The 52,562-nt window shown below is 64.8% G+C and carries 63 protein-coding genes and 2 other RNA genes; 42 read left to right on the top strand and 23 right to left on the bottom strand.

The window, feature by feature from the left end; genetic code table 11:
- The 5 genes from AC6EI8_RS04230 to AC6EI8_RS04210 all read right to left on the bottom strand — a co-directional run.
- On the bottom strand, positions 1-500 hold a 500-nt coding region (locus AC6EI8_RS04230), incomplete at its 3' end, for an amidase family protein (protein ID WP_498381351.1).
- Positions 500-1,936: a dihydropyrimidinase gene (gene hydA / locus AC6EI8_RS04225; RefSeq protein WP_498381350.1), complete on the bottom strand. Its 1,437-nt coding sequence runs from the start codon at positions 1,934-1,936 to the stop codon at positions 500-502. The genes AC6EI8_RS04230 and hydA, both read right to left, overlap by 1 nt.
- Positions 1,937-1,985: 49 nt before the next feature.
- Positions 1,986-3,326, bottom strand: coding sequence for an MFS transporter (locus AC6EI8_RS04220; RefSeq protein ID WP_149318527.1), 1,341 nt, complete (start codon positions 3,324-3,326; stop codon positions 1,986-1,988).
- Positions 3,327-3,665: 339 nt separating this feature from the next.
- A complete protein-coding gene (locus AC6EI8_RS04215; RefSeq protein ID WP_149318526.1) occupies positions 3,666-4,334 on the bottom strand; it encodes an aspartate/glutamate racemase family protein in 669 nt (222 codons plus the stop codon).
- A gap of 2 nt (positions 4,335-4,336) precedes the next feature.
- Entirely contained in the window at positions 4,337-5,200 is an 864-nt protein-coding gene (locus AC6EI8_RS04210) for a GntR family transcriptional regulator (protein ID WP_498381349.1), read from the bottom strand.
- A gap of 54 nt (positions 5,201-5,254) precedes the next feature.
- On the opposite strand from AC6EI8_RS04210, the gene AC6EI8_RS04205 reads away from it, so the two are divergent.
- The 3 genes from AC6EI8_RS04205 (at position 5,255) to AC6EI8_RS04195 (ending at position 8,678) form a co-directional block, all read left to right on the top strand.
- Complete coding sequence (locus tag AC6EI8_RS04205) at positions 5,255-6,631, top strand: amidohydrolase family protein (RefSeq protein WP_498381348.1); 1,377 nt, start codon at positions 5,255-5,257, stop codon at positions 6,629-6,631.
- A 101-nt stretch (positions 6,632-6,732) separates the two neighbouring features.
- Positions 6,733-7,731, top strand: coding sequence for a tripartite tricarboxylate transporter substrate binding protein (locus tag AC6EI8_RS04200; RefSeq protein WP_149318524.1), 999 nt, complete (start codon positions 6,733-6,735; stop codon positions 7,729-7,731).
- A gap of 2 nt (positions 7,732-7,733) precedes the next feature.
- Positions 7,734-8,678, top strand: coding sequence for a polysaccharide deacetylase family protein (locus tag AC6EI8_RS04195; protein WP_265635228.1), 945 nt, complete (start codon positions 7,734-7,736; stop codon positions 8,676-8,678).
- A gap of 24 nt (positions 8,679-8,702) precedes the next feature.
- On the opposite strand, the gene AC6EI8_RS04190 is transcribed toward AC6EI8_RS04195, so the two are convergent.
- Positions 8,703-9,626 (bottom strand): LysR family transcriptional regulator, encoded by a 924-nt coding sequence (locus AC6EI8_RS04190; protein WP_498381347.1) that lies wholly within the window; start codon positions 9,624-9,626, stop codon positions 8,703-8,705.
- A 132-nt stretch (positions 9,627-9,758) separates the two neighbouring features.
- Here AC6EI8_RS04190 and AC6EI8_RS04185 point away from each other — a divergent pair, with 132 nt between their 5' ends.
- Both AC6EI8_RS04185 and AC6EI8_RS04180 read left to right on the top strand, forming a co-directional pair.
- On the top strand, positions 9,759-10,547 hold the full coding sequence (locus AC6EI8_RS04185; RefSeq protein ID WP_498381346.1) for an alpha/beta fold hydrolase: 789 nt from the start codon (positions 9,759-9,761) through the stop codon (positions 10,545-10,547).
- A 237-nt stretch (positions 10,548-10,784) separates the two neighbouring features.
- The gene (locus AC6EI8_RS04180; RefSeq protein WP_498381345.1) at positions 10,785-11,864 is read left to right on the top strand and encodes a type I restriction endonuclease; all 1,080 of its coding nucleotides are present in this window, start codon (positions 10,785-10,787) and stop codon (positions 11,862-11,864) included.
- A 153-nt stretch (positions 11,865-12,017) separates the two neighbouring features.
- Here the strand turns inward: AC6EI8_RS04180 and AC6EI8_RS04175 are convergent, their stop codons facing one another.
- The 15 genes from AC6EI8_RS04175 to AC6EI8_RS04105 form a co-directional block, all read right to left on the bottom strand.
- Positions 12,018-12,656, bottom strand: a complete 639-nt coding sequence (locus AC6EI8_RS04175; RefSeq protein ID WP_498381344.1) for an RloB family protein — start codon at positions 12,654-12,656, stop codon at positions 12,018-12,020.
- A 41-nt stretch (positions 12,657-12,697) separates the two neighbouring features.
- Positions 12,698-13,966: an AAA family ATPase gene (locus AC6EI8_RS04170; RefSeq protein ID WP_226106843.1), complete on the bottom strand. Its 1,269-nt coding sequence runs from the start codon at positions 13,964-13,966 to the stop codon at positions 12,698-12,700.
- 247 nt (positions 13,967-14,213) lie between these two features.
- Positions 14,214-16,340, bottom strand: coding sequence for a TonB-dependent siderophore receptor (locus AC6EI8_RS04165; protein WP_498381354.1), 2,127 nt, complete (start codon positions 16,338-16,340; stop codon positions 14,214-14,216).
- A gap of 446 nt (positions 16,341-16,786) precedes the next feature.
- Positions 16,787-18,031, bottom strand: coding sequence for a phage head morphogenesis protein (locus AC6EI8_RS04160; protein ID WP_498381343.1), 1,245 nt, complete (start codon positions 18,029-18,031; stop codon positions 16,787-16,789).
- A gap of 22 nt (positions 18,032-18,053) precedes the next feature.
- Complete coding sequence (locus tag AC6EI8_RS04155; RefSeq protein WP_498381342.1) at positions 18,054-19,610, bottom strand: DUF935 domain-containing protein; 1,557 nt, start codon at positions 19,608-19,610, stop codon at positions 18,054-18,056.
- The gene (gene terL, locus AC6EI8_RS04150) at positions 19,600-21,216 is read right to left on the bottom strand and encodes a phage terminase large subunit (RefSeq protein WP_498381341.1); all 1,617 of its coding nucleotides are present in this window, start codon (positions 21,214-21,216) and stop codon (positions 19,600-19,602) included. The genes AC6EI8_RS04155 and terL overlap by 11 nt, the downstream gene beginning before the upstream one ends.
- Position 21,217: 1 nt before the next feature.
- Positions 21,218-21,718, bottom strand: a complete 501-nt coding sequence (locus AC6EI8_RS04145; protein WP_498381340.1) for a DUF1804 family protein — start codon at positions 21,716-21,718, stop codon at positions 21,218-21,220.
- A complete protein-coding gene (locus tag AC6EI8_RS04140; RefSeq protein WP_498381339.1) occupies positions 21,718-22,008 on the bottom strand; it encodes a hypothetical protein in 291 nt (96 codons plus the stop codon). The genes AC6EI8_RS04145 and AC6EI8_RS04140 overlap by 1 nt, the downstream gene beginning before the upstream one ends.
- Positions 22,005-22,226: a TraR/DksA C4-type zinc finger protein gene (locus AC6EI8_RS04135; RefSeq protein WP_498381338.1), complete on the bottom strand. Its 222-nt coding sequence runs from the start codon at positions 22,224-22,226 to the stop codon at positions 22,005-22,007. Before AC6EI8_RS04135 ends, AC6EI8_RS04140 begins: the two co-directional genes overlap by 4 nt.
- A 113-nt stretch (positions 22,227-22,339) precedes the next feature.
- Positions 22,340-22,807: a hypothetical protein gene (locus AC6EI8_RS04130; protein WP_498381337.1), complete on the bottom strand. Its 468-nt coding sequence runs from the start codon at positions 22,805-22,807 to the stop codon at positions 22,340-22,342.
- Positions 22,807-23,382 (bottom strand): transglycosylase SLT domain-containing protein, encoded by a 576-nt coding sequence (locus AC6EI8_RS04125; RefSeq protein WP_498381353.1) that lies wholly within the window; start codon positions 23,380-23,382, stop codon positions 22,807-22,809. Before AC6EI8_RS04125 ends, AC6EI8_RS04130 begins: the two co-directional genes overlap by 1 nt.
- A 128-nt stretch (positions 23,383-23,510) precedes the next feature.
- A complete protein-coding gene (locus tag AC6EI8_RS04120; RefSeq protein WP_498381336.1) occupies positions 23,511-23,828 on the bottom strand; it encodes a putative holin in 318 nt (105 codons plus the stop codon).
- A 143-nt stretch (positions 23,829-23,971) separates the two neighbouring features.
- Positions 23,972-24,394, bottom strand: a complete 423-nt coding sequence (locus tag AC6EI8_RS04115) for a hypothetical protein (protein WP_498381335.1) — start codon at positions 24,392-24,394, stop codon at positions 23,972-23,974.
- Complete coding sequence (locus AC6EI8_RS04110) at positions 24,387-24,941, bottom strand: hypothetical protein (RefSeq protein ID WP_498381334.1); 555 nt, start codon at positions 24,939-24,941, stop codon at positions 24,387-24,389. Before AC6EI8_RS04110 ends, AC6EI8_RS04115 begins: the two co-directional genes overlap by 8 nt.
- A 49-nt stretch (positions 24,942-24,990) precedes the next feature.
- Entirely contained in the window at positions 24,991-25,461 is a 471-nt protein-coding gene (locus AC6EI8_RS04105; protein WP_498381333.1) for a helix-turn-helix domain-containing protein, read from the bottom strand.
- A gap of 86 nt (positions 25,462-25,547) precedes the next feature.
- On the opposite strand from AC6EI8_RS04105, the gene AC6EI8_RS04100 reads away from it, so the two are divergent.
- From AC6EI8_RS04100 to AC6EI8_RS03920, 37 genes are all read left to right on the top strand, one after another.
- Positions 25,548-25,745 (top strand): DNA-binding protein, encoded by a 198-nt coding sequence (locus tag AC6EI8_RS04100; protein ID WP_498381352.1) that lies wholly within the window; start codon positions 25,548-25,550, stop codon positions 25,743-25,745.
- Positions 25,742-26,761: a hypothetical protein gene (locus AC6EI8_RS04095; RefSeq protein WP_498381332.1), complete on the top strand. Its 1,020-nt coding sequence runs from the start codon at positions 25,742-25,744 to the stop codon at positions 26,759-26,761. Before AC6EI8_RS04100 ends, AC6EI8_RS04095 begins: the two co-directional genes overlap by 4 nt.
- Before the next feature lie 44 nt (positions 26,762-26,805).
- Entirely contained in the window at positions 26,806-28,434 is a 1,629-nt protein-coding gene (locus tag AC6EI8_RS04090) for a transposase (RefSeq protein WP_498381331.1), read from the top strand.
- Between the two features lie 10 nt (positions 28,435-28,444).
- Positions 28,445-29,434: an AAA family ATPase gene (locus tag AC6EI8_RS04085; protein ID WP_498381330.1), complete on the top strand. Its 990-nt coding sequence runs from the start codon at positions 28,445-28,447 to the stop codon at positions 29,432-29,434.
- A 17-nt stretch (positions 29,435-29,451) separates the two neighbouring features.
- Positions 29,452-29,640 (top strand): hypothetical protein, encoded by a 189-nt coding sequence (locus AC6EI8_RS04080; RefSeq protein WP_498381329.1) that lies wholly within the window; start codon positions 29,452-29,454, stop codon positions 29,638-29,640.
- Positions 29,630-29,920: a hypothetical protein gene (locus tag AC6EI8_RS04075; protein WP_371558815.1), complete on the top strand. Its 291-nt coding sequence runs from the start codon at positions 29,630-29,632 to the stop codon at positions 29,918-29,920. The genes AC6EI8_RS04080 and AC6EI8_RS04075 overlap by 11 nt, the downstream gene beginning before the upstream one ends.
- Positions 29,920-30,510 carry an HI_1489 N-terminal domain-containing protein gene (locus AC6EI8_RS04070; RefSeq protein ID WP_498381328.1) on the top strand — a complete coding sequence of 197 codons (591 nt, stop codon included), beginning with the start codon at positions 29,920-29,922 and terminating at the stop codon, positions 30,508-30,510. The genes AC6EI8_RS04075 and AC6EI8_RS04070 overlap by 1 nt, the downstream gene beginning before the upstream one ends.
- The gene (locus tag AC6EI8_RS04065; RefSeq protein WP_498381327.1) at positions 30,507-31,136 is read left to right on the top strand and encodes a DUF3164 family protein; all 630 of its coding nucleotides are present in this window, start codon (positions 30,507-30,509) and stop codon (positions 31,134-31,136) included. The genes AC6EI8_RS04070 and AC6EI8_RS04065 overlap by 4 nt, the downstream gene beginning before the upstream one ends.
- 8 nt (positions 31,137-31,144) lie before the next feature.
- Complete coding sequence (locus AC6EI8_RS04060) at positions 31,145-31,546, top strand: ASCH domain-containing protein (protein ID WP_498381326.1); 402 nt, start codon at positions 31,145-31,147, stop codon at positions 31,544-31,546.
- 49 nt (positions 31,547-31,595) lie between these two features.
- Entirely contained in the window at positions 31,596-31,868 is a 273-nt protein-coding gene (locus AC6EI8_RS04055; RefSeq protein WP_498381325.1) for an HU family DNA-binding protein, read from the top strand.
- 11 nt (positions 31,869-31,879) lie between these two features.
- Positions 31,880-31,946, top strand: an RNA gene (locus tag AC6EI8_RS04050) — hammerhead ribozyme type II.
- The gene (locus AC6EI8_RS04045; protein ID WP_498381324.1) at positions 31,946-32,635 is read left to right on the top strand and encodes a DUF7168 domain-containing protein; all 690 of its coding nucleotides are present in this window, start codon (positions 31,946-31,948) and stop codon (positions 32,633-32,635) included. The genes AC6EI8_RS04050 and AC6EI8_RS04045 overlap by 1 nt, the downstream gene beginning before the upstream one ends.
- A gap of 1 nt (position 32,636) precedes the next feature.
- An RNA gene (locus AC6EI8_RS04040) (hammerhead ribozyme type II) lies at positions 32,637-32,703 on the top strand.
- Between the two features lie 12 nt (positions 32,704-32,715).
- Positions 32,716-32,910: a hypothetical protein gene (locus tag AC6EI8_RS04035; RefSeq protein WP_498381323.1), complete on the top strand. Its 195-nt coding sequence runs from the start codon at positions 32,716-32,718 to the stop codon at positions 32,908-32,910.
- A gap of 1 nt (position 32,911) precedes the next feature.
- On the top strand, positions 32,912-33,352 hold the full coding sequence (locus AC6EI8_RS04030; protein WP_498381322.1) for a regulatory protein GemA: 441 nt from the start codon (positions 32,912-32,914) through the stop codon (positions 33,350-33,352).
- The gene (locus AC6EI8_RS04025; protein ID WP_498381321.1) at positions 33,349-33,753 is read left to right on the top strand and encodes a hypothetical protein; all 405 of its coding nucleotides are present in this window, start codon (positions 33,349-33,351) and stop codon (positions 33,751-33,753) included. Before AC6EI8_RS04030 ends, AC6EI8_RS04025 begins: the two co-directional genes overlap by 4 nt.
- Positions 33,754-33,929: 176 nt before the next feature.
- Positions 33,930-35,135: a hypothetical protein gene (locus AC6EI8_RS04020; protein ID WP_498381320.1), complete on the top strand. Its 1,206-nt coding sequence runs from the start codon at positions 33,930-33,932 to the stop codon at positions 35,133-35,135.
- Between the two features lie 41 nt (positions 35,136-35,176).
- The gene (locus tag AC6EI8_RS04015; RefSeq protein ID WP_498381319.1) at positions 35,177-35,536 is read left to right on the top strand and encodes a hypothetical protein; all 360 of its coding nucleotides are present in this window, start codon (positions 35,177-35,179) and stop codon (positions 35,534-35,536) included.
- A gap of 69 nt (positions 35,537-35,605) precedes the next feature.
- Positions 35,606-36,556, top strand: coding sequence for a major capsid protein (locus AC6EI8_RS04010; RefSeq protein WP_498381318.1), 951 nt, complete (start codon positions 35,606-35,608; stop codon positions 36,554-36,556).
- Positions 36,557-36,630: 74 nt separating this feature from the next.
- Positions 36,631-37,035 carry a hypothetical protein gene (locus tag AC6EI8_RS04005; RefSeq protein WP_261659586.1) on the top strand — a complete coding sequence of 135 codons (405 nt, stop codon included), beginning with the start codon at positions 36,631-36,633 and terminating at the stop codon, positions 37,033-37,035.
- The gene (locus AC6EI8_RS04000; protein ID WP_261659587.1) at positions 37,032-37,529 is read left to right on the top strand and encodes a phage protein Gp36 family protein; all 498 of its coding nucleotides are present in this window, start codon (positions 37,032-37,034) and stop codon (positions 37,527-37,529) included. The genes AC6EI8_RS04005 and AC6EI8_RS04000 overlap by 4 nt, the downstream gene beginning before the upstream one ends.
- Entirely contained in the window at positions 37,526-37,960 is a 435-nt protein-coding gene (locus AC6EI8_RS03995) for a phage virion morphogenesis protein (protein WP_261659588.1), read from the top strand. The genes AC6EI8_RS04000 and AC6EI8_RS03995 overlap by 4 nt, the downstream gene beginning before the upstream one ends.
- Positions 37,957-38,535 (top strand): phage protein Gp37, encoded by a 579-nt coding sequence (locus AC6EI8_RS03990; RefSeq protein WP_261659589.1) that lies wholly within the window; start codon positions 37,957-37,959, stop codon positions 38,533-38,535. Before AC6EI8_RS03995 ends, AC6EI8_RS03990 begins: the two co-directional genes overlap by 4 nt.
- 3 nt (positions 38,536-38,538) lie before the next feature.
- Positions 38,539-38,799 carry a hypothetical protein gene (locus tag AC6EI8_RS03985; protein ID WP_261659590.1) on the top strand — a complete coding sequence of 87 codons (261 nt, stop codon included), beginning with the start codon at positions 38,539-38,541 and terminating at the stop codon, positions 38,797-38,799.
- Between the two features lie 57 nt (positions 38,800-38,856).
- The gene (locus AC6EI8_RS03980) at positions 38,857-40,335 is read left to right on the top strand and encodes a phage tail protein (protein ID WP_261659591.1); all 1,479 of its coding nucleotides are present in this window, start codon (positions 38,857-38,859) and stop codon (positions 40,333-40,335) included.
- 45 nt (positions 40,336-40,380) lie between these two features.
- Positions 40,381-40,752 (top strand): hypothetical protein, encoded by a 372-nt coding sequence (locus AC6EI8_RS03975; protein ID WP_261659592.1) that lies wholly within the window; start codon positions 40,381-40,383, stop codon positions 40,750-40,752.
- Between the two features lie 87 nt (positions 40,753-40,839).
- Positions 40,840-41,406 carry a phage tail assembly protein gene (locus AC6EI8_RS03970; RefSeq protein WP_261659593.1) on the top strand — a complete coding sequence of 189 codons (567 nt, stop codon included), beginning with the start codon at positions 40,840-40,842 and terminating at the stop codon, positions 41,404-41,406.
- A gap of 21 nt (positions 41,407-41,427) precedes the next feature.
- Positions 41,428-43,842 carry a phage tail tape measure protein gene (locus tag AC6EI8_RS03965; RefSeq protein ID WP_261659594.1) on the top strand — a complete coding sequence of 805 codons (2,415 nt, stop codon included), beginning with the start codon at positions 41,428-41,430 and terminating at the stop codon, positions 43,840-43,842.
- Positions 43,842-45,308: a DNA circularization protein gene (locus AC6EI8_RS03960; RefSeq protein WP_261659595.1), complete on the top strand. Its 1,467-nt coding sequence runs from the start codon at positions 43,842-43,844 to the stop codon at positions 45,306-45,308. Before AC6EI8_RS03965 ends, AC6EI8_RS03960 begins: the two co-directional genes overlap by 1 nt.
- Position 45,309: 1 nt before the next feature.
- Positions 45,310-46,473 (top strand): phage baseplate assembly protein, encoded by a 1,164-nt coding sequence (locus AC6EI8_RS03955; protein ID WP_261659596.1) that lies wholly within the window; start codon positions 45,310-45,312, stop codon positions 46,471-46,473.
- Between the two features lie 5 nt (positions 46,474-46,478).
- The gene (locus AC6EI8_RS03950; RefSeq protein WP_261659597.1) at positions 46,479-46,970 is read left to right on the top strand and encodes a phage baseplate assembly protein domain-containing protein; all 492 of its coding nucleotides are present in this window, start codon (positions 46,479-46,481) and stop codon (positions 46,968-46,970) included.
- A gap of 85 nt (positions 46,971-47,055) precedes the next feature.
- Positions 47,056-47,646, top strand: a complete 591-nt coding sequence (locus tag AC6EI8_RS03945; protein ID WP_261659598.1) for a phage GP46 family protein — start codon at positions 47,056-47,058, stop codon at positions 47,644-47,646.
- A complete protein-coding gene (locus AC6EI8_RS03940; protein ID WP_261659599.1) occupies positions 47,643-48,767 on the top strand; it encodes a baseplate J/gp47 family protein in 1,125 nt (374 codons plus the stop codon). Before AC6EI8_RS03945 ends, AC6EI8_RS03940 begins: the two co-directional genes overlap by 4 nt.
- Before the next feature lie 2 nt (positions 48,768-48,769).
- Entirely contained in the window at positions 48,770-49,366 is a 597-nt protein-coding gene (locus AC6EI8_RS03935) for a putative phage tail protein (RefSeq protein ID WP_261659600.1), read from the top strand.
- Between the two features lie 10 nt (positions 49,367-49,376).
- Positions 49,377-50,336, top strand: coding sequence for a gp53-like domain-containing protein (locus AC6EI8_RS03930; RefSeq protein WP_261659601.1), 960 nt, complete (start codon positions 49,377-49,379; stop codon positions 50,334-50,336).
- Between the two features lie 17 nt (positions 50,337-50,353).
- Positions 50,354-50,755: a tail fiber assembly protein gene (locus AC6EI8_RS03925; protein WP_261659602.1), complete on the top strand. Its 402-nt coding sequence runs from the start codon at positions 50,354-50,356 to the stop codon at positions 50,753-50,755.
- 326 nt (positions 50,756-51,081) lie between these two features.
- Positions 51,082-51,777 carry a phosphoribosyltransferase gene (locus AC6EI8_RS03920; RefSeq protein WP_150084757.1) on the top strand — a complete coding sequence of 232 codons (696 nt, stop codon included), beginning with the start codon at positions 51,082-51,084 and terminating at the stop codon, positions 51,775-51,777.
- A 13-nt stretch (positions 51,778-51,790) separates the two neighbouring features.
- Here AC6EI8_RS03920 and AC6EI8_RS03915 read toward each other — a convergent pair whose 3' ends face one another.
- Together AC6EI8_RS03915 and AC6EI8_RS03910 are read right to left on the bottom strand one after the other, a co-directional pair.
- Positions 51,791-52,351: a LeuD/DmdB family oxidoreductase small subunit gene (locus AC6EI8_RS03915; RefSeq protein WP_498381317.1), complete on the bottom strand. Its 561-nt coding sequence runs from the start codon at positions 52,349-52,351 to the stop codon at positions 51,791-51,793.
- Between the two features lie 14 nt (positions 52,352-52,365).
- Positions 52,366-52,562, bottom strand: a 197-nt coding sequence (locus AC6EI8_RS03910) for an aconitase family protein (protein ID WP_498381316.1), incomplete at its 5' end; no start/stop codon positions are given.

The following is a 52,562-nucleotide window of genomic DNA, read 5'->3' as shown; positions in this document are numbered from 1 at the left end:
CCGGCCGTCAGCGCGGTGTCCTGCGGATGGCGCGTCAGCCCGTAGACCTTGTTGGTGGTCAGGCCCTTGCAGGCGAATTCCGAGGTATTGCCCATGCCCAGCACGATGGCGCCGGCCGCGCGCAGCCGCTCGACCGCGATGGCGTCCTCGGGCGCGACGAAGTGGCGGTACAGCAGCGAGCCCTGGGTCACGCGGCGGCCGCGCACCCACACCACGTCCTTGACAATCACGGGCACGCCGGCGAGCGGCGGCCGTTCGCCGGCGGCCAGGCGTCCGCGCAGTTGCGCGACGTCGGCCTCGACCAGATCGCGGCGCTCCTCGAAGACGGCATTGAGTTCACCGTTGCGCGCGTCGATGCGTGCCTGGAACGCCGACACCACCGCGCCGGGATCGAGCTCGCCGGCGTTGACCTGGGCCGCGATGCCAGAGGCGTTCGGGTACGGCGGCGCGGCATCGCGGTCATGGCCGCTGTCCTGCCGACTGCGATTCGGATGGGGCATCAAAGGCTTCCTCCCGAAGTCCGGTAACGCGGCTTTGCCATCTCCGGCAGCGCGCACGGCAGGAATTCGCCGTGTCCCGCCGTCGCCTGCATCCTGCCCTCGTGCGCGACGACCTTGCCGCGCACCAGCGTCGTGACCGGCCAGCCCTTGACGCGCGTGCCTTCGTACGGCGTGTAGTCGACCGCGTGATGCAGGTCGGCGTTGCGGATGACCACCTCGCGCTGCGGGTCCCAGATCGCCAGATCGGCGTCCGCGCCGATCGCGATGGTGCCCTTGCGCGGATGCAGTCCGTAGAGCTTGGCGGGGTTGGTCGACGTCAACGCGACAAACTGGTTCAGCGAAATGCGCCCGCCGCCGACGCCCTCGGAGAACAGCAGCGGCAGCCGCGTCTCCAGCCCGGGGATGCCATTCGGAATATAGCGGAACGGCACCTCCTGCCCGCCCGGCTGCTTGCCTTGCGGATCGTCGTAGCGGAACGGCGCATGGTCCGACGAGAAGATCGTGAACAGGCCATCGGCCACGCCGTCCCAGATCACCTCCTGGTTGGCGCGGTCGCGCGGCGGCGGGCTGCAGACGCATTTCGCGCCATGGTAGCCGGGCTGGTCGAGGTCCGATGCCGTCAGGAACAGGTACTGCGGGCACGTCTCGGCGAAGATCTTCATGCCGCGGGCGCGGCTCCAGCGGATCTGCTCGACCGCTTCGCGCCCCGACACATGGACGATCAGGATCGGCACATCGACCAGTTCCGAGAAGGTGATGGCGCGGTGCGTCGCCTCGCGCTCGATCGCCATCGGCCGCGCGATGGCATGAAAGCGCGGCGCGGTCTTCTGCTCGGCCTCCAGCCGGTCGGTCAGCCAGGCGATGCAGTCGGAGTTCTCCGCGTGGATCATTACCAGCGCGCCTTCCTGGCGCGCCACCGTCAGCACGTCGAGGATTTCGCGGTCGTTAAGCTTCAGGTCGTCGTAGGTCATGTAGACCTTGAACGACGTGTAGCCCTTGCGGATCAGGGAGGGCAGCTCGTCGCGCAGTACCGTCTCGGTCGGATCGGAGACGATCAGGTGGAAGGCGTAGTCCACCACGGCGCGCCCTTCGGCCCGTCGATGGTAGTCGGCCACGGCGGCACGCAGCGACTGGCCCTTTTCCTGTGCCGCAAACGGAATCACGGTGGTGGTGCCGCCGCACGCGGCCGAGATGGTGCCCGACTCGAAGTCGTCCGCCATCTTCAGGCCGTCGGGCATCGGCTGGTCGAGGTGGCAATGCGCATCGACACCGCCCGGCAGCACCAGCTTGCCGCTCGCATCGATCTCCTCGTGGGCGCTGCCGAGGTCGTGGCCGAGCTGCACAATGCGGCCGCCGGCGATCGCGATGTCGCATTGCACGGTGTCGCTGGCGGTCACCACCGTGCCATTGCGGATCAGAAGGTCGAACTGTTTCACGGGTATCTCATTACGGTTGTTGTTCTGGCGCGGCACACGCGGCGCTCGTTCAGCGTGCGGCCTCGTTGCCGAGGTCGGACAGGCGGGCCCGTGCGGTCTCGCGTGCCACGCCCGCGGCGACGGCGATCAGCACGCATACCACGGCCAGGTAGATGGCGACCGGCGTGCTGCTGCCGAAGCGGTCCAGCAGGCCGACGGCGATCAGCGGGGCCAGCGCGCCGCCGAACACGCCGGCGAACTGGAAGCCCAGCGAGGCGCCGGTGACCCGCACCTTCGTGGCGAACAGCTCGGGCAGGAACGACGCGAGCGGCGAGAACATGAAGGACACCAGCACCATGCCGATGAACGAGGCCAGCATGATCAGCGCCGGGCTCAGCGTATGCACCAGCGCGAAGAAGCCGAATGCCCACAGCGCGCCGCCGATGCCGCCGATCATCAGCACGGGGCGGCGGCCGATGCGGTCGGCCAGCAGGCCCGCGACGGGGATGAACAGAATCTGCGCGACGGCGCCAAGCAGCACGGCATTGAGCGCGATGCTCTTGGGCAGGCCCAGCTTGGTCGGCACGTAGTACAGCAGGAACAGCGTGAAGACGTAGAAGGCGATATCGCCGCCCAGGCGCGCGCCGAATGCGATCAGCAGCTGCTTCTTGTAGTGACGCAGCACTTCGGCGATCGGCGCGCGCGCTTCGGCGTGCTGCGCTTCGGCCTTCTCGAACACCGCGGACTCGCGCACATTGGCGCGGATGTACATGCCGACGCCGACCAGCAACGCGCTCAGCAGGAAGGGCACACGCCATCCCCAGCTCAGGAACGCCTCTTCCGACACCATCCACGTCACCAGCGCGAAGACGCCGTTGGCCAGCAGCAGCCCGATCGGCGCGGCCAGCTGCACCAGACTGCCGAGCAGCCCTCGGCGCCTGCCTTCGGGATCGAGCTCGTTGACCATGATGGCCGCGCCGCCCCACTCGCCGCCCAGCGCGAGGCCCTGGATCACCCGCAGCAGCACCAGCAGCAGCGGCGCCAGCATGCCGACGCTACCGTAGGTCGGCAGCAGCCCGATGCCGAAGGTCGCCAGGCCCATCATCAGCAGCGTGACGATCAGCACGGACTTGCGGCCGAACTTGTCGCCGAAGTGGCCGAAGATCGCCGCGCCAAGCGGCCGCGCGACAAACGCGACGCCGTAGCTGGCGAAGGACAGCAGCGTCGCGGTCAGCGGATCGCTCTGCGGGAAGAACAGCTTCGGAAAGACCAGCGCGGCGGCCGATCCGTAGATGAAGTGGTCGTAGAACTCCAGCGTGGTCCCCGCCACGCTGGCGCCCGCGACCCGCGCGACCGACTGGGGACGGTCCTGCGCGGCACGCGCGGTTGCGTCGACACTGACTGCTTGCATGATGCGTTCTCCTCCGGAGGGGGCCGCCTGTCGGCGGTTGGCATGTTGGCGTAGTGGGTGGGACTGCCGCTTCCGTGCCGTCGGCACGGCCCTCGCATGGCGTCTCACTGTCCCGTACAGTAGTCCAATAACCGCCATACAATCAAGACCAAAATTGTTTGACGAAAGTGGTGCATGTGCATGCCGGCTATTGGTGCGGCGCACGGTTTCGGGGCACGGCCGCGGACGTGCAGGCCAAGCGGGGAAAGGGTTTGCGGGGTGGGGTGGGAGATGGCCGCAGCGCAGCGCGGCCGCGTGAGGCCCGCCGTCGACGGACGAGGGGCTAGGGAAAACGAGGGGTCAGCCGGCCGAAGAAAGAGAGGCCTGGCGCAGCCGCGCCAGCGCCAATACCTGCAAGGCGGCACAAGCGATGCCGTCGTAGAGCGGCACGTCGGTATCGCGCAGGTTCACGTAGCCGCACAGCGCGGCGGCGACGGTGACCACCACGCGTGCGCCATGGGCGCGATGCAAGGTGCGCACGGCATCGCGCAGCTTGTCGGCCACGCTAGTGTCGGTCGCCCCGCCGTAGGCCCCCGGCGCTTCGATGCCGATGATGCCGGCCAGGCGGCTGCCCAACCCGTACTGCCGCACGAGGTCGCGATACAGCGGCACCAGGTCGGGACCGACCGTAATCAATCCGACGGGCGCGCCGAGTTGGGAGCCGAGCAGCATGGCCGATTCGGTGACACCGGCGACGGGGATCGTCGCCTGCCGGCGGAGCTCGCCGAGCGCGGTGTCCATCGACACGCCGAGGATCGCCGCGTCGCACCGGTGCAGATGTCTGGCGCCTAGGGCGAGCAGGCCCGGCACCGCCAGCGCGTTGTCGGCCGCGGAACGGATGGCCGCCGGGCCGTCGGGATTGTGGTGCCCGTCGAGCGTGTGACCGGGGCCGATCGCCTCGCGCGCCACCGCGCACATGCGCGCCGTCATCTCGACGCTGGCATTGGGGTTGAGCAGAACGAAGCGCACGATCAGGCCAGCGGGGCGCCGAGCACGTCGGCCAGATCGATGTCGGCCGTCGGCGCCATATGCGCCAGCACGCGCGCCTGGACGTCGGCCAGATGGCTGCTCATCGTCGCAATCGCCGCGGCCACGTCGCCTTTGTCGAGCGCGGCGACGATGCGGCGGTGCTCGTCCGGCGCGCAATGGCTCTCGTCCCGCGCCTCGTAGAGCGCGACGAACAGTTGTGTGCGAGCGATCAATTGCTCGAGATAGCGCAGCAGCGAGTCGTTGCCCACCAGTTCGGCCAGTTTCAGGTGGAACTCGCCGGCCAGGCGCACCGACGTTTCGCGGTCCTGCGCCCGGCATGCCGCCTCTTCGGCCTCCACATGGGACTTGAGCCGTGCCAGGGCACCACGGCCACCGCGCTGGGTCAGGCGCATGGCCAGCGCGGCAACGAGCCCCGCCTCGACGATGGCGCGCGCGCCATAGATGTCCGCCACGTCTTCCGGCGACGGCTGCGGTACGAAGGCGCCGCGATTCTGCAGCAGTTCGAGCTTGCCTTCCTGCCCCAGTCGAGCCAGCACCTTTCGCACCGCGCCGCGCGTGGTGCCAAACAGTTCCGCGAGATTGCGCTCCCGCAACGGCATGCCGGGGCGCAGCTTGCCGGCCATCAATGCGCTGGCAATCGATTGATAGAGGCGTTGCTCGATGTCGGGCGAAGGGTCGGTACTCATCCGTGGGACGTGCGCGAGCGGCCGGCGTGGCGGACCGATGGCCGAATTATTCTTGCGTTCCGGGTTATCGTCAACCAGAATGGTTAACCAAACTGCAGCAAAATTGTTGTGCGGTAATGGTGCATGCGGTGCACCATCGGTGCGCCATGAATGCGCCATCAACAGGCGCCCGCACCAGAAGCGACCGTGATCCCTTCGAAACGAGACCCATCCATGACGACCGAATTCCTGCAGTCACCGCCCGTGTTCGACCTTGTATTCACCGGCGCCACATTGCTCGGTACCGCGGCCGGTGCCGACGTCGCGCAGCGCGGCATGACGCTTGCCGTTCGCGACGGCTCGATCGCCTATATCGGCAACGCGCTGCCCGAAGGCGCCCAGGTCCGGCGCGTCGTCGACGCGACCGGCAAGGTGCTGATCCCGGGGCTCGTCAACGTCCATACGCACGCGATCCTGTCGATGGTGCGCGGCGTGGCCGCCGACGCGGGCTTCGCGCCGTCCTATACGCCGGGAATTCCGAAGGGCACGCAGGTCAATCCGGAGCAGGCCCGCGCGCTGGCGCGGCTCGGCGCGCTCGAGGCGATGCTGTTCGGTTCCACGCTGATCGGCGACAACTTCGTGCACGCCGACGTGACCACCGAGGCCATGGCCGAACTCGGCGTGCGGCTCGCGCCGAGCTGGCGCATCCACGATGTCGATTTCGCGCAGGTCGCCGAAGGCCGCTGGCACTACGACGCGGCGATCGGATCCCGCACGCTGCAGGCGGCCCTGGACCTGGCGGCCCGCTGGCAGGGAAACGATCGCGTCCAGGTCCAGCTCGCCGCTCACGCCGTCGACACCTGTTCCGACGGCTTCCTGCGCGAGATCGCCGCGCTGGCACAGCAGCGCGACATGCGGGTGAACATGCACCTCGGCCAGAGCGTCGTGGAAGTCGAGCGGGTGAAGGCACGCACGGGACGCACTTCAACCGAAGTGTTGGACGAGACCGGACTGCTGACGCCGCGTCTGATGGGCGGCCATTGCATCTATGTGACGGCAGACGACATCGAGAGGCTCGCGCGGGCGGGCGCACATGTGGTCCACATCCCCAAGTGCAATGCGACCTCCGGCCGCCTTGCACCGACGCCCGACATCAAGCGCGCCGGCATCAATATCGCGCTGGCAACCGATACGCAGCATGCGGACATGATCGAGTTGATGCGCTGGGCCCTGGTCACGGCGCGCGTGCAGCGTGGCGGCGTCGATGACGATTGGCAGCCGCGCCATGTGTTCGAGATGGCGACCATGGGCGGCGCGCGTGCGCTCGGGCTGGCGGACCGCATCGGCACGCTGGAGGTCGGCAAGCGCGCGGACCTCGTGATGCTGGATTTCGCGCGGCCGCATCTGGTCCCGCTGGTCAATCCGCTCGGCAACCTGGTTCACAACGGCCAGGGCAGGGATGTCCGGATGGTCGTCGTCGATGGCGAGGTGCTGGTGAACGATGGCGTGCCGACGCGCGTGGATCTCGACGAGGTATGCCGTGAGGCCGAGCATGCCTGTCGCGCGCTGTGGCAGGGAGTCGGTCGCGAATACTGGAAACCGGCGGCATGACGCCGCTGCGCTGTCGCGTCGTGCCGTGATGCAGCCATCGATGGCACGGCGCTTGCAAACGAGCCGGGGCGTTCCTTCCTTCCATCGCAACAGGTGACCCTATGACGCTGCACGCTTTGTTGAGCCGATGCCTTCTTCCCTGCGCCGCCCTGCTGACAGTCGGCACGGCTTCCACCAACGCCGTGGCGGCGGCATCGGCCGCCAGCTTTCCGGACAAGCCGGTACGCATCGTGGTGCCATTCCCGCCCGGCGGTGCGGCCGATACCTTCGGCCGCGTCCTCGCGGACAAGCTCGGCGCGGCGTGGAAGCAGCCGGTGCTGGTCGAGAACAAGCCGGGTGCCGGCGGCCGGATTGCCACCGAGTACGTGGCCAAGGTACCTGCGGACGGACACACGCTGCTGCTGGTGACGGTGGGCCATGCGGTCAATCCCAGCCTCTATCCGAAGCTGCGCTATGACACCGAGCGCGATTTCACGCCGGTGGCAATGGTCGCCACGCTGCCCAGCGTGCTGGCCGTCAATCCGGCAGTGCAGGCGCGCTCCGTGACGGAGCTGGTCACACTCGCGCGGCGCGCCGGCGGCAAGATGACCTATGCCTCCTCGGGCAGCGGCTCGACCAGCCATATTGGCGGCGCGCAGTTTGCCAGCCTGGCCGACGTCGCTCTGACCCACGTGCCCTACAAGGGCGCTGCGCCGGCGCTGACGGATCTGGTCGGTGGCCAGGTGGACATGATGATCGACCCGGTCGTCTCGTCGGTCGGCTATATCAAGAGCGGAAAGCTGCGGGCCCTTGCCGTGACCACGCCGCGCCGCTCGCCCCTGCTGCCCGACGTGCCGACGATGGCAGAGGCCGGCCTGCCCGCCTACCAGTTCGCACCCTGGTTCATGATGATCGCGCCGTCGGGCGTACCACGCGAGATCGTGCAGAAGCTAAACCAGGACATCGCCGCGGTACTTGCGAGCGCCGACGTGCGCAGCCGCTTCGAGGCGCTGGGCGCCGAGCCGGCCACCGCGTCGCCTCCGGAGGCGGCGGCCTTCCTGCGCGGCGAGCTGGACCGTTACGCGAAGCTGGTGCGCAGCGGCAAGCTGCAGGCGGAATGACGATGGACCGCGATGCCTTGCCGCCGAACTCCGACGAACAAGCGCCAGCCGTGCAGCGCGACCTGCTCGGTTATGCGGGTCGTCCGCCCCACCCGCATTGGCCAGGCGAGGCCAGGGTGGCGGTATCGTTCGTGCTGAATCTCGAGGAAGGCGCCGAACTGTCAATCGCCGAAGGCGACGCGCGCAACGAATCGACGTACGAGGTGGTCGACCGGATCGAAGGCCGTCCCGATCCCTGCCTGCAGAGCCATTTCGACTACGGGACGCGTGCGGGATGGTGGCGCATCATGCAATGCCTGGCCGACGCCGGCGTAGCCATCACGGTCAGCGCCTGCGGACGAGCCGTGGAGCGCCTGCCCGAATTGGCGCGCGATGCCGTGGCCCGTGGCCATGAGGTCGCCGCCCATGGTTGGCGCTGGGAAAGCCATGTCGCCATGTCGGAGGAGCAGGAGCGCGAGGCCATCGACCGCACGGTCGCCGCAATCCGTTCGGCCACCGGCATACGGCCGGTGGGCTGGCATACCCGTTCCGCGTCGACCCCGAGAACGCGCAGGCTGCTGATGGAAGAGGGCGGGTTCGTCTACGACAGCGACTTCTATGGTGACGACCTGCCCGTGACGCTGTCTGGCCCGCGCGGGCCGCATGTGATGCTGCCCTATGCATTCGACACCAACGACATGCAGTTCCAGCACGGCAACCGCTTTGTGCGCGCCGCCGACTTCGCCGGCTATGTCACCGATGCGTTCGACTGGCTCTGGCGCGAGGGCGCACACGCCCCCAAGATGATGTCCGTCGGATTGCATCTGCGCATGTTGGGGCGGCCCGGCCGCATTGCGGCGCTGGAGGCGATGCTCGCGCATATGCGTTCGCGCGGCAGCGTCTGGATCGCGCGGCGCGACGCCATCGCGCGGCACTGGCTGGCGCATGCGGAGACGACGCGCGTGTAGCGGAGGGGCGAGGTCGTCGCGTACTCAGCGATTTCCGCCATGGCGAAGCGCCGCGCGAAATCGCGGCGCCGCCTTGCCCAGATGCTCCCACAGCCGGTTCGCGACGGGCCCATGCGGGCGGTCGCGCCGGCGGGCGGCGACCAGTTCCTCGACACGGCCCGGCAGATAGCGCCCGGCGATCGACAGCAGTCTTCCTTCCGCCAGTTCCTGCTCGATCAGAAAGCGGGGCAGATGTCCCCACGCCATTCCCTGCAGGATGATCTCCTTTTTCATCATCGGATCCGGCACCGTGCATTGCGGCGCGCCCGCCACGACGAAATGCTCCTGAGCTACGGGACGCCGTGCGCTGTCGCGGATCACGCATTGCGTCAGCGCCCGCAATTGCTCGGGACGGATTGCACGCGAGACCGGGAATGGCAGAAAACCCGGTGCCACCACGGGGATCAGCTCGATCTTGCATAGATCCAGCCATTCGATGCGCGTGTCGCTCTTGTCGACGCGATGCACGATCAGGTCCGCCTCGCCGTCGAACAGGCGCTCCCACGGCCCGGTCACCGCCTCGACATGCAGGTCCAGCCGCGTTGCGGGATTCGCCGCGAAGAACGGGCCCAGCAGGCATAGGGTTTGCGGCGGCGGGCACAGGTCGCCGATCACCACACGCAGTTCGCTTTCCTCGCCCATCGCCAATTGCTCGGCATGAAGCTGCAGCGCATGGAGCTCGCGCAGCAGCGATTGTGCATGCCGATAAAAGGCGCGCCCCGCTTCCGTCGGGCTGACCCGGTAGCCGCTGCGATCGAGCAGCGCCAGGCCGAGCTGGCGCTCCAGTCTGGCCACCGCCGCAAACACCGCGGGATGCGTCCGATGCAGAACGGTCGCGGCCGCCTGGAATCCTCCCTCGCGGACGACGGCGTCGAAGCACTGCAGGTCTTGCAACGTGAAGCGGGACATTGTTTGTCTTGCTGACAGAGAGGTTGCGAACTTTGTAATTTTCTCAGATTCGGTCCGCCGCTAGGATGGTTCCTGTGATGGCCCCGGCGCCGATTCGGCGAAGGGCCTTCCCTACCTTCCAGGAGAACCGAGATGCAAGCGCCTTCGACCTTCACCACCAGCGATGCCCAACGGATTGCCTACCGTTTCGAGGGCGAAGCCGGTCGCCCCGTGCTGATGCTGTCCAATTCGATCGCGACCGATATGTCGATGTGGGACGGCGTGATGCCGCAATTGCTGGAACGCTTTCGCGTGCTGCGCTACGACATGCGCGGCCACGGCGCCTCCGACGTGCCGGCCGGCGCCTATTCGCTGGACCGGCTCGGGCGCGACGCGCTCGAACTGATGGACGCGCTGGCGCTCGAACGCGTCCATTTCCTCGGCCTGTCGCTGGGCGGCATGGTCGCGCAATGGCTCGGTATCCACGCCCCCGAGCGAATCGACCACCTCGTGCTCGCGCACACCGCCGCCTACCTCGGCCCGGCCGCGGATTGGGAGCCCCGCATCCAGACGATCCTCGCCGCGACGCCGAACGAGACCGCCGAGGCGTTCCTGGGCAACAGGTTTCCCGCCGAAATGCGCGAGAAGAACGATCCGGCGCTCGCGCCGTTCCGCAAGGTCCTGCTCGAAACCAACCCACGCGGCATCGCCGGCGCGCTCGCCGCGGTGCGCGATATGGACCTGCGTCGGACCATTACGCTCATTTCACGGCCGACGCTGGTGATCGGCGGGAAGTTCGATACGGTGACACGCGCCGAGCACAGCGAAGAGATCGCAGCGGCGATTCCGAGTGCGAAGCTGGTGCTGCTACCGGCGGTGCATATGTCGAATGTGGAGATGCGCGAGGGGTTTTTGGCGGAGGTCGGCGGTTTCCTTCGCTGATTTGGCATCTGTGGCAATGAGACGCTATCCCCCATCGGTGGGGTCTTGAACGGTCTGCGAGCGCCGATACTATACGATCCGGCATTCCCATTTCGGCGAAATACGTGAAGCGGCGAGGTCAGGCAACTTACGCCTTATTGGCCGAACAGTCGATCATGGTTTGCTCATTTGTAGAGCATCGAAATCCTGCTGTACCAGCGGGCGGGTCCGCTATCAATTCAAAATAAGGAGAATAAGTTGGACTTTATCGACGAGGTTCGATCGCTCGCCGCCAGGGTCGCGGCTGCCAAGGATATGCTTCAAACCGAAGAAGCAACGAAGAACGCGATGGTGATGCCGTTCATCCACATGCTCGGCTATAACGTCTTCGATCCTCTGGAGGTCACACCCGAACTCGTCGCTGATGTCGGTACCAAGAAAGGCGAGAAGGTCGACTACGCAATTCTGAAGGACGGGAAGCCGATCATGCTTTTCGAGTGCAAGAAGTGTGGTGGCGACTTGCACATCAACCATGCCAGCCAGCTGTTCCGCTATTTCCACGTGACGGAGGCTCGGTTCGGCGTGCTGACGAACGGTTTGGTCTATCGGTTCTTCACGGATCTGGAGAAGCCAAACAAGATGGATGACAAGCCCTTCTTCGAGTTCAACATTCTGGATTTTCGGGACCAGGATGTGGAGGAGCTGAAGAAGTTCGCCAAGACGGCGTTTGATGTCGAAAATATTCTGACGACGGCTAATCATCTGAAGTACACCCGCGCTATCAAGAACACGTTGAACGAGTGGATGATCAATCCGCCAGAGGACTTCGTGCGGCTGGTATCGGCGGAGTTTCTCGCTGGCAAGCAGTTCAGGAACGCCGTGAAGGATCAGTTCACGATGATCACGAAACATGCCTTCCAGCAACTCGTCGGGGACAAGATCAACGAGCGTCTAAAAGGTGCCATGTCGCCGGAGCCTTCGCTTTCGCCGGAAGTCGCGATGAGCGAACCACAACAGGAAGTCCAAAGCGTACCGACGCCCTCTGCATTGGAGATGGAGGCGTATCAGATCGTCAAGGCGATCCTTCGGCCTGTCGTCAAGCCTGACATGGTGGCGATACGCGATGCCGCAAGCTACTGTGCGATCCTTTTCGATGACAACAACCGTAAGCCAATTTGCCGCTTGCGTTTCAACAACGAGAATCGACTCTACATCGGGTTGTTCGACGAGAACAAAGAGGAAGAACGCATCCCGCTGGGAAGCCTTGACGACATCTTTGATCTTGGAGATAGATTGAAGGCGACCGTTGCTTCTTATGTCCCGGTTGCGACAGCATAGGAGTACATAGGGGGAGGTCTCATTGTGTTGCCACTAGGCAAGCAATGTCCTCCCTCATGATCCGTGATGCGGACGCGCGACCTGTTGTCGGCGTTGACACATCCGTCATTCAAAGCAGAAAAGCGGGGTTCGGGCCCGTGCGCTGCTCGACCATCAAGACGCGGCTCTCAAGGTAGTCAGCCGTGTCACCAGTTCTCCCACCCCCGTGTACGGTTCCGGCGCCATCTCGGCAGTGAATCGCCGGCTCAGCTCCATGGCCCGTCTCGTCGCAGCGTCGAGATTCGGTCTGGTGATGGCAAAAGCGTCCCGCATGCCTTTCCTGTACTGGGGAACATGATTTTTCAGTCGCCGGAGCACCTCGTCGCGATGGACGGGCGCGTGGACCTGCGCGTAGTGGAGCAATAGCCGGAGCTCAAAATTCGGCACCGACGCGACGGCACGGAAGGCGACGTCTTGCTTGATATCGTTCTTCAGCCGACCATCCAGTGCCGCTGCGTATTGCAGGGCATCGAAGTAGCTGTCGTGATCATCGCGGTCAAAAACAGCGTAGACCTGTTCGAATGCACGGGCCTGGATGCGCTTGTGGCGATCGCCGTTTCGGAATAGCGATTCGGCGTATTGCACCACCTGGATCGGAGACGTTCCGATCTCGCAGTGCCGGACTTCCACATTGGTGGTGTGCAAACGATAGGCGGCCCGGATTTCGCAGAAGTAGTTTGGCTCGGTTTTCGCGCCTTCGGAAACGATCAGGATGCGGTCGTAGCTGGCGCGCTGGCCAATCTTGCGCGCCAACTGATCGCGTCGGCGGACCCGTGGGGATTTATCCCGGGCCATCAGTGACGTCGCCCGATATCACCGCGCACCAACGGGATGCCGCCATATCGGCCGATCAGGTATCCGCGCTCCAGCGCTTCATTCTTGCGAGGGCTGAATTCTGCGAGCGCAATCAGGTGCGAGGCTTGTTCGTTGTCTTTTTCGACGAGCCAGATCTGATCGCGTCGGAGAAGATCCGGCGCATCGAGCAGCGACGTATCGTGGGTCGTAAAGATCAACTGCGCGCCGCCGGTATTGACGTCGGGACGGTGAAACAGCCGGACCAACTCGCGAACCAGAAGGGTATGGAGGCTGGTATCCAGTTCATCGATCACCAATGTCTGACCCTTCTCGAGAATGTCCAGGACGGGGCCGGCGAGGAACAACAGGTTGCGTGTTCCGTTTGATTCGTCCATTAGATCGAATACGGCCGTGCCGTGATCGGTGGTATGCGAGAAGCGCAGCTGATGCTCTTCGATTTCCTCCGACCGCAGCTCGGACTTGCCGGCGGCAACATCGAAATGCACTGTCTGCCCAGGCACCTTGCGCGTCACGACTTCGATGTCGGCAATGCTGATGTCGGCGGACGTCAGGAAATCGCAAATCCGCTTGCGTCCTCCGGGCTGCTTGAGCATCTCGATCGAAACCTGCGGATTGAGCCGCGCCTGCTCGTTGAAGACGACCAAACTGCTCGCGAACCAGTCGAACAGCGGCCGCAGTGCTTCGCTGTTGAGCTGGGCGGCCATCGACAGAAACAGCGCATTGGACCGGGTGGCGTTTTCCCACAGCGTCTTCGCGCCCTTCAGCCCGGTACCGAACTCGTAGATGTCCTTGCCCGAGCTTGGGTCATAGTGCCGTTCGAACCAGCGCTGCGGCTTGAAGGCTTTATAGACCAGCAGATGCTCGCTGACGATGCGTTGCTGCGTCATGGCGAAGCCGTACTGATGCCGCACGCCGGATAGGATCACGGTCACCTCGAACTCTGTCGGTTTCGCCGCAGAAGCGGTGTCGAGGCGGAACGGCTGGACGGCGTATGTCTGCCCAGGCTGTACGACCGTGGCCGATTCCACGACCACGCCACGCATGTATTGCAGCGCCTTGATCAGATTCGACTTGCCGCTCGCGTTGGCGCCATAGACGGCGGCGCTGCTCAGCAGCCGGGGGGCGGCGTTCAGGCCGGTTTCGACGGTATTGGTGTCGGCGAGAGAGGCGTCCTTCGACGCCACGAGGCTGAGGACCTGCTCGTCCCGCAGGCTGCGGAAGTTCTTGACGCGGAACTCGAGGAGCATGAAATCAACCTGGTGGTGCGTAGAATAAATTTGAATCTTGCGCAGATAATGCGCAAAGTCAAGTTATTCGAGTGATCCAGGCGGAAATTTCGAACGGTAGTGTCGTTTTCAGCGCTTCCGGACGGCGCTGGAATCTGCTGGGAAGCCCGCCCACATAGATGCTCTCGACCAAAAAAAGCGCCGCCCACAGGCGGCGCAATCAGGCTTCGTCCATTAGCCCAAGTGTCGATAATCTTCCCGAGCCGGATCAGAACCGGTAGGTAACGCTGCCCACCACCGTCCGGCGGGCGCCGAAATAGCAGTCGCCGCGGGCGAGGCAGGTCGTCAGGTATTCCTTGTCGAACAGGTTGTTCACGTTCAGCGCGACGCGAACCGGACCGTGGTCGTAGGCCAGCACGGCGTCGACGAGCGTGGCGCTGCTGACCTTGTTGCGATCGGTGCCGTCATAGCTCGCGCTGAAATACCGCACGCCGGCGCCGGCCGAGAAGCCAGGCTTGTCGAACAGGTTGAACTTGTACGTGCCCCACAGCGAAGCCATATGCTTCGGAATGCTGGCGATGCGCTTGCCGACTTCGGCAGGATTGCCGGCGAGGATGCGGGTATCGAGGTAGGTGTAGTTGGCGATCAGGTCCACCCGATTGCGCAGCGATGCGAGGGCTTCGACCTCGACACCGCGCGTACGGGCTTCGCCGATCTGCACGGTGTCGGGCACGCCGTTGACGATGCCCGATGCGCGACGGTTCTTCTCGCGCATGTCGAACACGGCCATCGTCACCATCGCGTTCTTGCCGGGCGGCTGGTATTTGATACCGGCTTCCCATTGCTTGCCGCGCAGCGGCTTGAGCGGGCCGGCGCGGTTGGTGCCCGGCACACCCTGGAAGGACTCCGAATAGCTGATGTACGGATTCAGGCCGATGTCGGTCTGGTACATCAGGCCGAAACGCTTGGTCAGCTCATTGTCGTCGCGCGAGCCGGCCGTCGTGTTCACTTGCGAGGCACGCGACCAGTCGTAGCGCAGGCCGACCATCAGCAGCCACTGGTTCCACGACATCTGGTCCTGCATATAGATGCCGGTCTGGATCTGCTTGGTCGGATTGACGTGGCCGAGCGTCGGTGCGACGTAATTGCCGTAAACGGGATTGATGATGTCGATCGGCGCCGCGCTGCCGGTACCGTTGACGCCCCGGCGTCCGTCGATATCGGCGTGCTGATAATCCATGCCGGTCAGCAAGGTATGGCCCACGCTGCCGGTGCGGAATTTGGCCTGTGCCTGGGTGTCGACGAGGAAGGACCGCAGCCGCGGGTTGTCCCAATAGACGGTCCGTCGCAGCAACCGGTCGCTGCCTTGCACCCAGGGGCCTTGTGAATTGTTGAAGCCCGCGTAAATGCTGCGGTAATCCACCGTGCTGTACGAGTACCGCAGATTCTGGCGGACCGTAAACACCTCGTTCGCCTTGTGCTCGAACTGGTAGCCGATCGCCGCCTGTTCCGCCTTGAAGCGGTCGAATCCCGGCTCGCTGACGAACAGGCTGTCGCGAATCTTCAGGCCGCCGGGGTTCGGAAACAGCATGCCGCTCCAGGGAAAGAAGCCCGCAGTGGTATTGCTGTCATCCCGCTGGAAATTCGCCAGCAGCGTAAACGACGTATCGCTGTTCGGCCGATACGTCAGCGACGGCGCGATCAGATAGCGATTGTCCTGGGCAAAGTCCACATGCGTGTCGCTGTCGCGCGCGAGCGCGACCAGCCGATACAGCCATTTGCCGTCCGCATCGAGCGGCCCGGTCAGATCGGCCTGGACCTGCTTGCGGTTGTTGTTGCCGAACTGCACGCCGATTTCGCGGGCGGCCTCGGGCTGCGGCCGCTTGCTGACGAGGTTCAGGATGCCGCCGACCGCGCCCTGGCCGAACAGCATCGACGACGGGCCGCGCAGGATGTCGATCCGCTCCAGCGCATACACGTCGGGACGGACGTTGTTGTAGTAGCCCACCGCATTGAGCAGGCCGTCCTGGTATTGCGTGAAATCGGTGCCGCGAAAGCGTCCCCAGTCGCCGCGATTGTCGTTGCCGTAGAGGCCCGCGTGGACGCCCGCGGTATAGCCCATCGCCTGCTGCACCGATTGCGCGCCCTGCGCCTCGATGCGGTCGCGCGTGATCACGGTGATCGACTGCGGCGTTTCCATGATCGGGGTATCCGTCTTGGTCGCGGTGGCGCTGCGCTTGGCGACGTAGCCAAAGACCGGGCGGGTCGCGGTTTCGTTGTCGCTGGTGGCACGCACGGTAACGGCCGGCAATTCGGCGGGGGCCGTGGCAGCAGAGGCGGGGGCCGCAGCCGGCGCCGATGCATCGGCGGACGCGGACTGCTGGGCCCAGACCATGCCGGCGGCTTGCAGGCCCAGGGCGAGAGTCGTCAGGCGAAGGGCATGGCCGCGGTGGCGGCCGCGGCGATGGGTTGCACGCTGTGGCATGGTCGGTTCCGTCTATATTTTTTCAGAACGCCCGCGGAATGCCGCCGCGGTGCGGCGGCGCGGACCGTGACGTCGGTCCGTGCGGGTCGGAGGCTCGGGCAACGAACGATAATGCGAATCGTTCTTGTTAACCTTCGCATTGTAACGGCAAGAGGGGGACTGTTTAATCTGTCCTAAGTAAGGGAGGCCCAAAAAAAGGCCGAAATCGCCCGGAAAGCCTTGTGTGGCGCGGGTCTGCATCTGTCCCGGGCAAAGTTATCAACAGACGTTTAGTTTGGCCCAACTTTCGTCCAAATTCGGGCGGAGTTTCATCAGAAATTCGCCCGCCCCTTGCCAACGCCCTGTCCGCGAAGTGGTCAAACCTCCCCCCGGACGACCTGATACCGCCCGGCACGCACGTCCGAAGGATCGAGCGTTTCGACTTCCAGGCGGGCGCCGGACTGGCCTCCGCCCAAAGCCTGATCGAGCCGAAGCCGCATTGCAGGGACCTTGCCTCCGATTCTTCCCTCCGGCACCAGGATGACAGCCGGCGTCGCCCCGTTGTCCAAGGTATCGACCAGCACCGCCTTGTAATCCCAAAGCAGCGCCGGCACTCGGTCTAGCCAATTGCGCGGCCATGCCTTCAGGGCTGCCAGCTCAGCAGCAGAGGCGGCGGCTTCTCCCGCGCCGGCTTCCGCAACGACGACCAGGGATTCGGCCGTATAGGCGGGGAATTGCTCTGCGAGCAATTCAGGTAGCTCCGCCTCCATGAATCCAGCGACCTGCGCAGGTCGGGTCGATCCTCGCGCGGCGGTTACCGGCGTGTCCAGCCAGCCCCGCCAGCGCTTCGCGAGCGCCTCGCGATATTCCAACCCCACGGATTGCATGATGGCTGCGTTTTGCATCGGCACCGGCAGGCTCGCCAGCTTCTGGCCGAGCGCGGCATCTGGCGAAGTCCATGACTGGCCGACGTTGTGGTCCCATCCCGGATCAATCCCCACGGGCACCCGGTCCGTCACCTCGCCATCCTTGTTGGTGACCAGGCGATGTCGAATATTGGGCTCGGAAGAAACTGTCTTGCCGGCCGCCTCCATCTCGTCTGCCGAATAGGAGCGTACTGTGCAGCGGCAATTCCAGCCGTTCGGCGGGTAGTGGCTGCGCCAGAAGTCCGAGCCCACAGGAAGCAGCGTTCCATGCCATGCGCGATGCTGCGGACGGGTCTTTCCGTCGAGGACAGCACGGTATTCCAGGAACGGCCGGCGGTCCGCATTCTCCACGATCTGTTGCCACCGGCCTGCCATGTAGGCTGAATGCATGTTGGTGCGGTAGATGAGCGCCGTCCGCCATCCTCGTTGTCCCTTGTAGGACCATCCAGAACGCCTGACGACGGCGTCAAAGTCCTTGCGGAACTGGGCGAGCGTCAGACCGCCTTCCTGCGCCTTCACCAAGGCGGCTTGGACATCCTTCACCACGTCGAGCGGCGCGCCTGCAATGGTGAATGCCGTGCCATGCATCGGGCCCAGCAGGTCATTCCAGCGGCCCGTCTCCACCGGCACCTTGTCCCGCAGATTGGTGATGGCGTTCTGTGCCTTGACGCCGAACGCCTCGACTGCCTTTGCCATTTAGACCTCCAATAAATGGGCTTCAAACGGCCGTCGAATCGCTGTTGTCGGCCGTTTGGTCGACATAGCCCTGGGTGAACGACCAGGCCAATGCCTGACGCGTCAGGTCGATCAGCTCAGCGTTGTCGATCCGTCCGACCAGCGCTACCAGCTCATCCTGGACTTCCGCGAGGGTCTTCCCGTCACGCTCAGCCTGGGCGAGCATGCGGGCGATGGGTTCGATGATCGCGACTTCCAGCGCGGCGTCGGCCGCTTGCGCCGCCTCGTCAATGCGGGCGTCCTCTGCCTGAGCTGCTGCCACCAGGGAAACCGCGCTGTCTGCGGCGGCGAATTCGACAGGCTTGACGCCGGCTTTCCCCGTAGGCAGCAAGGCATCCTGCTGGTCCATGGCCTGCGGGATGTTCAGCTCCTCCAGCATGGCCGTGCGCGATGGCTTTGCGCCCATCTCCGCTGCGATCTGGTAGGTTTCCGCCCGGTCCTTGCCGGCAGCACTGATCTGGAAGAATTCCAGCTCCGGCGACGGCACTTCCTCGCCGAAATTGAACGTAGTGATCCAGCGGAAAATGCGCGAGAACGTTGCCGAGGCGATATCGCGGTCCGAGTCGTTGATATCGCTCTGACGCTTCATGGCCGTTTCCGTCGCGGCGCGGGCACCCACGTTCTGCAACTCGGCGATCATGGCTTGGCCGGTCAGACACTTCGACATCTCACGATTGGCCGCGTTAATCAACGACTCCTGCGGCAGCATCGAGCCCGAAGTTTTCGCAATCAGTAGATCGACGCCGGTGCCCTCCGGCACCACGGCATAGGCGCTATCAAGCATGGCCTCCATGGCTTGGGCCAGCTCATCCTGTTCTTCCTTCGTTGCGCCGGCGCCGTAGCGGGCGACCGGCCAGGGCAGCCCGTGTCGCTCGCAAAATTTGACGAAATAGCGCCAGCCGCCAGTCTTGAAGGTCCACGGCCAGAAGCAGCTCGACAGCAGTGCCTTGCCGTAGGGGTTCTCCATGGTCGCCATGTGGCGCGAAACCACAAAGCGATAAGGGTCCACGGGCTGGCCCTGGGGGGCCGCCAGCGTCTTGAGCTGCAGCTCAGCGGAGGCATTGAAGGCGAAACGACGGTTCGGACGATCGATCACCTTGACGGGCACGTAATAGCCATTCCAAACGTCCCAGACCAGCTCGTGCACGGCGTAGCCGGTAAAGATGGCCGCCAGCATTTGCCACATGACTTCGAGCCAGTCGGCGGTCGGATTGGGCGCGAACCGTTGCATCCACTGCTCGCAGAGCAACCGTGCCTTCTGTGCCTTCGGGTCCTTCTCGGCCCACGTCACGATGCGATAGTCCATGCCCCGGAATTCGCCCCGGATCGAACGCACTTCGCCGGTGACATGGGCGTCGGCCATGATGGACGCGTAGACCATATCGGCCGCGCCCATGGCACGGAGAATCGGGTCCGGGTTGGGCAGCGTGTGAAGCCGGCCGAAGAAATTGGGGTCGCTGTCGGCGCCCGCCGCCTCCCTGCCAAGCACAGCGCGCATGGACCGCACGAGACTCTTGATGTTGAACGAATTAAGCGCCATGGCGTGATGCCTTACGTTTGCCGGTGATGACTCGCGGGATAACGCGACCGAAGCCAGAAAAGGCCAGCATGAAAAGGATTTGCAGCGCATCCGGGCCGTCGTCATGGGCGGCCTCCGGGTAATAGCGCAGCTGCTCATTGAGCACCGTGTGCTTGGGGTGAGAGCGCACCGTGCCGTTCACGACGTGCGGCTGCAGAGAGAGAATCCGCAAGTCTTTGTCGTCGCCCGGCTTGACGCCGCGCGCAGGCACGGGCACGCCGCCTGCACGCGAACGCTTGACCAGCTCATCCTTGAAGAACTCTTGGAATTGAACGGTTTCGATGCCCCACACCAGGCAGCGATACTCTTCCTGCAGCCGCGTGATATCGATGATTTGCACATCGGGCACGCGTCGCGAAACAATGGCCTCGACCACATCCAGCACGCCGGTGGCGCGGCTCAGTCCGCCCACAAGCGTCGCGCTCGGGTCCCGCCCCTTGTTGAATTTGCCCATCGACGGATCGTGCGCCCCGAAGAAAATCCAGTCGTGGGCCGGTTGCACCCAAAAATGGATCTTGTGAAATGGCGCGCCGTCGTCGTTGGACGGGTCGTTCTGGTACTCGCAGTCAAACGCGTGGTGGTCGTTTGCCCGCAGCTTCATCAGCTCGACCAGCGGCCGCATTGAGGGCCACGAGACAATGGCGCCGGTGTCCATCGCCGCCTTGTGCTCGGCGTAGAAGCGGTCTGCCTTGTCCTCGCCTTCGTTCAAAAACAGCTCTTCCCAGCGTTGCCACAGGTCCAGCCGGTCCGGCCATTCAATGATGGCGCGGAACTTGACCGATTCCCACAGCGGGCTGTTGTGCACTCGATTGGCGACGCCGTCGTAGTGCAGGATGGTATTGAGATACAGGATGTCCATGGAGCCATCCGGCGGTCCCAATGGCATGACGACCTTTTTCAGCCACCGCTCCAGCTTGTCGCGCTGGGCCTTTTGCTGGACGTTCTCATCGTTCTCGATGTCGTCCAGCAGCACCAGGTCGGGACGGTACGGACCATGGCGCATGCCGCGCATGCGCTTGCCTGAGCCGAACGCCTGCAGCTTGATATCGGTCGCAGTCAGGGCCACGCCTACGTTCCACACCCGGCCCTTGCCGACATGCTCTGGAAAGTCCATCGCCAGGCGCGGATTGTCGGTCAGCTCCACTTTGATCGCTTCCAGCATCATCTGCGCCTGATCCTGACTGTCCATGACAATCGGAATGTAGTGTTTGCTCTGCCGGATGATGCAAAGCAGGGTGAACACCTGCGTCACCAGGGTCGATTTGGCCTCGCCGCGTGGCGCGGAGATATTGACGCGCTTGCCGCGCGGAGCGTCGATCCGTGACGGCAGATTGTCGAAGCACCATTCGTGAAACACCGAAGGCTCGCGGGTGCTGCTGTAGTGCGGGAAGTAGGTGTAGAAGAAAAAGCGATAGTCGCCCGCGAGCACGCGAGCGCGCCGCTCAGCGCGTGCGGACTCGTCCGGCGAGAAACCATCGCAGGATGCCTCGATCAGTCGGCGCTGGTCTTCGGTGAACGCCATCAGCTCCTGCAGGAACTGGGCGACGGCTGTGGAACGCTTTGCCATATCAGTCGGCGTACTTCCTGGCGACTTCCTGGCCGAACACCTCCAGGATGTCGATGAAAACGTTGTGTTCCTTGGGGAAATGCAGCTGGATAAACTGCGACAGATCGCGCAGCAGGTCCATGCAGATCGACAGCGAAGCCAGCTTCGGATTGGAGCGACCGGCGGCGTTCACCACCTTGATGAAACTGTCGGACAGGCGGGCCAGAATGTCGGCCTTCACCGATGGCTGCAGTTGCTTGTTGGCCTTGACCTCCTCCAGGGTGGCGAGGAACTGGACGGTCATCTCCTCCACCACCTGGCCGGTCATGCTGTCCACGCTGCTGCGCGACATGCGCTGGGCCGCGCGCGCGATATCCCAATCGTCGCCTTGCTCTTTGGCCGCACGCTTCCAGTTGCGCGCCGTCTGATAGCTGACTTTCACCAGCTCGGCCGCAGTGGTCAGCGGCATGCCCTGGACGTACTTCGCCCGGAGCTGGCCACGGATGCGCGGATCGTGCGCCATCAGCCCCCCTTGCCCATGAAGCGGATCAGCTCCACCAGGGCCGTCATGGCGCCGCCCGCGATACCGCCCAGGCTGGCGGTCTTGACCATCAACTTGCCGTGATCGCCTTCCAGGCGGGTGACGCGATTCTCCAGGCCGTCCACGCGGTCCGTGATTGTCTGTTTCAGGTCGTCAATGCGCTGGTTTGTCGCCTGCTGACCGTGCTGCACCATCTCGCGAATGCCGCGCAGCTCGCCCTGAATGTTCCCCAGCGCCAGCAGTACCTTGTCGTTCGTGTCCGCGTTGCTCATTGACCCCGTCCCGGTTTTCTCGTTTCGATACGCGACTGGCACGGCGTGCAGCGCGTGGCATTTGGCACCAGCTGGCGCCGAGCGATGGGGATGACCCCGCCGCAATCGACGCATTCGTCCGTCCCAGCCCCTTCGCATTGCGCCCGCACCAGCCGAATGGCCGCATCGCGCTCTGCCTGTTCCAGTTGCTGCGCCAGCTCGAACTGACGTTCATTCATGTGGTGGTTCGCTGTTGGTAAAGAGGTACGGCCCGCAACCGTCCGGCATGACCTGGTAGAAGGCCAGCACACCGCAGAATCGGCCAGCGAGCCGGAAATACGCGCGCGCCACATCACGGTGGTTCGCTTCCAGGTCCTGCGGCTTGCCGCTCGCTGGCTGCGGCAGCGCCGCCGGCTCGGTCGTCAAATGCGGTGGAGGTGGCACCTGCAAAGGGACCGGCGTTGGCGGCGCGCCAGCGGCGCAGGCGGTCAGCAGGCAGCTCAAAATCGTCAATCGAGGCGTGCGCATCGGTTTGGGCGTCGTGGTCCAAGCGGTTGAAATAGCGGTCGGTCTTGCCGGCGGAGGCGTCCACGGCTTTGGCGGTGTCCTGCCCGCGCTTGATGTCCTTGCCGATGCGCTGGATATCCTGCTGATGCCCGCGCTGCACTGCCGATACATCGGCCTTCGCAGTGCTGGCCTTGCCATTTGCAACGCCGACCAGGTATGCAGCGGCATGAGTGACCGTCAGCACGATGGCCATGGCGATGAGGACAACGCGCAGGCGCGCGATGACCTCGCTGGTGAGGGCAGCGCCGAACATCAGCTGCAGCTCCCTTTGCCCCAACCCGCGCGCGCATACATCGGTTCGTGCTTCAGCAGGATGCGGCGCGGATACTCAGCGTTTTCGCGCTGATTGGCTGGATGGATGCCGGGATTGATGTCGCAGGTCTTGCCCAGGCAGCGCAGCGGTTCTGCGGACAGCTTCTGGCGCTTGTAGACCCAGCCGAGCCCGCCGTTGTATCCCGCCAAGGCAAACGCCATACGCTCGCAGTGGTTCGCAGCGCTGACGCGGTCGTACAGGTGCTTGTCGTACGTCACAAGCGCCCGAATTGCCCAGGTCGGATTGAAGGGCGCGTTGTCTGCGAGCCCGGCGTAGGCGCCGCTGATCCACCGTGCCGTCGCGGGCATGAACTGCGACAGGCCCTGTGCCCCGACCGAGCTTCGCGCGTCGGCGCGCCATGCGCTCTCCTGGTGAATCTGGCCGGCGAATGTCGCGACCGGAGCGTCGATGCCCCAAACGTGTTGCGCCTGGCGGCGCAGTTCGAGCTTGTAGCGGGCGGCGTCGGCAGGAACCTGCGCGCTCGCTTGCGCAGGTATCAACGCCAGCAGCACCATGCAGGCCAGCACGAACGCAATGACCAGCTTGGCAGCTTCGTAAGCCGTGTCCAGCAGGAAAGCGATAACGAGGCGCCGCACCCGCTCAGTGCGGGTCAGCGTCGGCCAGGAACAAGCTTGCCACGGCTTCATGCTGCCAACCCCACGCAGATCAGGCTTGCCGCCACAATGATGGCTCGACGCAGGCATGCCGCGCGGCAACTCTCCGAGATGTATGGGTCGGCGCGCCCCTCGCGGATGACGAAGGCGTGCGGTCGTGCGTACGGGAAGATCATGCGATCCAGCCAGTAGCCGCCCCAGCCGCCAAGCGACATGAGGTGCGCCTTGTAGAACGTGATGGACAGCAGCGCTTCGGACTGCCGGGTGGTGTAGGCCAAGAGCGCCAGCACGATGCTGACGACCAGCCAGAGAGAAAGGCGAGGAGCCTTGAGCTGAGGGGCCTTCACAGAGCACTCCCAAAAAACAGGGTGCACTCTGTGTCGGTGGCACCCGTAACCTGAGTCGTCAGGTTACGGGCGAGTGGCTTTTATGGATTTGTGAAACGCTTCACAAGATGCCGGCGATCACGCAGGGCGTGATCGCGGCGAACTTACTTCGACGCTGCGTTCTGGATTACGCGCCACGACGCAACAGCTTGGGAGTGGGTATAGCCGAGGTCCTTTCTTGTTTGCGCATATCGTGCGAACAAGTCAGTGCAGTCGTGCTTTCCCTTCTTGCCAGCGAAAACTGCGTGAGCCCCTTCAAGGATATCAACCGGCTTAGCATAGATGCCGTCCTTCATGAGGATGTTCGCAGTGGTGACAGCCCGCCCCGCCAATACAGACGGCGAAGCATCACCGCAAACAGCAGCGACGCCGGCCATTGCTGCCTCTGCTCGCTTCACCTCGATTCCGCTCTGGTCGATCAACTGCCCCGCGTCAATTGAGGCCAACTTGTATGCCGTCGATTCAGCAGCATGGCTCGTCGGAATAACGCAGAGCACGGCAGAAAGGACAGCGAATTTCTTAAGCATTTCTTTGCTCCCAGTATGCCTGCCACTTTGTCATGCAGAACGAAAGGGTCGTTCGCAATTCCCAAGTGGTCATTCCCTTCAGCATCTCTCGCTGGAAGGTCGCTCGCGTGAAGTCAGTAACCGTTCCGCGAAGACCTGGAACGATTGCCCACATGCGGAGTATTTGAGCGATGGTCGCATCTAAAGACAGCTCCCGGCCGGCCGCGCATGACTTCCAGCCTTGCAAGAAGATTGACGCTCTACCAAACATCTCGGGGGTCATGTGATCCACCCCTTTGACGCCAAGGTAGCTGTTCAGGGCCGAACGAACGATCTTTGCGGGCACTAGACCTGATTCGGCTTGCACCACCTCGTCGGTCCAGATGGCCAGCTGTGTCCGCTCCTCAGACCCTAGCTTCGTCGCCGGCTGCTCGCCAGCCGCGGCTTCATTATTCCGTCCAGGCTGCTGATAAAGAATTTGCGTGACGCTGTAATCGCCCGCTACCTGAATGATGCTACTACCTGACGCGTGCATAGCCCCAGGTTCATACTTCGAACCCACTTCCATTCCTACTTACTCCCGTCGCAAAAAACTGCCAGAACAGCATCGTTGTACTTCAATTGGACTTCATTTTACGCTGACGCGAAACGGTCACTCGCCCGCCCACCTGGGTTATCCCATTACCCGATGCGACCATGTTCCCATGGCCCATGGAAGGCTGAGCCGCCGGTTCGGGTGCTGGTGATACCGGCTGCGCGGTCGCGCCCGGTGTGACGGGCAACAGCGCTTTGACCATCTGAGCAAGCTGCGCACCGGTCACGGTAACGCCCGAACTCTTGATCATTTCGTAAGCCGTCTCGACGGCCTTCTGAACCGCTTCCGCTGGCACGCCTTCGACCGCCCGCCGACGGCCCGTCACGACGTAGTCCACATCCACACCGATTTCCGCCACCGCCGCGAGGTATTGAAGGTCGGGCGACCGGTCGCCGTTCTCATAAGCGGTCTGAGAGCGCTGGGTTGTCCCGGCAGCGCGGGCGAATTCGGTTTGGTTCAGGCCGAGCCGGGTCCGCTCCTCGCGGAGCCGCATATGACAATTTGTGCTTGACATAGGAACGTTTCGTCTTAAAATGGGGGCCTATTAGGTTAGATATGGCATCCAATTGGACGGTCAATATGACAGGCGAGCAAGCTAAGCGCAAGTTGCGAGAGCAGGGAAAGACCATCAAGCAATGGGCGGAAGAGAACGGATTCCCTTACGTCCTTGTGTCCCGGGTGATCCGGGGCGTTCAGCGCGGGCACTACGGCACCGGTCACGAAATAGCGGTGGCACTCGGCATGAAGAAGCCGAACGACCAGAAGGAGGCAGCATGACCTCCAGCCTCGCGACGCCTGTGGACACCGCTCCCCGCGAGATGGTGGACGGCAAACTCCCGAACGTTCGGGACTTTGGTTTCGGGGACGCCGAACGCCGCTTGGCGGCCGATCTCGGCATCGATGTTTCCGTTTCCATCGATGCGCGCATGGTGCGCGCTGTTGAACGGACAAACCATGCGCTCCGGATGGTGGTCGAGGCCGGGATTGAGCTGCTGAGCATTCGAGCCGAATGCGACCATGGTCAGTTCCTCGCTGCGCTCGACGCAGCAGGCATGCCGAACCAACGCGCCTACGAGGCGATGACCTACGCCAAGTTCGCCGCCGGCCTTCCGCCGGCCGAGCGAGCGAAAGTCCTTGAGTTGCCTAAGACGAAAGTCCTGGCGCTCGCTAAGGCCGACCCCAGCGTCTTGCAAGACCTCTTTGCCGATGATGAGCAGTTTGGCGACATCGCCTCGCTGTCGGTGCGCGACCTTCGGCAGCGTATCCGCGCTTTGGAAGCGGCAAAGACCGATCTTGCGACCAAGACCGAGACGCTGGAGCGCGAGCGCGACCGGCTCAAGGAGGACTTGCGGGTCGCCCGCGAAGGCCGCGTGAAGACCGGCGGCGCCGTGCCGATCCTGGTTCAAGACATTCGCCTGGAATGCGCCGCCCTGCATAAGAAGGCGCTCATCTCGGTCGAGGATATCGGACGCCTCGCGTCCGAGCACCTGGCAAACGGCCTGGGCGAGAACGCCGAATGGAACGTGCCCGTGGTTCGTCACGTGCACGCCGCACTGGCATCGCTTCACGCCACCGTCAGCGGCCTGATGGCGCAGATGGAGCAGAGCTATGGCCCCGAACTGGCCGGCGATGCCACGGTGCTGGACACGTTCAGCCCGGAAGAGGCAACCCGCTGCGCGCTCGAGTACCGCGCCCTTATCGCCGAACACGAGCACGAGAAGAAGGCCCGCGAGTGGGAACGCGAGATGGAGCGCCCGCGCGGCGTCGGCCGTCCCAAGAAGCGTCCCGTTTGAACCCAGTTCGCTAGCTCAACCGACCACCGCCCCCCAGGTGTGACATGAGTTCCGTACTTGCCTTGAAATCCGACATCATGACCAGCCAATTGCCGGCTGCGCTCAACAGCGATCCGTGGCTTACCGCGACCGAGGCGCAACGGCAAACGGCTGAACTGCGCTACCAGCTGATCGGTCCTGGTCTGCAGCTGATCCAGGCCGGCGCGAGCGTCAACAACGTCGCCAGTCTGCTGGCAGAGCGACTGCAGGACACCGATTCGGCGGTCCAGCAGCAACTGTTGGCGCGGCTTGGCGATGTGCCGTCCGTGCGCACGCTTAAGCGGTGGCTGGCTGCCTTCCAGCGCGAGGGCAAGGCCGGCCTGCTGTCCCGGCACACCGGCCGCGTGCGGCAGGACTACGGCTGGGAACTGCGCGCCATGGCGCTCTACAACCTGCCCAGCAAACCGACCTATGCGGCCGTCGCGCTCAAGTTGCGCAAGGAGGGCTTTGACTCGGCCACGGAATCGCGGGTCAAGTCGTACCTGAAGTCGCTGCCCGCGACCGTTGGCGAGAACAGTCCCGCACGGGTCGGCCGGCATCTGCACAAGCTGCGGCACCAGAAGTACCAACCCCGCACGCTGGAGCAGATCAAGGTCGGCGACATCTACGCGGGTGACGGCCACACCTGCGACTGCTATGTGGCGCACCCCAATACCGGCGGCGTGTTCCGCCCCGAGCTGACTGCCTTCATCGACATCCGTAGTCGGTACGTGCCCGGCTGGTATCTGTCGGAGGCCGAATCGGCGCTGTCCACGGTGTTCGCCCTGTCGCATGCCATGCAGGCCCACGACCACCTGCCGCTGTTCCTGTATCTGGACCGCGGCGCCGGCTACCGTTCGAAGCTGCTTAACGACGAAGCGACGGGCTTCTACAACCGCTTCGAAATGGATGTCATCGGCGCGCTGCCGGGCAACCCGCACGGCAAGGGCTGGATTGAACGGTGGTTCCGCACGGTGCGTGACCACCATGACAAGTTCTTCGCCGGCGGCCAGGTGTACTGCGGCAATGACATGGCAGAGGAAGTCAATCGCCGCCTGTCGGCCGACGTGAAGACAGGCAAGCGCAAGCTGCCGTCGCTGGCCGACTACGCGGCCAGCCTCAGCCAGTTCATCCACGAGTACAACCACACGCCGATGGACGTGCTGGAAGGCCGCACGCCAGCCCAAGTATGGGCGAGCCTGGAGCGCAATCCCGTCGTGCTGTCTGCCGAAGCCATCGTCCGGCCGCGCGAGAGGCGAACCGTGCGTCGGCAGATGGTGGAGTTGCACAAGCGCCAGTACTACGCAAACGAGCTGGCTCTGTACGACGGCAAGCAGATCACGGTCGAGTACGACCTGCACAACGATGCGGCCGTCTGGCTCTACGACGCCAAGGACCGGTTCGTCTGCCAGGCGGCGCTGGTGCGCACGGTCGGCGTGGTTCCGCAATCGCGCCTGGAGGAGCAGCGCGACAAGCGCCTGAAAGGCCAGATCAAGCGCCTGGAGAAGAAGGCCGACGAAGCACGCGCGCGCCGCCAGGACGCCATCACGATCACCGACCAGCTGGAGCAGTTGCCCGATCTATCCACGCCGCTGACGGCGCGCGTACCGGTCAAGACCGGCATTGTCATCGACCTGCTGAACAACGACGAATAAGGACCACATCATGACGCAGCAGAATGCTGATACCCCTGTCCTGGCGATTCCGACCGAATGGGCCGACTGCTACAGCGAGGAGGACCGCGAGGCTGTCGCTGCAATCCACCAGCAGCTGGCTGAGTTGGGGCTGACCCGCGCGTGGCTCGCACGCCTGTCGCGCGTCTCGCCGACGACGCAATCGCAGGTGCTGAACGGCAAGTACCCGACCGATCCGGGCAAGTGGATTCGCCAGATGGTCGATGCGCTTGCCACGCATACGAATCGCAAGTCGGCCGGGGTCATGCCTCACGTGGTCACCAGCACTTACCAGATGGCGGTCGTCGTCTGCGATCGTGCGCGGCAATACCGCAACTTCGGTGTGTTGTGCGGGTACGTCGGCGTGGGCAAGACGGAAGCCATCAAACAGTACCAGCGGGACAACACCCATACCTTGCTGATCGAGGCCAACCCCGACATGTCGCCCAGCGTGATGCTGGACGAGCTGCGCGCGCAGCTCTCGGCGCCGATGTCCCGCTCGCTCGACGCCAAGTTCTCCAGCATCGTGGAGGCGCTGAGCAACACGACGTTCCTGCTGATCGTCGACGAAGCCGAAACCATGCGGCCGAAGTGCCTGCATTACCTGCGCCGCATCCGGGACAAGGCCGGCGTTGGCATCGTCCTGGTAGGCACCGAGCGCCTGCTGCAACTGGTCAAGCCGTCCTATGGCGAGTTCGACCAAATCCGATCCCGCGTTGGCTTCTGGCCGCAGATGATCAAAGGCATCTCGCGCGGCGACGCCGACGCGCTGGCCCAAGCCGCGCTGAGCGATCAAGGCGAGCTGCCCGAGGATGCCTTGGACGCGCTCTGGCACTACTGCAAGGGCTCCGCACGCATGCTGGTCGAGAACTTCATTCCTGCGCTGCGCGACTACGGCTTGAAGAAGCACGCCATGTCCGCAGAGCTGGTCCACGCCGTCGCGCGCGACGTGCTGTTGCTGGGCGAGTCGCGCCCGTACTAACACCCGGAGTCATCGCAATGACCAATACACCGAAGCGATCTGGCATCACCGTCCGCCACACCAAGGACGGATTGAAGGTGGACGCGACCGGCGCTGCTGCACGTGAGTTCCTGCGCCAGCTCGCCGGCCTGCCCCCTGAAACGGGCGACGCAAAGCAAGCCGCTGCCTTCCCGGCCAACGACAAGGACTCTCGCCATGAAGCTTGAAACTTTGCTGGCCGGCAGCCCGACCCTCATCGAGCTGCAGCAAGGTCTGCGGCATCTGCATGCCGAGTGGCGCCGCGTGTGGCTTCGCGTTCGGCTGCGCCGCGAGCTGACCTACCTTGACCGCGAGGAAGAACGCGCGGTCAACGAGGTGGAATGGCGCAAGGCCGAGCTGGACGATGCCCAGGGCAACCTGATCCGGCTGCAGGTCGTCTATGCCAACCGCCGCGCGGCGCTGCGTCGGCGCCTGGAAGCGGCTGCACGCAGCGCGGAGGCCCTGTAATGCCGCTGCCAGAAGTGTGCTGCCCGAACTGCCGGGTGCGCATGTCCCTCGACGTGGTGCTGGCGGACAACGGCATCGCCGAGATGCTGCAGGCGCTGGTGGACATCCATCCCGCTGGCGACACGGTCATCAAGCCGTTGCTGCGGTACATCGGCCTGTTCGGCCCGCGCAAAACGCAGATGACCAACGGCCGCATGGCAAGCCTGATTCGCGAGCTGCAGCCCGAGATGGCCGCAGCGCAAGTGACCTGGAACGGGATCGTCTACGCGGCCCCCCTACAGCTCTGGTCGCAGACGTTCGCGTACGCGGTCGAGCAGGCCAGCCTGGGAAAGCTCGATCTGCCGCTCAAGTCCCATGGCTGGCTGCGGTCGGTCATGGCGAGCCAGGCCGGCCGCGCCGCCGGCAGCGCTGAGGCTGCGAGGGAAGCGCAAGCGCGCGGCGTGGCCGGTGCCGGAACGGCGCCCGAGCGACGCAATGCGGTCAGCACGACGGCCGGGCCGATCCACCTCGACGCATCGCTGCCCAAATCCCAAATGCCGGACCACGTACGGAACGCGGTCCAGAACCTCAGAAAAGGACGTACATCGTGAGCAAACAAGAAAGCGCACCTCAGATCCCGGAAGGCTACCGGCTCAACGCCCAAGGCCACCTGGTGCCGGAATCCGCCATCCGGCCAATCGACCAGGAGCGCGACCGCCTGGTCACCGAAATGGTGACTCTGGCGAAGCGCCAGCGTGAGCTGCTGGCCGAGTTCAAGGCACGGGTGTTCGGTGACGCCAATGCCTTCGTTTCGCTGTCGGCCGACACGTACGGCGTGAAGCTGGGCGGCGCCAAAGGCAACGTGACGCTGCACAGCTTCGACGGGAGCATGAAGGTCGTCATTCAGCGGGCCGAGAACATCAGTTTCGACGAACGGCTGCAGGCCGCGAAGCAGCTGATTGACGAATGCATCCTGGAGTGGGCCAAGGGCAGCGATCCGAAGATTCAAGTGCTGGTCCAGCAGGCATTCGAAACCGACAAGGAAGGCAAGATCAACACCGGCCGGGTGCTAGCGCTGCGCCGCCTGGACATCCAGGACGAGAAATGGAAGCGCGCCATGGAGGCCATCGGCGAGTCTGTCCAGGTCGTCGGTACGAAGACCTACATGCGGTTCTACGAGCGGCCGGCGGGCAGCGAAGCGCATGTGGCCATCTCGCTCGACTTCGCCTCGCTATGAGCGCGCGCATGCACCTCATCAACTTCCAGGCGCGCTACGCCAATGCAGTGCTGGACGGCAGCAAGCCGCACACCATCCGCGCGCGCCGCAGCGACGGTCGCAACCCACAGCCCGGCGACACGCTGCGCCTCTATACCGGCCTGCGCACCAAGCAGGTTCGGCTGCTGCGGCAGGAAGTGTGCGAGTACGTGGTGGAGGTCACCATCTTGCCACCCCTGGCCGACCGCATCCCGCAGGTATTCCTGGGCGACCGCCTGTTGACGGCCGACCAGGTGAACGAGCTGGTGCACGGCGACGGGTTCGACGACTGGCGCGCCTTCATCGCCTTCTTCGAGGACCTGTACGGCCTGCCGTTCACCGGCAACCTCATCGGCTGGTCACCCATGCCGACCTACATCCGATTGCAGTAACGCTTGCCGCGAGCGAGTCGCGGCCTTTCCCAACCTCTAGGAGATATCCATGAACAAGTCCCAGCTGATCGAAGCCGTCGCCAAGCAAGGCGAAATGACCAAGACACATGCCGGCATCGCCGTGGAAGCGGTGCTGAACGGCATCAAGACCGGCCTGCAGGAAGACGGCGAGGTGGCACTGACCGGCTTCGGCAGCTTCGCGGTGGCCGAGCGCGAGGCGCGCCAAGGCCGCAACCCGAAGACCGGCGAGGCCATCGAGATTGCGGCCAGCAAGGCCGTCAAGTTCAAGGCAGGCCAGGCCCTCAAGGACGCCGTGGCCTGACCGCCGCCGCATAGCGAAACACCCGCTTCGGCGGGTGTCTGCCGGGCGTGGTGGCCCGGTACTGACGAGCAGCCAACATGGACCGAAACTCAGCTATCGACAAGATCAAGAAGTGCCTGGCGCTCTCAGCCAGCGCCAACGAGCACGAAGCCGCAGCGGCGCTACGCCAGGCGCGCGCGCTGATGGAGAAGTTCCGTATCAGCGAGGGCGACATCCTGGCCTCCGAAGCGCATGAAGCCACGGCGAAGGCAGGGGCGGCGACCAAGCCCGCACTGTGGGAAAGCAACCTTGCCGTGACCGTGTGCCGTGCCTTCGGCTGCCAGCCGCTGTTCCGCCGGGGCATCGGCCCTGGTCAGTGGTGCTTCATCGGCACGGCCGCGTCGCCTGAAATCGCTCAGTACGCCTTCAGTGTGCTGATGCGCCAGCTCAAGAGGGCGCGCGCCTCGTACATCGAGGCGCATTGCAAACGGCTCAAGCCGATCAACAAGACGCGTCGAGCGGACCTGTTCTGCCAAGCGTGGGTCGGTGAAGTCTGGCGCCAGGTGCAGGACGTGGCAGAAGACCCTGACAACGCCGCCGCTATCGAGGCGTACATGCAGACGCATCACCCCGGCACTGGCGAACTTGCGCCCACCGACCGCAACGGCGACCGCAAGTTTGCCGAGAAGGATTGGCACGCGATTGAGGCTGGCGCGCGAGCCGGTCGCCAGGCCCAGCTGCATCGTGGCGTCACAGGCGAAGCCGAGCCGGTAGCTCTGCCGCAATAGCCAGCGAAACACCCGCTGCGGCGGGTGTCTGCCGGGTGTGGTGGCCCGGCACTGATGAGCAGCCACCGAAGGAGAACGCAGTGATCGAGAAGAACAAACAGCCCGAGAACATGACCCAATCGCAGGAAGCCGTGCCCGCTTCGCCGGCCCTGGTTACCGCTGCGCGCGAGTTCGTCCGCGCCTGGCAGGACGGCGCCTTGCATCTTGGCATGACGGAAACCGCCCATGCGCGTGCCATCTGCCGCGCGCTGGCGGATCAGGACCAGCGGGACTGACATGGCGCTCTCGACCGATCCGGCCAAGCGAGATAGCCAGATGATCCGCCTGAAGGCGTCCAAGGCTGGCATGTCGGAAGACCAGTACAAGGACTGGCTACGCGGTCAGTTCGACGTGGCTTCCGCCACCGAGCTGAACGAGCGCCAGCGCAGGCAGGCCCACGCCCACCTGGGCAAGCTGCTCGACGCAGCCAGCGGCCGGCAGGATACCGGCACCTGGCGCGAGCCGCAGCTGCGCAAGCTCGACGCCCTGTGGGGCGCGCTGGCAGCGCGCGGCGCTGTGCGCGTGAACACGCGCGAAGCCATGGAATCTTGGTGCAAGCGATCCGTGCCGCGCCTGGCCGCGCTGCGCTTCGCCAGCAGCGGCCAGCTGCAGCAGCTTATCGAAGGGCTGAAGCAGTGGTTGCTGCGTGTCGATCCGAAGGCCGACCTGAACCCGTGACCACGCCGCCCCTCATCATCGACCACCGCGCGCTGCCCGAGCTGCTGCGCGAACTCATCGACTGCGTCGGTGAGGCGGCGGCGTTTCGCCTGATCGAATGGCGCGGCGGCGCCTATCTGTCGGTGCCCAAGCGCGTCGATCCACAACACGTCCTGGTGGAGATGATCGGCCCAGCGCAGTTCGTGGCGCTGGTGGAGCGCTTCGGCGGCGAAACGTTGATGCTGCCGAAGAATGACGCCGTGATGCGTCAGCAGCGCCACCAGCTGATTCGCCACCTTCGGCACCATGAGCGCTTGCCGGTGGACGCTATCGCCCTGCGAGTGGGATACTCCATGCGGCGGGTGTTCCAAATCCTGGGCGAGCACCATTCGGAGCCCACCAGCGGCAGTCTGTTCGACTGAGCCGCATACTGCCCCCGCTCCCACCCCCTTTAAAACGCGCGTACAAGCGTTTAAAAACGTCGCGCATCCCCTGGCGGCTACCGTTGTACCCCTAGGGCGCCAAAACGCGTTGTAGGCCGTTTTAACGCGTCGTCGATTCCCGCCCCACCGCATCCCCCTGAGTGAACCATTTACTTGTGAAATGGTTCACCATTCTTTCGCGCGCCATCGCCCGCAGACTGCGAGGCATGGACAAGCACACCACCTCCCAAGACAAGGGCCTCACCGGCTGGATTGAGGTCTTCCGCGCCGGCTCGCATGTGGCGAGCGACGGTCAGCGCTGCGAATTCACCCAGGCCGATCTGGACCAGATGGTCGCCAACCAGGCGCTCGGCGCCGCGCCGGCCGTTCTCGGGCATCCCAAGGACAACGATCCCGCCTACGCCTGGACCTCCGACATCAAGCGCGAGGGCGACCGCCTCTTCGTCAAGTTCACCGACATCAATCCCGATTTCGCCAAGGGCGTGAAATCGGGCGCCTACCGTAACCGCTCGGTATCCGTCTACAAGGACGCCGACCACGGCTGGCGCCTGCGGCATGTCGGCTGGCTCGGTGCGACACCGCCCGCCATTGACGGCCTGCGCCCGGTCCAGTTCAGCGGCGGCCAGGAAGCCCTGGAGTTCGCCATGCCGGAGCCGTACCGGCTGCGCTGGGCGTTCGAATCGTTGGCCGGCGTGCTGCGCCGCCTGCGTGAAGGCGTGATCGCCGAGAAGGGCCAGGCAGCAGCCGACGCGCTGGTGTCGAACTGGGAAATCGATTCCCTGACCGACCTTGCCGCCGACCTGGACACGCCGCGCGAGGACAACCCCGCTTTTTCCAAACCAGGAGCAACCACCGTGACCACGTTCACTCAAGCCGATCTGGATCGCGCCCGCCAAGAAGGCGAGACGCAAGGGCGTCAGGCCGCTGCCGCCGAATTCAGCCAACAGGTAACCGACGCCAATGCCCGGGCCAGCCAAGCCGAAGCCGAGCGCCGCGCCGCTCGGATTCAAGGCCAGATCGACGGCTGGGTCCGCGAAGGCAAGGTGACCCCCGCCGAGAAGGCCGGATTGGCCGAGTTCATGGCCCAGCTGGAGACCGGCGCCGCGCAATCGTTCGAGTTCTCCGCGCACGACGGCCAGACGGCCAGCAAGACGACCGCACAGTGGTTTGCCGACTTCATGGCGAGCCGCGCGCCGGTGGTGAAGCTGGGGCCGAGCCAGGATGGCAGCGAGCCGGCCGCCGCTGACCCCAACGATGCCCAGCAGCTCGCCGCGTCGGCCCACGAGTACATGAAGGCGCAGGAGGCCAAGGGCATCACGGTTTCCTACGCCGACGCGGTGCTGCACGTCAGCAAGTCCTGACGCGGGGCCATCTCTTCTCCAACCCAGCAGACGAGGACCTAATGCTGACCAACAAACGAATCCTGATCGGCAACTTTATTGCCCAGGGCGCCGTAGCCGCGTACCACCTGGTGGCGTACGGCGACCAGGACGACACCGTGAAGCAGGCCACCGGCGCGGCCGGCGAGAAGCTGCGCGGCGTGAGCTGCGACGCGGACGCGGCCGATAGCAAGCGCGTGGATGTCACCCAGCTGGGCGTCGCGCCCGTGATCTACGGCGCGGCCGTGACCCGTGGTGACCGCGTGAAGGCCGACGCGCAGGGCCGCGCCATCCCTATCGCGGACGGCGAACCGTTCATCGGCGTGGCCGAGGTGACTGGTGTGGCGGGTGACCGCGGTGCCGTCCTGATCGCCCACGGCTGACCCGTCGCCAACGCATCGAATCCCTTTCGAACCCCATTTCAAGACTGAACGACCCCAGGAGCCACACACATGGATAGCCCGTTTCCGCAGGACACGCAGCTGACCGCCATCGCCGTGATCGTCCGGAATCAAATGATGATCGCGGACGACGTGCTGCCGCGTACCGCGCCGCTCGGCAAGGAAAAGTTCGCGTATCAGCTCTACCCGGCTGAGCAGCAGTTCACGGTGCCCGACACCAAGGTCGGCCGCCGCTCGCAGGTCAACGAAGTCGAGTTCAGCGGCAAGCGCGTGACCGACGAGACCGAAGACCACGGCCTGGACCATCCGCTGCCGATGAGCGACATCAACAACGCGCCGGCCAATACCAACGTCGAGGCGCTGACCACCGAGATGCTGTCGGGCCTGATCATCCTGGACCGCGAGGTGCGCACGTCGCGCCTGGTGTTCGATCCGCAGAGCTACGCCGGCAATTCCGAAACGGTGGCCGCCACCGACCGCTTCGACGCCGCCGACAGCGACCCGGTGGAATACCTGCTGGACGTGCTGGACCGTCTCATCATGCGCCCGAACATCGCCGTGATCGGCCAATCGGAATGGCGCGTGCTGCGTACCCACCCGGCCATCGTCAAGGCCGTGCACGGCAATAACGGCGACAAGGGCGCCGCCACCCGGCAGCAGGTCGCCGAGCTGCTGGAGATCGAAGACATCCTGGTCGGCCGCGCGCGCGTCAACTACGCGAAGCCCGGTCAGCCGGGCCAGCTCAAGCCGTGCTGGCGCGGTGGCATGGCGCTGATCTATCGCGACGCGGCTGCGGCCAAGGTCGCCGGCGTCGTGGAAGGCTCGAACGTGACCTTCGGCTTTACCGCCCAGTACGGCACGCGTGTGGCCGGTGCCAAGGACGATGCGTCCATCGGCCTGCGTGGCGGGCGCCGCGTACGCGTCGGCGAATCGGTCAAGGAAGTCATCTGCGCACCGCAGCTGGGCTTCTTCCTGAAGGACGTCATCACCCCTGCCGCCTAACACCTGCAGCGCGTGAGTGCGACCCCGGCCGGCGTGGAATTGCGGCGCCGGCCGGGAAACGCGTGGAGAACCCCATGAGCGAGAAGAAACGGTATGAAGTCCTGGAGCGTGTTCGGCTGTATCGCCGGTCTCGCGAGGTGGGCGCGATCGTGCATGCCTACCCGGATGATGTCAGCGACCTGGTCGGCACCACGTTGCGCGAGCTGGCCGACGACGACAGCGGCGCAGACCAAACCGGCGAAGACACTTCCGGTCCCGCTGCGGCCCTGGCAGGCACCGCGCCGCAGGCGGCGGATGGGCACGCGCCTACCGCGCCGTCCCAGGAAGGCAGCCAAGTAGCCAGCGAGGCCAAGGACCTGCCCCCTAGCGAGGGCGTTGCCAAGCCGGCCACGGTCCCCTCCGACGGCGCAGCGGACGGCCAGAAGCGCCAGGCCGCGACCGCCAAACGCGCCGCCACGAAAGGAAAAGGCCGCAAATGAGTGCCTACGCCACCGCCTCTCAGTTCGCCCAGGAGTACGGCTTGTCTGAGACCTACCAGCTATTGCGCGACGAGCAGGATGAGCTGCTGTCGCCGGAGCTGCTGGGCGAAGGCTTGGCGGGCGCATACGGCGCCGATCGCACCGAAGCGGAGAAGGCGGTGTGCGACGCCGCCATCCGCCGCCTGGTGTCAATGCTCGGCGACGTGAGCCTGTTCATGGACGGCTATCTGCGCAGCGCGGTGACGCTGCCGCTGTCGGCGGCCGAGATCGCGCACACGCCGCTGAAGACGTGTTGCCTGGAGCTGGCCCGATGCCAGCTGATGGATGACCCGGACAACCTGACCGAGCAGCAGGAAAAGCGCTGCAAGCGCTGGGATGTGTGGCTCAAGGACGTGGCGGCCGGCGTGATCCGCCTGCTGCCGGCGCCGTCGTCGACGGTCCGTCAGATCCGATGGGGCAAGGTCCCCAGCATCGCCGATGGGTACGGCAGATGAACGGCGTTTCCCTTCGCTGGCAGTTCGATGACGAAACCTTGCGTGCCTACCTGGAGCGCCTGTCGCAAGAGCAATTCGTGCGCGTGCGGCAGGACGTCGGCGAATACATGGTCGGGCAAATCCAGGATCGGTTCGATGAGCAGCGCCTGTGGGACGGCAGCGCCATGTCGCAGTCGAAGGCCGCCATCGCACGCCAAGGACAGACGCTGATCGAAAACCGCCTGCTGTACCAGAGCTACGTCTACCAGCTGGTTTCCAAGGGCGTGACTGTGGGCAGCAACCTGGCCTATGCGGCGATCCACCACTTCGGCGGTGACACCGGGCGCGGCCATCGGACCCACATTGAAGCCAGGCCGGTGCTGGGCGTGAACGACCTGGACGAACGCATCATCGGCAACAAGCTGGTCAACGCACTGAAGGACATGCAATGAGCGTGGAGCTGAAGAGCCTGGAGCTGTTGGACACGCTCAAGGACGAAATCAGGGCCAAGGCCGGCAAGCTGTTCGACACCATCGAGGACTACGGCGGCCAGTTCGATGAGGACGAGGTCAGCGCCAAATCGTTCAACGCACCGGCCGCGTTCACGGCATGCCTGGGCTGGCGCAAGGTCCTCAAGAGCGGCACCTACCTCAGCGGTCGCTACGTGTGGGAGCTGCGCCTGGCGGTGTTCATCGTCACCAAGGAGAAGACCCGGGAGGCCCGCATGCGTGCCGCGATGAGCCGCGCTGAAGTGGTGTCGCGCCTGGTCAACGGTTGGGCGCAGCCGGAATGCACCGGCAAGCCCGAGGGCGTGATGGCGGAAAACCTCTACAACCGCAAGCTCGACAAGCAAGGGCTGGCGCTGTGGATGGTGGCGTGGTGGCAGGAAGCCGAGTTTCCGAAGGCTCTGCCCGAGCTGCGCGACCTGGTCGCAGTCGATATCGAAACGAACGCCGTCACTTCGGTGCCGGCACCGCCGGACCCGCCACCTGGCCCGGCGACTACTCATCAACTGGAAATGGAGTGAAGCATGGCGCGAGTCAGCAAAGACACCACCCCGGAAACCGACATCGCAGTCGCCAACGACGCGCCGGCCGCAGCGGCGCCGACACCGAAATTCAAAGCCCCGCGCCTGGGCGAGCAGATCGCCGTCGTGGCAGCCCCTGGCCGCCTGCTGGCGAACCTTGAGTTCGGCGGCCATTACAGCGAAGTAGTGGTCGGCCCCGCCACCGTCACGCTGCGAATCCTGCGGCTACTGGAGGACGGCGACCTGATTCGCCATCCGCTGTAACGCCTCACCAACCCCGCTTCAACGTCGATTTAACCACCCCTGACAGGACGAACGACCATGCTGCCCGACCTGCTATCCACCACCTACCTGATGCCGGGCGTCGCCCACAAGTTCGACGCCAGCAAGGCAATCCGTGGCTTGCGCGGCATGCCCCGCAGCCTGCTGCTGATCGGCCAGGCCAGCCCGCCGGCCGCCGTCGATATCACCAAGCGCCAGCGCGTCACCAGCGAGGCCGAGGCCATTGGCCTGCTGGGCGAAGGCTCGATGCTGCTGGCGATGTGGCGCGCCGCGAAGGCCAACGCGGCCCTGGGCATGCCCATCGACCTGGTCATCCTGAAGGATGACGAAACCGCCGTCGCCGCGACCGGCAAGGTGGTGGTCCAGGTCGATGCCCAGCATGCCTCCGGCGAGCTTCCGCTGTACATCGGCGGCGAGCGCGTGCGTGTGGGTGTGGCCGTCAACGACACGGCGGCTACGGTGGCAAACAAGCTCATCAACGCCATCAACGCGCGCACCCGGCTTCCCCTCATCGCTGCGGCCGGTGAGGCAGCGGGCGATATCACCCTGACCTGCCGTTGGAAAGGTGCGACCGGGAACAGCATCGACGTGCGCGGCGCGTACTTCGCCGACGACCGCCTGCCGCAAGGCGTGACGCTGACCATCACGCCAATGGCGGGCGGCGCCGTGGACCCGGATATCACGCCGGTTTTCTCCGCGATCAAGGGTTTCAGGCCGACGCAGTACGCCATGCCGTACACCGACAGCGCCAACATGGGCGTGCTCGAGGAGGAGCTGGAGCGCCGCTGGTCGTTCGAGAGCATGCAGGACGGCCAGGCCGTCACCGTGGTGCGCGGCACGGAAGGCCAGGTGACCGCCTGGCTCGAGCCCCGCAACTCGCCGCTGGTGCACACGCTGTGCGTGACCAAGGACCTGTCGAACACCTGGGAAACCTGCGCGGCGGCAGCTGCCGCCATCGAAAGCCATTGCGCGACCGACCCGGCCATGCCGTTCACCGGCATCAAGTTGGTCGGCTACGTCGCGGCACGCCTGGAAGACGACTTCGAGGTGGAGCAGAAGAACAACCTGCTGAACGCCGGTGGTTCCGTGATGGAAACCATGGAAGACGGCACGGCCAATCTGCTGCGCATGGTGACCAACTACACCAAGCACCCGACCGGCGCGGTCGATCCGAGCTGGCGCAATCTGAACTGGGTCAAGACGCTGTCGTACTACCGCTGGTTCACGGTCACGGAAATCCAGATCAAGTATCGCGGCTACAAGGCAGCCGAATACCTGGTGGAGCCGATCCCTGGCCAGAAGATCATGACCGTTCAGCTCGGCACGGACATCATGCTCAACAACTACGACCAGTTCATCGCGGCCGGCCTGTTCCAGCACGCGGAGCACTACAAGAAAACCCTGTTGGTCGAGCTGGACGGCACCAACGGCCGGCTGAAGGTGGTGGATCAGCCGGTTCTGGTCACCCAGCACTACCAGACGGAAATCACCAGCGAGTTCATCGCGGGACACGTCTGATTCCCGGCGCCCACAGCAAAACCCTGACATTGAACGGAGAAAGAGATGGCTTGCGATAGCGAACTGTATCGGGTGGACAGCTTCACCGTGGACGGCGAGGAATGGCCGATTGAAGACGGCAGCGCCACCATCGAAGGCGCGGCCGGCTTCGAGCGTGAAGCCGCGCTGTCGGCCAGCGGCCCGGACTTCACCACGCGCAAGCGCGTGGCCCGGATCATCAAGGCGAAGCTGCAATTCAACGGCTCCAAGACGCCCGACCAAGTGAGCGCGGTCTGTGAGGCGCAGATCGTCATGACGAACCTGCACACCGGCCGGCGCTGCCGTGCTGGCAAGTGTTCGTTCCGCAGCATGGGCGAAATCGGGACCGGCGCGGTGGACATCGAGTTCGTCGCGCTGACCCCGCTCCAGTGGCTGTAACGCGCACGCATCACGCCTGATCGGTGGCGGGCGCCGGCCCCGCCACCGACTCTTCCCGGCCGGCGTATTCCTCGATATCCCCCCAAAATGAACACCCAAGATATTCACGTAGTGCCGTTGGTCGATGGACTTAAGTCGGTAGTGGGCACGCAAGAGGTCCGCTATCGCACGGTACGGTTACGCGAAACAAACGTGGCAGACGAGTACGCTGCCCTGCAGATGGCCGAGCGTGTCGTCCATGTCAACGGCAAGCCCACCTTGTTGGTCTCCGACGAGCTGTACCGTATCGCCCTGACGCTCCGCCATGTGGAGCGCTTCCAGGCGCCGGGCCTCGACGACATCCCGCTGAACCTGCTCACCCTGGAAATGTTCGGGCGGCTTCATCCGCTCGACTTGCAGCGCATTGAGGAGCGCGTGATGCTGGTAGACCTTGCTGCCCAACTGCGTCATGGCCTCATCACCCAGGCCGAGTTCGATGCGATGGTCGCGGGTGAGAAGGAGCCGCAAGGCCCGCGATCCGAGGGCCAGGCTGCAGCAGTGGGAGAAGCTGGCGCGGCAGCTGAGTCTGGCCCTGCAATGCTCGCTGACTACAGCGCGGGCGATGCCGCTGGCGCAATTGCTGGCGCAGGCGCGCGAGTTGGAAGCCTTGCATAAGCCCCGGCAAGGAAAGCAGCGATGACCAGCCGCAGCCTCACCCTCCGCTACATCATCAATCTGGCCGGCAATCTGCAACGCCGCGCGGCAGAGAACGCACGCGTGGTCGAGCAGGCGAGCCGGCGCCAGAGCACCGCCCTGGCAAACACCGACAAGGCCGCGCAGCAGGCGGATCGCGCCCTGCAGAAGGTCGGCAGTAAGACGAACGCACGCCGTGTCGAGGCAGAGGCGCGTCGCATGCAGGGCGCCATGGGCAATGTGGCAACGGCCGTGCAACGAGCCGATGCCGCCATGTCGCGGTTCGGCACCGGCCGGTCCTCGCTCGAGCGGACGTACACCTACCTTGGCGGTATCGCGCGCCGTCTTGAGGAAACTCGGCGCAATGCCGAACGCGTTGCCCACGTACTCGGTCGCGCCGGCCAAGTGGGCGGCGCGGTGGCTGGCGGCGCGGTCGCGGGGAGTGCCGCTGCCGTAGCGGCGATGCAACGGCCCGTGTCGTTCGACCAGCGCCTCGCCCACATGGCCAATGTGGCCTATGGCGAGCGCACCCCTGCAGGGCGTCTCGTTGGCATGCGAGAGCTGGAATCGACGATCAACCGTGCGGTGCGCTATGGCGGTGGTAGTCGTGACACTGCGGCAGAAGCACTGGACACGATGATCGCCTCCGGTGCCATGAAGATCGGAGATGCGTTGAAGCTGTTGCCCGACCTGCAGCGAGACGCGACCGCGAGCAATTCTGATGTCCGGGACCTTGCCCAGATCGCCATTCGCGGAATTCAAACCTATGGGCTCACCGTTGAACAAGTGCCACAGGCAATTTCCAAGGCGATGGTGGCGGGCCAAGAAGGCGGGTTCGAGGTGAAGGACATGGCGAGGTGGCTCCCCAGGATGATGGCCGCTTCGAGCGGCAAGCTCGGTATGCGCGGCATGGCGGATTTTGAGGAATTGATTGCCACGGCGCAGTCTTCCGTTATCACGGCCGGCACCAAGGACGAAGCGGGAAACAACCTCGCCAACCTGCTGCTGAAAATTAACAGCGCTGACACGCAGAAGGATTTTGCAAAACTGGGGATTGACTTGCCGAAGTCCCTGGCGCGGGCGCGCGAACGGGGCTTCAACGGCATTACGGCCTTCGTGGATTTCGCTGAACAGATCGCAGCGAAAGACAAGGCATTCATGGACCTGAAGAAGAAGGCGCAAGCGTCAGTCGGAGATGAGCGAAAAGCGACCCTGCAAGCTATGGCGGACATCCTGGAGGGCTCAGCAATTGGCCAGGTTATTCAGGATCGCGAAGCGCTGATGGCGCTGGTCGCACGCATGCAGCACAAGGACTATGTGTCTGACATTCGTTCGAAGTTGCGGAACGAGACGGGCGGCGCGATCGACTCAAATTTTGAGGTGGTCTCTGGCCGCGCTGCGTACAGCGCGCAGCAGATCGCCAATGAAGCCGACATTGCTCGAAGCGGGGTTCTCGACCAGATTCAAGGACCGATGAAATCATTGTTGGACTCGGTCACTGGCTTGGCGAGGGAATTTCCAACCCTGACTACTGCGATTACTGGTGCTGTACAGGGCTTCGGTGTGCTCGCTGCGGGCGGCGCGGGCGGAGCGATTGCGGGCTTCCTGTTGAATCGCCAAAAGTCCGGTGGCCGTGCAGGCATGTCAGGCCCGGGCGGCATGCCGGGGTTCGGCGGTGGTCCGATTCCGGTCTACGTTGTGAACAAGGTGCCTGGCTGGAATGCTCCCGTGCCAGGCACACCGAATGCGGGAGGCGGCTCAAGCCGTGCCGGCGCTGCCGGGGGGGCAGCCGCCGCCGGTGCCGCTTCCCGCGCCTCACGCGTGCTGCGCGGCGCCGGCTGGCTCGGTGCCGGGCTGGCTGCCTATGACGTGGGGACAACGCTGTTGGACAGCAGCAAGAGCGGTGCCGAAAAATCCAATGCGGTCGGTCGCACCGCCGCCGGTGTGGCGGGAGCTTGGGCAGGCGCCAAGCTCGGTGCGGCAGCTGGCGGATTCGCCGGGCCGCTGGCTCCCATCGCAGTTCCGGTGGGCAGCCTGCTCGGAGGTGTCGGGGGCTATTTCGGAGCCCAGTGGGCCGGCGACAGTCTGTCGAACCTCTTCACTCCGCCGTCCAAGCGGGCCGGCGTCGTTCGTCGCGACGACGGCACCCGCGTCGAGCTGCCGCCGGAAGCCCGCGCGCAGCTTGGCATGACCCTGCGCCAGGCGCCCGCGTATATGACAAATCCCGCCCTGCAGCCGGGGCCGGCGCTGGCCGCGCTGACGAAGGTCGAACCGCAGAAGGTGGACATCGGCGAAGGCAAGCTGGGCGTGAGCGTGGTGGTCCGCGATGAACGCACCTTCGTCAACACCAGCGTGCTGCAACAGCCCAGCGCTCTGCGCATTGACGCTGGCAACACCAATCCCGGGAAGCCGAACTGATGGCTCTGATCGACAATGCCCTGTCTTCGGGCGCTCCGGCGATTGCCAGCACTGCCAGCACGCTCAGCACCCTGGCGGATCGCATGCTGGGCCGCAATTCGTCGGCCGGACGAAGCAGCTGGCTCAACCAGCTGCGCATGGCATCGTGGAGAGACGTGCCGTTCCAGGTGGATACCACCGAGCTGTCGGCCGGGGACAATACCGTCCTGCGCGAATACCCGTTCCAGGACCGCCCGACCGTGTTTTCGATGGGCGCTGGCGCCGAGGAAATCAAGTTCTCCGCGTATCTGATCGGGGACGACTACCTGCAGCAGCTGGACCGCCTGCGGGAGGTCCTGAAAGGCGAAGGCGTACTGATTCACCCCACGGCCGGCAGCATTCGGTGCTGGGTGCACGGCCGCTACACGGTGAGAGAAGCGCCGACGAGCGAGGGCGGCATTGCGCGTCTGGACCTGACCTTCATTCGGGCCGAGCCCCGCCGATATCCGGTCGGTGTCACGAACACGACGGATCGCGTAGCGAGCGCGGCCGATGCCGCCGAGCAATCACTGATCGATTCCCTGGCGGCCAATTTCGACTTGGCCGGCATGGCCGGCTGGGCGCATGACAACGTGCTCGCTCGCATGCGCAGCGGCCTGGACATCCTCTGGGATGGCATTTCGGCGGTCAACCAGGGCTTTGACTTTTACAACGACCTGGTGCGGCAGTACATCACGTTTCCCCTGAACGAGCTGAGCGCTATTCCTGCCGTGCTCGGGCGGCGCATCGCTGATTTGACCCGCATTCCACGGTCGCTCAGCTCCAATGAAGCCTGGGGCGCATTCTCCGCCGCTCGCAATCTGTGGAAGGCACCGTCGTCGCGGGGCACTACCTCGACTGCCGCGCCAGTGTCCAAGCCGGTGCAGGCGATCGCTCCGGCCATTGCCTCCGCATACCAGAGCGCCGGGTTCGTACCGAACGACAACCAGGCCAAGCTGGCGCAGGTGTTCACGCCGTCGGTCAGCCCCTATCAGACCGATACCCGCAAGCGCGAGGCGCAGTCGTTGAAGACACTGGAGGGCTTCTTTAACGGTATCGCCACCATCATGGCAGTACGCGCGGTAGCTCAGATCGAGCTGGAGAACTATGACCAGGCGTTGGCCTTGCGCACGGACTTCAACCAGCAGATCACTGAGCTGCTGTACGCCAGCGCAAACGAGCAAAACGGCGGCATAGGGACGGTCACGACCCACGATGCGCTGCTGCAGCTGCAGACGGCCGTGCTGACCGACCTGCAAGCGCGCTCGCGGGACTTGGCCCGTCTGACGACCTACACGCCGGAATCGTGGCAGCCGGCGCTGTACATCAGCTATCGGATGTTCGGCACCGTGCGCTGGACTGACGAGATTCTGACCATGAATCCCCACGTGCGGCACCCGTTGCTGGTCCCGCCCGGTGTGCCGCTTCGCATCATCAAGCACGATTGACATGGCCGAGCAATACACCAAGGAAGACGCCAAAGTCTTCGTCACCGTCAACGGCCGCGACTACGAGGGCTGGCTGTCGTCCACCATCGACCGGTCCCTGGAAACGCTTTCCAGCCGGTTTTCCATCCCGGTGTCGCTCATTCCTGGCAACCCGCCCGATATCAAGCGGCAGGACGAAATTCGCGTGCGGATCAACGATACGCTGATGGTGACTGGCATCGTCCTGGCCGCCGACCCGTTCTATAAGCGCGACGACTGCGGCATGCGGATCGAGGGGCGTAGCCGCAGCGGCGATCTGGTTTCGTGCTCCGCCATCCACGAGGGCGGCCAGTGGCGCAATGCCAAGCTGGATCGGATCGTGCGGGATCTGTGCAAGCCGTTCGGCATCGATGTCCGGATCGAAACCGATATCGGCGAGGCTATCCGCGACTTCAAGGTCGAGCATTGCGAAACGGTCGTTTCCGTGCTGTCTCGCGCTGCCCGCCTACGTGGTGTGCTGGTGACCACGGACGCGCACGGCCGAGTCGTCATCACCCGCGCTGGCAAGGAAAAGAGCCATGGCGCCATCGTGCGCGGCCAGAACGTCATCAGCATGGAAGGCATCGGCACGGATGCCGAGCGCTTTTCGGACTATTTCTGCTACGGCCAAGGGAACATCGTGCACCGCAAGCCTGGCCTGCAGGAGCTGGACGTTGGGGGCAGCATCGCCAGCGTGGAAAAGGCTTTCCGGGCGGCGAGCCAGCAAAAAGCGCATGCCAAGGACCCGGAGATGACGCGGTATCTGCCGCTGGTGGTCAACGCGGACGGCAACAATGCGCCGACCGACATGCAACGCCTGGTCGAACACACCATGCGGGTCCGGCGCGGCCAGGCATATGGCCTGCGATACGTGGTCGAGGGCTGGACGTGGAAGGGCAAGCCATGGGAGGTCAATACCCGCGTGCCGATCTACGACGATATCGCCGGCCTGTCCGGTGAGGAATGGCTGATCTGCGAGGCGAAGGCCACCGTGGACCTGCAGGAAGGCGACGTAACAGAGCTGGTCGTCCGGCCGGTGGAATCCTATGACACGGTGCCGCTCAATACCAAAGTCCGCCGGCGCAGAGGAAAGGGCCGGCGCGGGAAGGACGGCGCGCCGCTTCAAGTCATGGAAGTCGAACGATGAACCTAATGAATTTGCTGCGCCGCGCGCTGTTCCGCAGCCTGAAGGAAGGGCCAGTCCAGACGGTCCGGGTCGAGGTGTTCGACATCAACGGCCGCGACGCCGTCGAGCGCTGGCAGGACTATGGCTTCGCCGGCAACCCGGTCGATGGTCAGGGCCTCGTGATCGAGGCAGGCGGCCATACGGTCGTCTTTCGCATGGATCGCCTCGACGGCCGGCCGCGCCTGGCCCCCTATGAGGTTGCCGTCTGGCACAAGGAAGGCCACAAGATTGTCCTGCAGTCGGGCCGCAAGATTCGCGTGGAGTGCGACGACTATGAGGTCGTGGCAAGCAAGAGTGTGAAAATGACCACGCCGAAGTTCTCGACCAGCGAAAACATGGAAGTCGGCGGCCGGGCCGACATCGCCCAGGGCGCCAAGATCGACGGCATCGAGTTCGTCGAACACAATCACGACAAGGTTCAGACCGGTAACGGCCAGTCCGGCGCGGTCGTCCGCTAAACGCCAAGCCTCGCTTGTGAAGCGTTTCACAAAGCCTTCAACCCCTCTTTAACGCGATCATGAAGGCCAGTCACCGCTGGCCGACATGATCGACATCCTCACCACCTCCGCTGTTCCCACCACCGCCCTGGGCGTGCCGTTCGACTGGAGCGTCATTCCGGCCGGGCGCGCCCGCGACGCTGCGTGGCACGACTACTCCAATCCGTGTTCAGCAGCCGGCCACTATGCCGAGGCGCTGGAAATCCGCTCGCTGGAGCTGGACGACAGCCTCTGCACGGCCGTGATTCTGTCGCTGTTCTGCGACCGGCGCGCCGGCCCCGATGTCACGCTACCGCTGAACCAGTCCGACCGGCGCGGCTGGTGCGGCGACGAGTTCGTCGGCACGGCCGAGTCGGAGGCGCCGCGCGACCTTGTAGACCAATGGGGCTCCCACCTGTGGCTGTGCTACATCACCAAGGCCAACGTGGACGCGCTGGAGCGCGCCCGTTTTGCAGCTTGGGAAGCGCTGCAATGGATGGTCCGCACGGGCGCGGCCAGCCGCGTGGATGTGGAAGCCCTCTGGACCGGCCCGGGCGAGGATCGGCTGGCGGTGCGGCCGCAAATCTGGCAGACCGACTCGGCGCGCCCCGTCTATGACGTGCTGTGGGCCACCACCCTGCGGAGGGCCGTGGCGTGAGCATCCCGGTGAACGTCCAGATTCCGTCCATTGGCGAAGCCAAGGACAACGCCGCTCGCCTACTGCAGCAGGCTCTGACCGACGCAGCGGTCAGCAGCGGCGCCGGCCTGTCGGCCACCGACGTAATGCTGGCTCGGTCCAACATCGAGGCGATGGCGTTCGTCCAGGGCGTCGGCATCCATGGCGCCTACCGCTACCTGCGCGACTTCATTGCCCGCCAGGCGATCCCGACAAAGGCCGTCAAGGAATACCTGGACGAATGGCTTACCGCCTACGGCATTCCGCGAAAGGAAGCGACCGTGTCCACTGGCCTCGCGGCAGGCCCAGGCGTGGCCGGGAAGGTGCTGCGTGCCGGCACGGCGCTGCAGGACGAGAATGGGCTGATTTTCACCGTCCAGGACGATGTGGTGGTGGACGCTGAAGGCACCGTGACCCCCACCATCGTCTGCAGCACGGCGGGAGCCGCCGGCAATCTCGCGCCGGGTGCGCCGCTGGAACTGGTGGCGACGGTCGATGGCATCGACGGCACGTTTGCCGTCATCGCGCCCGGCTTGGCCGGCGGCGCCGACCGCGAGGAAGACCCCGAGGCCGTCTACCGACTGGCGCAGCGCCTGGCGAACCCACCGCGAGGCAGCGCGCCCGCCGACTACGAACGCTTGGCACTGTCGGTCCCTGGCATTACGCGCGCCTGGGGTATCCGCAACCCGAGCGGCCCCACTTCGGCCGGCGTCATCATCATGGCCGACCGAAATGCGCCCTACGGCCTGCCGACGCAGGCGCAGCGGGACGCCGTCTATGACTACATCCGCGACCCGAACCGGGGACCACCCGATGAGCTGTTCGTGATCGTTCCGGACCCGGTCTTTGTCGACGTGCAGCTGCGCATTACGCCGGATAGCAAGGCGATTCGTGATGCCATCACGCTGGAACTGAAAGACCTGTTTTTCCGAGAAGCCAAGCCGGCCGGCCGGATTCCGCATACCCACCTGAGCGAGGCGGTGTCGGCTGCAACCGGCGAGTTCGACCATGAGTTTGTCCAGCCGGTGCTGGCACCCGGTGGCTTCCTGGTGGCCGGTGCCTTTCAAATCCTGGTGCTGCGCTCGGTCACCTTCCTGGCCTGACCATGGACAAGTTCTGGCAAGCCTTGATGCACCTGCTGCCGCCAGGCTATGCGTTTCCCCGCAAGCCCGGCTCTGCCGTCATGCGATGGCTGAGGGCATGGGCCGGCGTCCTGCGTGAGCACCACGAATTCGTGGAGAACGCGGTCCGGCAGTGGATACCCCACCGGACGTGCTCTCGCCTCGAAGAGTGGGAGGAAGCGCTTGGGCTGCCCGACCCGTGCTTTGGCGAGAACCAGGACCCGGAACAGCGCCGCACCAACATGCTGGCGCGCCTGCGGGGCGACCTCGACCTGCCATACGAAGACAGCTCGGCGGAGAGCCCGGGCGCCATCAGGGCCTACCTGGCCCGCTACGGCTACCAGGTGGAGGTCTGGTATTCGACGCCGTTCCGCGTCGGCCGCAACTGTGTCGGCGACCGTTTGGGCGCCCTGACCGGCGTGCTCCATGTCCGAGTGCTCTACCTCTGCGAGCCATTCCGAGCCGGTCGGGCCCGCGTGGGGCAGCGCCTGCGCATCTGCAGCAAGGACGGCACTGAGATCGAGTGTCTGCTGAACCGGATTGCCCCGGCACGCTTCCAGATCAACGTGATTTACCTGTAAAGGACCAGCAATGAACTACACCGATAGCCTGGACCATGTGGTGCATGCCGGCACCGGCCAGCCGATGCACAGCGACTCCATTGCCGTTCCCACGGTGGTTTCCAGCAACGACATGAATATGGTCATCTGGAGCCTGATGGAGGTACTGAAGGCCGCCAATGTCTCGGGACGGACTTTCAATCCGGACGACCCGGGGTCCTACTCGCGTTTTCGCCTCGCACTGGAGACCATCTTCGCGACGTTGGACAGCCCGGACTTCACCGGCGACCCGACGGTCGAGACGCCGCCGCAGTTTGACAACAGCCAGCGGATTGCCTCCACAGAATTTGTCCAGCGCGCGCTCGGCAACCGGTGCGGCGTCTGGCTGTACGCTACGTCGCAGGCGATTGGAGCGGACAAGTTTGGCAGTTATGTCGAGTACACGGGCGCCACCCCGGCCACCTTTACTCTGCCGTCCGCGAAGGCATGCAAGGGCGGGGTTCTTGACATCTTCAATGGGTCCAACACCTTGGGGGCGGCACTCACCCTGACCGGAGGCGGCATCTTCTACGGTCCCAACGCACCCGGCGTCCTGAGCATTGTTCTGCAGCCTCAAGTCTCGACGACGATCATTTCGGACGGCACGAACTGGAAGGTGCTGAATGGCGCCGGCAAGGCTTCCCTGGGCGCCAGCGCGGGCTATCGCCTGGAGCCGAACGGCCTGATCGAGCAATGGGGCGTTGGCATCGTTCCGAACAGCGGGACCACAACCTCCAGTGTCCAGGTCACCTTCCCAATCGCGTTTCCGAACGCTTGCCTGAACATCACGGGTGTCTTTTGCGAGGCATTCAATTCAACGGGCGGCGGTACGTGGGCCATCCGCCCCACGAGCTGGACCAAGGAGAAGTTCCTTGCCACCGGCGATAACAACGGCCCGAACTACCTCTTCAACAAGTCGGCCACCTTCTTTTGGCGCGCACTCGGACACTGAGGCCACTGATGCCACTAATGCAATACTCACCATCCACAGGCGGGTTCTATGATCCCTCTATTCATGGCGATGGCATCCCTGCCGATGCCATCGAGGTTTCAGACGACGACTATTGGGCCCTGATGGCGGCCCCGGCCGATGGCAAGATCATTGCGGCAAGCGAGACCGGCTACCCCGTTGCCGTTGATCCGCCGCCGCTGCCACCTGAGCAACTGCTGGCCGCGAACACCGCTCTACGCAACCGCCTCCTGGCCGAAGCTGCCGAGCGCATGGCTCCACTGCAGGATGCGGTGGACTTGGGTATGGCGACCGAGGAGGAGCAAGCCCGGCTACTGCAGTGGAAGCAGTACCGGATTGCCCTGAGTCGGCTCGATTTGACGCTGGCCCCGGTGCCGTGGCCCGGCACCCCGGGGGAGTAGGCCGAAGGCGCAAAAGAAAACGCGCCTGCTGGGGCAGGCGCGTAAAAAGCGCCTATTGGGGTAGGCGCGGGGTAGCCTGGTTGGGGGCCAGGCGGTGCGGATTTTACCACTTGAGGGTGACCGCCCGAGGGGAAGCGGACCCGCAATTTCATCCCGAAATTACTGGGACAAATTAAACGCCTGCGTGGGACAAATTAAACGGCGCGCTACTCGGCATGTGTCGAGCCGGACATAAAAGGGTGACCACGCCACAGGGTTAATGGGCCCGTGCGCGGCCCCGATCTCGTACCGCCCCGGGGAAGCACCAACAGGACAGGAGGGCCGCGATGCCGCTGCCGCCGTATTTCGCCGATCGACGCGACGCCGGCGTCCAATTGGCGCGCCGCCTGAGCGAGCTGGGCTATGCGAAACGAGAGGAAAACCAGCCGCCGCTGGTGCTGGCCCTGCCGCGCGGCGGTGTGCCGGTCGCCTTCGAGGTCGCCCGCGCGCTGGGCGCGACGCTCGACATCCTGCTGGTGCGCAAGATCGGCGCGCCCGGCTATCCCGAACTGGCGCTGGGCGCGGTGGTCGAGGGCGATGCCACCGGCTCGCCCCCGCATACCGTCGCCAATGACGATGCGTGGACGCGCCGCGCGGTCGACAGCGGCGCCTTCGAGCTGGAGCGCGGTCGACAGCTGGGAGAAATCGCCCGGCGCCAGCAGCGCTATCGCGGCGGGGCGCCGGTGGCGGCGATGCGCGACCGGGTCGTGATCATGGTCGACGACGGCGTGGCGACGGGCGCCACGATGCGCGCGGCACTGGAGAGCGCGCGCCATGCCGGGGCGGCTCGCGTGATTGCGGCGGTGCCGGTCGCTTCGGTGGAAGGGTTGGCGTCGCTGCGGGACGCGGCCGACGAATGCGTCTCGCTATGGGTGCCGGACGATTTCGGCGCGGTGGGCGCGTATTACGCGGATTTCGACCAGACCACCGACGAAGAGGTGATGGCCTTGCTGCGCGAGGCTGGCAACGCGCAGCGCGGCTGAGCGGGACAGGTGGTCAAGCGCGCTGCTGCGCCAGCCGCCGCTTCAGATGCGGGATCAGCCCGCCGGCGCGCAGCATGTCGAGCAGGAACGCCGGGATCGGTTCGCATGGCACGCGGCTGCCGTCGGGCAGCACGACGGCCGCGTTCTCCAGATCCAGGGTCGCGTGTTCGCCGTCTACCAGTCTGGCGGTATCCGCGCAGACCAGCGTCGGCAGGCCGAGATTCAAGGCATTGCGATAGAACAGGCCCGCGAACGAAGGCGCGATCACTGCCGCCACGCCGAGATGGCGCAAGGCCTGGGGAGCCTGCTCGCGCGACGAGCCCACGCCGAAATGCCGTCCGCCGACGACCAGATCGCCCGGCCGTACGGTCGCGGGAAAGTCGGGACGCAATCCGGCCAGGCAATGGCGCGCGATCTGCTCGATGCCGCCTTTCATCTGCGTGGCGGGCGCCATCGCATCGGTATCGACGTTGTCGCCGAAGCGCCAGATGCGGCCGGGGGCCTGGCGTTCGGGCCTGGTATGGGGTCCGGTATCGGGTCCGGTATCGGGTCCGGTATGGGTCGGCGTATCCATGCGGATCTCGGTCTTCACAGCAGCGTGCGCGGATCGGTGATGCGGCCCGTGACCGCCGATGCGGCCACGGTCATCGGCGAGGCCAGCCACACCGCGCTGCCGGCGTCGCCCATCCGGCCCGCGAAATTGCGCGCGGTCGAGGCGATCGCCCGCGTGCCGGCGGCGAAGCGCGTGGGCCCGTAACCGGCGCAGGCATTGCACGCATTGGGCA

It is taken from the genome of Cupriavidus sp. R6-3 (genome assembly GCF_059772245.1).
The sequence above is the reverse complement of the archived record's forward strand: the minus strand, read 5'-3'. Positions and strand labels throughout refer to the sequence as shown.

What these genes read in the sequence shown, in the direction of transcription:
- AC6EI8_RS04220 (WP_149318527.1), bottom strand. Translation starts at nt 3,326, where the DNA reads ATGCAAGCAGTCAGTGTCGACGCAACCGCGCGTGCCGCGCAGGACCGT.
- AC6EI8_RS04210 (WP_498381349.1), bottom strand. Translation starts at nt 5,200, where the DNA reads ATGGCGCATTCATGGCGCACCGATGGTGCACCGCATGCACCATTACCG.
- AC6EI8_RS04205 (WP_498381348.1), top strand. Translation starts at nt 5,255, where the DNA reads ATGACGACCGAATTCCTGCAGTCACCGCCCGTGTTCGACCTTGTATTC.
- AC6EI8_RS04200 (WP_149318524.1), top strand. Translation starts at nt 6,733, where the DNA reads ATGACGCTGCACGCTTTGTTGAGCCGATGCCTTCTTCCCTGCGCCGCC.
- AC6EI8_RS04195 (WP_265635228.1), top strand. Translation starts at nt 7,734, where the DNA reads ATGGACCGCGATGCCTTGCCGCCGAACTCCGACGAACAAGCGCCAGCC.
- AC6EI8_RS04190 (WP_498381347.1), bottom strand. Translation starts at nt 9,626, where the DNA reads ATGTCCCGCTTCACGTTGCAAGACCTGCAGTGCTTCGACGCCGTCGTC.
- AC6EI8_RS04185 (WP_498381346.1), top strand. Translation starts at nt 9,759, where the DNA reads ATGCAAGCGCCTTCGACCTTCACCACCAGCGATGCCCAACGGATTGCC.
- AC6EI8_RS04170 (WP_226106843.1), bottom strand. Translation starts at nt 13,966, where the DNA reads ATGCTCCTCGAGTTCCGCGTCAAGAACTTCCGCAGCCTGCGGGACGAG.
- AC6EI8_RS04165 (WP_498381354.1), bottom strand. Translation starts at nt 16,340, where the DNA reads ATGGTCTGGGCCCAGCAGTCCGCGTCCGCCGATGCATCGGCGCCGGCT.
- AC6EI8_RS04160 (WP_498381343.1), bottom strand. Translation starts at nt 18,031, where the DNA reads ATGGCAAAGGCAGTCGAGGCGTTCGGCGTCAAGGCACAGAACGCCATC.
- AC6EI8_RS04155 (WP_498381342.1), bottom strand. Translation starts at nt 19,610, where the DNA reads ATGGCGCTTAATTCGTTCAACATCAAGAGTCTCGTGCGGTCCATGCGC.
- terL (WP_498381341.1), bottom strand. Translation starts at nt 21,216, where the DNA reads ATGGCAAAGCGTTCCACAGCCGTCGCCCAGTTCCTGCAGGAGCTGATG.
- AC6EI8_RS04145 (WP_498381340.1), bottom strand. Translation starts at nt 21,718, where the DNA reads ATGGCGCACGATCCGCGCATCCGTGGCCAGCTCCGGGCGAAGTACGTC.
- AC6EI8_RS04140 (WP_498381339.1), bottom strand. Translation starts at nt 22,008, where the DNA reads ATGAGCAACGCGGACACGAACGACAAGGTACTGCTGGCGCTGGGGAAC.
- AC6EI8_RS04135 (WP_498381338.1), bottom strand. Translation starts at nt 22,226, where the DNA reads ATGAATGAACGTCAGTTCGAGCTGGCGCAGCAACTGGAACAGGCAGAG.
- AC6EI8_RS04130 (WP_498381337.1), bottom strand. Translation starts at nt 22,807, where the DNA reads ATGTTCGGCGCTGCCCTCACCAGCGAGGTCATCGCGCGCCTGCGCGTT.
- AC6EI8_RS04125 (WP_498381353.1), bottom strand. Translation starts at nt 23,382, where the DNA reads ATGGTGCTGCTGGCGTTGATACCTGCGCAAGCGAGCGCGCAGGTTCCT.
- AC6EI8_RS04115 (WP_498381335.1), bottom strand. Translation starts at nt 24,394, where the DNA reads ATGCTTAAGAAATTCGCTGTCCTTTCTGCCGTGCTCTGCGTTATTCCG.
- AC6EI8_RS04110 (WP_498381334.1), bottom strand. Translation starts at nt 24,941, where the DNA reads ATGGAAGTGGGTTCGAAGTATGAACCTGGGGCTATGCACGCGTCAGGT.
- AC6EI8_RS04105 (WP_498381333.1), bottom strand. Translation starts at nt 25,461, where the DNA reads ATGCGGCTCCGCGAGGAGCGGACCCGGCTCGGCCTGAACCAAACCGAA.
- AC6EI8_RS04100 (WP_498381352.1), top strand. Translation starts at nt 25,548, where the DNA reads ATGACAGGCGAGCAAGCTAAGCGCAAGTTGCGAGAGCAGGGAAAGACC.
- AC6EI8_RS04095 (WP_498381332.1), top strand. Translation starts at nt 25,742, where the DNA reads ATGACCTCCAGCCTCGCGACGCCTGTGGACACCGCTCCCCGCGAGATG.
- AC6EI8_RS04090 (WP_498381331.1), top strand. Translation starts at nt 26,806, where the DNA reads ATGAGTTCCGTACTTGCCTTGAAATCCGACATCATGACCAGCCAATTG.
- AC6EI8_RS04085 (WP_498381330.1), top strand. Translation starts at nt 28,445, where the DNA reads ATGACGCAGCAGAATGCTGATACCCCTGTCCTGGCGATTCCGACCGAA.
- AC6EI8_RS04080 (WP_498381329.1), top strand. Translation starts at nt 29,452, where the DNA reads ATGACCAATACACCGAAGCGATCTGGCATCACCGTCCGCCACACCAAG.
- AC6EI8_RS04075 (WP_371558815.1), top strand. Translation starts at nt 29,630, where the DNA reads ATGAAGCTTGAAACTTTGCTGGCCGGCAGCCCGACCCTCATCGAGCTG.
- AC6EI8_RS04070 (WP_498381328.1), top strand. Translation starts at nt 29,920, where the DNA reads ATGCCGCTGCCAGAAGTGTGCTGCCCGAACTGCCGGGTGCGCATGTCC.
- AC6EI8_RS04060 (WP_498381326.1), top strand. Translation starts at nt 31,145, where the DNA reads ATGCACCTCATCAACTTCCAGGCGCGCTACGCCAATGCAGTGCTGGAC.
- AC6EI8_RS04055 (WP_498381325.1), top strand. Translation starts at nt 31,596, where the DNA reads ATGAACAAGTCCCAGCTGATCGAAGCCGTCGCCAAGCAAGGCGAAATG.
- AC6EI8_RS04045 (WP_498381324.1), top strand. Translation starts at nt 31,946, where the DNA reads ATGGACCGAAACTCAGCTATCGACAAGATCAAGAAGTGCCTGGCGCTC.
- AC6EI8_RS04030 (WP_498381322.1), top strand. Translation starts at nt 32,912, where the DNA reads ATGGCGCTCTCGACCGATCCGGCCAAGCGAGATAGCCAGATGATCCGC.
- AC6EI8_RS04015 (WP_498381319.1), top strand. Translation starts at nt 35,177, where the DNA reads ATGCTGACCAACAAACGAATCCTGATCGGCAACTTTATTGCCCAGGGC.
- AC6EI8_RS04010 (WP_498381318.1), top strand. Translation starts at nt 35,606, where the DNA reads ATGGATAGCCCGTTTCCGCAGGACACGCAGCTGACCGCCATCGCCGTG.
- AC6EI8_RS04005 (WP_261659586.1), top strand. Translation starts at nt 36,631, where the DNA reads ATGAGCGAGAAGAAACGGTATGAAGTCCTGGAGCGTGTTCGGCTGTAT.
- AC6EI8_RS04000 (WP_261659587.1), top strand. Translation starts at nt 37,032, where the DNA reads ATGAGTGCCTACGCCACCGCCTCTCAGTTCGCCCAGGAGTACGGCTTG.
- AC6EI8_RS03995 (WP_261659588.1), top strand. Translation starts at nt 37,526, where the DNA reads ATGAACGGCGTTTCCCTTCGCTGGCAGTTCGATGACGAAACCTTGCGT.
- AC6EI8_RS03990 (WP_261659589.1), top strand. Translation starts at nt 37,957, where the DNA reads ATGAGCGTGGAGCTGAAGAGCCTGGAGCTGTTGGACACGCTCAAGGAC.
- AC6EI8_RS03985 (WP_261659590.1), top strand. Translation starts at nt 38,539, where the DNA reads ATGGCGCGAGTCAGCAAAGACACCACCCCGGAAACCGACATCGCAGTC.
- AC6EI8_RS03980 (WP_261659591.1), top strand. Translation starts at nt 38,857, where the DNA reads ATGCTGCCCGACCTGCTATCCACCACCTACCTGATGCCGGGCGTCGCC.
- AC6EI8_RS03975 (WP_261659592.1), top strand. Translation starts at nt 40,381, where the DNA reads ATGGCTTGCGATAGCGAACTGTATCGGGTGGACAGCTTCACCGTGGAC.
- AC6EI8_RS03970 (WP_261659593.1), top strand. Translation starts at nt 40,840, where the DNA reads ATGAACACCCAAGATATTCACGTAGTGCCGTTGGTCGATGGACTTAAG.
- AC6EI8_RS03965 (WP_261659594.1), top strand. Translation starts at nt 41,428, where the DNA reads ATGACCAGCCGCAGCCTCACCCTCCGCTACATCATCAATCTGGCCGGC.
- AC6EI8_RS03960 (WP_261659595.1), top strand. Translation starts at nt 43,842, where the DNA reads ATGGCTCTGATCGACAATGCCCTGTCTTCGGGCGCTCCGGCGATTGCC.
- AC6EI8_RS03955 (WP_261659596.1), top strand. Translation starts at nt 45,310, where the DNA reads ATGGCCGAGCAATACACCAAGGAAGACGCCAAAGTCTTCGTCACCGTC.
- AC6EI8_RS03950 (WP_261659597.1), top strand. Translation starts at nt 46,479, where the DNA reads ATGAATTTGCTGCGCCGCGCGCTGTTCCGCAGCCTGAAGGAAGGGCCA.
- AC6EI8_RS03945 (WP_261659598.1), top strand. Translation starts at nt 47,056, where the DNA reads ATGATCGACATCCTCACCACCTCCGCTGTTCCCACCACCGCCCTGGGC.
- AC6EI8_RS03935 (WP_261659600.1), top strand. Translation starts at nt 48,770, where the DNA reads ATGGACAAGTTCTGGCAAGCCTTGATGCACCTGCTGCCGCCAGGCTAT.
- AC6EI8_RS03930 (WP_261659601.1), top strand. Translation starts at nt 49,377, where the DNA reads ATGAACTACACCGATAGCCTGGACCATGTGGTGCATGCCGGCACCGGC.
- AC6EI8_RS03925 (WP_261659602.1), top strand. Translation starts at nt 50,354, where the DNA reads ATGCAATACTCACCATCCACAGGCGGGTTCTATGATCCCTCTATTCAT.
- AC6EI8_RS03920 (WP_150084757.1), top strand. Translation starts at nt 51,082, where the DNA reads ATGCCGCTGCCGCCGTATTTCGCCGATCGACGCGACGCCGGCGTCCAA.
- AC6EI8_RS03915 (WP_498381317.1), bottom strand. Translation starts at nt 52,351, where the DNA reads ATGGATACGCCGACCCATACCGGACCCGATACCGGACCCGATACCGGA.